Annotated in this window: 57 protein-coding genes and 1 pseudogene (1 of these 58 cut by a window edge); 18 read left to right on the forward strand and 40 right to left on the reverse strand. The window is 75.3% G+C overall.

Annotated features, from left to right (window positions below; genetic code table 11):
- Nucleotides 1-35: 35 nt before the first annotated feature.
- From ACI8AA_RS19155 to ACI8AA_RS19180, 6 genes are all read right to left on the reverse strand, one after another.
- Complete coding sequence (locus ACI8AA_RS19155; protein WP_457045969.1) at nt 36-1,307, reverse strand: thymidine phosphorylase; 1,272 nt, start codon at nt 1,305-1,307, stop codon at nt 36-38.
- The gene (locus ACI8AA_RS19160) at nt 1,307-1,723 is read right to left on the reverse strand and encodes a cytidine deaminase (protein WP_457045970.1); all 417 of its coding nucleotides are present in this window, start codon (nt 1,721-1,723) and stop codon (nt 1,307-1,309) included. The genes ACI8AA_RS19155 and ACI8AA_RS19160 overlap by 1 nt, the downstream gene beginning before the upstream one ends.
- Nucleotides 1,724-3,001, reverse strand: a complete 1,278-nt coding sequence (locus tag ACI8AA_RS19165) for an ABC transporter permease (protein ID WP_457045971.1) — start codon at nt 2,999-3,001, stop codon at nt 1,724-1,726.
- Nucleotides 2,998-4,206 (reverse strand): ABC transporter permease, encoded by a 1,209-nt coding sequence (locus ACI8AA_RS19170; protein WP_457045972.1) that lies wholly within the window; start codon nt 4,204-4,206, stop codon nt 2,998-3,000. The genes ACI8AA_RS19165 and ACI8AA_RS19170 overlap by 4 nt, the downstream gene beginning before the upstream one ends.
- Nucleotides 4,203-5,768 (reverse strand): ABC transporter ATP-binding protein, encoded by a 1,566-nt coding sequence (locus tag ACI8AA_RS19175; RefSeq protein WP_457045973.1) that lies wholly within the window; start codon nt 5,766-5,768, stop codon nt 4,203-4,205. The genes ACI8AA_RS19170 and ACI8AA_RS19175 overlap by 4 nt, the downstream gene beginning before the upstream one ends.
- A gap of 234 nt (nt 5,769-6,002) precedes the next feature.
- The gene (locus tag ACI8AA_RS19180) at nt 6,003-7,067 is read right to left on the reverse strand and encodes a BMP family lipoprotein (RefSeq protein ID WP_457045974.1); all 1,065 of its coding nucleotides are present in this window, start codon (nt 7,065-7,067) and stop codon (nt 6,003-6,005) included.
- Nucleotides 7,068-7,311: 244 nt separating this feature from the next.
- Here ACI8AA_RS19180 and ACI8AA_RS19185 point away from each other — a divergent pair, with 244 nt between their 5' ends.
- Entirely contained in the window at nt 7,312-8,643 is a 1,332-nt protein-coding gene (locus ACI8AA_RS19185; RefSeq protein ID WP_457045975.1) for a D-alanyl-D-alanine carboxypeptidase family protein, read from the forward strand.
- A 31-nt stretch (nt 8,644-8,674) separates the two neighbouring features.
- Here ACI8AA_RS19185 and ACI8AA_RS19190 read toward each other — a convergent pair.
- The 4 genes and pseudogenes from ACI8AA_RS19190 to hisC all read right to left on the reverse strand — a co-directional run.
- A pseudogene (locus ACI8AA_RS19190) lies at nt 8,675-9,364 on the reverse strand (YihY/virulence factor BrkB family protein); the annotation flags it as partial.
- Between the two features lie 222 nt (nt 9,365-9,586).
- A complete protein-coding gene (locus tag ACI8AA_RS19195; RefSeq protein WP_457045976.1) occupies nt 9,587-10,156 on the reverse strand; it encodes a 2'-5' RNA ligase family protein in 570 nt (189 codons plus the stop codon).
- Complete coding sequence (gene trpS, locus ACI8AA_RS19200; RefSeq protein ID WP_457045977.1) at nt 10,153-11,172, reverse strand: tryptophan--tRNA ligase; 1,020 nt, start codon at nt 11,170-11,172, stop codon at nt 10,153-10,155. The genes ACI8AA_RS19195 and trpS overlap by 4 nt, the downstream gene beginning before the upstream one ends.
- A 15-nt stretch (nt 11,173-11,187) precedes the next feature.
- Nucleotides 11,188-12,327 carry a histidinol-phosphate transaminase gene (gene hisC / locus ACI8AA_RS19205; RefSeq protein ID WP_457045978.1) on the reverse strand — a complete coding sequence of 380 codons (1,140 nt, stop codon included), beginning with the start codon at nt 12,325-12,327 and terminating at the stop codon, nt 11,188-11,190.
- A 56-nt stretch (nt 12,328-12,383) separates the two neighbouring features.
- On the opposite strand from hisC, the gene galE reads away from it, so the two are divergent.
- Nucleotides 12,384-13,340 carry a UDP-glucose 4-epimerase GalE gene (galE, locus tag ACI8AA_RS19210; RefSeq protein ID WP_457045979.1) on the forward strand — a complete coding sequence of 319 codons (957 nt, stop codon included), beginning with the start codon at nt 12,384-12,386 and terminating at the stop codon, nt 13,338-13,340.
- Between the two features lie 6 nt (nt 13,341-13,346).
- Here the strand turns inward: galE and ACI8AA_RS19215 are convergent, their stop codons facing one another.
- Together ACI8AA_RS19215 and ACI8AA_RS19220 are read right to left on the reverse strand one after the other, a co-directional pair.
- Nucleotides 13,347-14,666, reverse strand: a complete 1,320-nt coding sequence (locus ACI8AA_RS19215) for a hemolysin family protein (protein ID WP_457045980.1) — start codon at nt 14,664-14,666, stop codon at nt 13,347-13,349.
- Between the two features lie 208 nt (nt 14,667-14,874).
- Nucleotides 14,875-15,579 (reverse strand): hypothetical protein, encoded by a 705-nt coding sequence (locus ACI8AA_RS19220; protein WP_457045981.1) that lies wholly within the window; start codon nt 15,577-15,579, stop codon nt 14,875-14,877.
- Here ACI8AA_RS19220 and ACI8AA_RS19225 point away from each other — a divergent pair.
- Nucleotides 15,569-15,973 carry a CAP domain-containing protein gene (locus ACI8AA_RS19225; protein WP_457045982.1) on the forward strand — a complete coding sequence of 135 codons (405 nt, stop codon included), beginning with the start codon at nt 15,569-15,571 and terminating at the stop codon, nt 15,971-15,973. The two genes, ACI8AA_RS19220 and ACI8AA_RS19225, sit on opposite strands and share 11 nt — an antisense overlap.
- A 3-nt stretch (nt 15,974-15,976) precedes the next feature.
- Here ACI8AA_RS19225 and ACI8AA_RS19230 read toward each other — a convergent pair whose 3' ends face one another.
- The 5 genes from ACI8AA_RS19230 to ACI8AA_RS19250 all read right to left on the reverse strand — a co-directional run bounded on the left by ACI8AA_RS19230 (nt 15,977) and on the right by ACI8AA_RS19250 (nt 20,447).
- Entirely contained in the window at nt 15,977-16,855 is an 879-nt protein-coding gene (locus ACI8AA_RS19230) for a DUF559 domain-containing protein (RefSeq protein WP_457045983.1), read from the reverse strand.
- 132 nt (nt 16,856-16,987) lie between these two features.
- Nucleotides 16,988-18,202 (reverse strand): NADP-dependent isocitrate dehydrogenase, encoded by a 1,215-nt coding sequence (locus ACI8AA_RS19235; protein ID WP_457045984.1) that lies wholly within the window; start codon nt 18,200-18,202, stop codon nt 16,988-16,990.
- Between the two features lie 69 nt (nt 18,203-18,271).
- On the reverse strand, nt 18,272-19,225 hold the full coding sequence (mdh, locus tag ACI8AA_RS19240; RefSeq protein WP_387987598.1) for a malate dehydrogenase: 954 nt from the start codon (nt 19,223-19,225) through the stop codon (nt 18,272-18,274).
- A gap of 53 nt (nt 19,226-19,278) precedes the next feature.
- Nucleotides 19,279-19,578 carry a DUF3017 domain-containing protein gene (locus ACI8AA_RS19245; protein ID WP_457045985.1) on the reverse strand — a complete coding sequence of 100 codons (300 nt, stop codon included), beginning with the start codon at nt 19,576-19,578 and terminating at the stop codon, nt 19,279-19,281.
- Nucleotides 19,578-20,447, reverse strand: a complete 870-nt coding sequence (locus ACI8AA_RS19250; protein WP_457045986.1) for a bifunctional methylenetetrahydrofolate dehydrogenase/methenyltetrahydrofolate cyclohydrolase — start codon at nt 20,445-20,447, stop codon at nt 19,578-19,580. Before ACI8AA_RS19250 ends, ACI8AA_RS19245 begins: the two co-directional genes overlap by 1 nt.
- A 93-nt stretch (nt 20,448-20,540) precedes the next feature.
- Here ACI8AA_RS19250 and ACI8AA_RS19255 point away from each other — a divergent pair, with 93 nt between their 5' ends.
- On the forward strand, nt 20,541-21,146 hold the full coding sequence (locus tag ACI8AA_RS19255; protein WP_457045987.1) for a hypothetical protein: 606 nt from the start codon (nt 20,541-20,543) through the stop codon (nt 21,144-21,146).
- Between the two features lies 1 nt (nt 21,147).
- Here ACI8AA_RS19255 and ACI8AA_RS19260 read toward each other — a convergent pair whose 3' ends face one another.
- The 9 genes from ACI8AA_RS19260 to ACI8AA_RS19300 form a co-directional block, all read right to left on the reverse strand.
- On the reverse strand, nt 21,148-21,792 hold the full coding sequence (locus tag ACI8AA_RS19260) for a pentapeptide repeat-containing protein (RefSeq protein ID WP_457045988.1): 645 nt from the start codon (nt 21,790-21,792) through the stop codon (nt 21,148-21,150).
- Nucleotides 21,789-23,342, reverse strand: a complete 1,554-nt coding sequence (gene purH / locus ACI8AA_RS19265; RefSeq protein ID WP_457045989.1) for a bifunctional phosphoribosylaminoimidazolecarboxamide formyltransferase/IMP cyclohydrolase — start codon at nt 23,340-23,342, stop codon at nt 21,789-21,791. Before purH ends, ACI8AA_RS19260 begins: the two co-directional genes overlap by 4 nt.
- Nucleotides 23,339-23,947, reverse strand: a complete 609-nt coding sequence (purN, locus tag ACI8AA_RS19270; protein ID WP_457045990.1) for a phosphoribosylglycinamide formyltransferase — start codon at nt 23,945-23,947, stop codon at nt 23,339-23,341. Before purN ends, purH begins: the two co-directional genes overlap by 4 nt.
- 31 nt (nt 23,948-23,978) lie before the next feature.
- On the reverse strand, nt 23,979-25,175 hold the full coding sequence (locus ACI8AA_RS19275; protein WP_457045991.1) for a cell division protein PerM: 1,197 nt from the start codon (nt 25,173-25,175) through the stop codon (nt 23,979-23,981).
- A 138-nt stretch (nt 25,176-25,313) separates the two neighbouring features.
- Nucleotides 25,314-26,306: a hypothetical protein gene (locus ACI8AA_RS19280; protein ID WP_457045992.1), complete on the reverse strand. Its 993-nt coding sequence runs from the start codon at nt 26,304-26,306 to the stop codon at nt 25,314-25,316.
- Between the two features lie 190 nt (nt 26,307-26,496).
- Nucleotides 26,497-27,375 (reverse strand): succinate--CoA ligase subunit alpha, encoded by an 879-nt coding sequence (sucD, locus tag ACI8AA_RS19285; RefSeq protein ID WP_457045993.1) that lies wholly within the window; start codon nt 27,373-27,375, stop codon nt 26,497-26,499.
- A gap of 28 nt (nt 27,376-27,403) precedes the next feature.
- The gene (gene sucC / locus ACI8AA_RS19290) at nt 27,404-28,567 is read right to left on the reverse strand and encodes an ADP-forming succinate--CoA ligase subunit beta (protein ID WP_457045994.1); all 1,164 of its coding nucleotides are present in this window, start codon (nt 28,565-28,567) and stop codon (nt 27,404-27,406) included.
- A gap of 64 nt (nt 28,568-28,631) precedes the next feature.
- Nucleotides 28,632-29,018 (reverse strand): cobalamin B12-binding domain-containing protein, encoded by a 387-nt coding sequence (locus ACI8AA_RS19295; protein ID WP_457045995.1) that lies wholly within the window; start codon nt 29,016-29,018, stop codon nt 28,632-28,634.
- The gene (locus ACI8AA_RS19300; RefSeq protein ID WP_457045996.1) at nt 29,015-30,115 is read right to left on the reverse strand and encodes a hypothetical protein; all 1,101 of its coding nucleotides are present in this window, start codon (nt 30,113-30,115) and stop codon (nt 29,015-29,017) included. The genes ACI8AA_RS19295 and ACI8AA_RS19300 overlap by 4 nt, the downstream gene beginning before the upstream one ends.
- 187 nt (nt 30,116-30,302) lie before the next feature.
- On the opposite strand from ACI8AA_RS19300, the gene ACI8AA_RS19305 reads away from it, so the two are divergent.
- Complete coding sequence (locus ACI8AA_RS19305) at nt 30,303-31,193, forward strand: lipase family alpha/beta hydrolase (protein ID WP_457045997.1); 891 nt, start codon at nt 30,303-30,305, stop codon at nt 31,191-31,193.
- Nucleotides 31,194-31,384: 191 nt separating this feature from the next.
- On the forward strand, nt 31,385-32,338 hold the full coding sequence (locus tag ACI8AA_RS19310) for a M23 family metallopeptidase (RefSeq protein WP_457045998.1): 954 nt from the start codon (nt 31,385-31,387) through the stop codon (nt 32,336-32,338).
- Between the two features lie 212 nt (nt 32,339-32,550).
- Here ACI8AA_RS19310 and pcrA read toward each other — a convergent pair whose 3' ends face one another.
- Entirely contained in the window at nt 32,551-34,845 is a 2,295-nt protein-coding gene (gene pcrA / locus ACI8AA_RS19315) for a DNA helicase PcrA (protein WP_457045999.1), read from the reverse strand.
- Nucleotides 34,846-35,096: 251 nt separating this feature from the next.
- Here pcrA and ACI8AA_RS19320 point away from each other — a divergent pair, with 251 nt between their 5' ends.
- From ACI8AA_RS19320 to ACI8AA_RS19335, 4 genes are all read left to right on the forward strand, one after another.
- The gene (locus ACI8AA_RS19320) at nt 35,097-35,366 is read left to right on the forward strand and encodes a chorismate mutase (RefSeq protein WP_457046000.1); all 270 of its coding nucleotides are present in this window, start codon (nt 35,097-35,099) and stop codon (nt 35,364-35,366) included.
- 127 nt (nt 35,367-35,493) lie between these two features.
- Nucleotides 35,494-36,066: a carboxymuconolactone decarboxylase family protein gene (locus tag ACI8AA_RS19325; protein ID WP_457046001.1), complete on the forward strand. Its 573-nt coding sequence runs from the start codon at nt 35,494-35,496 to the stop codon at nt 36,064-36,066.
- Nucleotides 36,063-36,950 (forward strand): RNA polymerase sigma-70 factor, encoded by an 888-nt coding sequence (locus ACI8AA_RS19330; protein ID WP_457046002.1) that lies wholly within the window; start codon nt 36,063-36,065, stop codon nt 36,948-36,950. Before ACI8AA_RS19325 ends, ACI8AA_RS19330 begins: the two co-directional genes overlap by 4 nt.
- Nucleotides 36,951-36,959: 9 nt before the next feature.
- Entirely contained in the window at nt 36,960-37,694 is a 735-nt protein-coding gene (locus ACI8AA_RS19335; RefSeq protein ID WP_457046003.1) for a PIG-L deacetylase family protein, read from the forward strand.
- Between the two features lie 9 nt (nt 37,695-37,703).
- Here ACI8AA_RS19335 and ACI8AA_RS19340 read toward each other — a convergent pair whose 3' ends face one another.
- Together ACI8AA_RS19340 and ACI8AA_RS19345 are read right to left on the reverse strand one after the other, a co-directional pair.
- Nucleotides 37,704-38,363, reverse strand: a complete 660-nt coding sequence (locus ACI8AA_RS19340; protein ID WP_387987634.1) for a response regulator — start codon at nt 38,361-38,363, stop codon at nt 37,704-37,706.
- Nucleotides 38,360-39,667, reverse strand: a complete 1,308-nt coding sequence (locus ACI8AA_RS19345) for an ATP-binding protein (RefSeq protein ID WP_457046004.1) — start codon at nt 39,665-39,667, stop codon at nt 38,360-38,362. Before ACI8AA_RS19345 ends, ACI8AA_RS19340 begins: the two co-directional genes overlap by 4 nt.
- Before the next feature lie 125 nt (nt 39,668-39,792).
- Here ACI8AA_RS19345 and ACI8AA_RS19350 point away from each other — a divergent pair, with 125 nt between their 5' ends.
- Both ACI8AA_RS19350 and ACI8AA_RS19355 read left to right on the forward strand, forming a co-directional pair.
- Nucleotides 39,793-40,686 carry a PspC domain-containing protein gene (locus tag ACI8AA_RS19350; RefSeq protein ID WP_457046005.1) on the forward strand — a complete coding sequence of 298 codons (894 nt, stop codon included), beginning with the start codon at nt 39,793-39,795 and terminating at the stop codon, nt 40,684-40,686.
- Complete coding sequence (locus ACI8AA_RS19355; protein WP_457046006.1) at nt 40,679-40,978, forward strand: hypothetical protein; 300 nt, start codon at nt 40,679-40,681, stop codon at nt 40,976-40,978. Before ACI8AA_RS19350 ends, ACI8AA_RS19355 begins: the two co-directional genes overlap by 8 nt.
- A gap of 61 nt (nt 40,979-41,039) precedes the next feature.
- Here the strand turns inward: ACI8AA_RS19355 and ACI8AA_RS19360 are convergent, their stop codons facing one another.
- Nucleotides 41,040-41,624: a dienelactone hydrolase family protein gene (locus ACI8AA_RS19360; protein ID WP_457046007.1), complete on the reverse strand. Its 585-nt coding sequence runs from the start codon at nt 41,622-41,624 to the stop codon at nt 41,040-41,042.
- Between the two features lie 64 nt (nt 41,625-41,688).
- Between ACI8AA_RS19360 and ACI8AA_RS19365 the strand changes: the two genes are divergently transcribed.
- Nucleotides 41,689-42,375 carry a helix-turn-helix transcriptional regulator gene (locus ACI8AA_RS19365; protein WP_457046008.1) on the forward strand — a complete coding sequence of 229 codons (687 nt, stop codon included), beginning with the start codon at nt 41,689-41,691 and terminating at the stop codon, nt 42,373-42,375.
- A 12-nt stretch (nt 42,376-42,387) separates the two neighbouring features.
- Here the strand turns inward: ACI8AA_RS19365 and guaA are convergent, their stop codons facing one another.
- The 3 genes from guaA to guaB are packed head-to-tail and all read right to left on the reverse strand — an operon-like array spanning nt 42,388 to nt 46,621.
- Nucleotides 42,388-43,950, reverse strand: coding sequence for a glutamine-hydrolyzing GMP synthase (gene guaA, locus ACI8AA_RS19370; RefSeq protein WP_457046009.1), 1,563 nt, complete (start codon nt 43,948-43,950; stop codon nt 42,388-42,390).
- Entirely contained in the window at nt 43,950-45,086 is a 1,137-nt protein-coding gene (locus tag ACI8AA_RS19375; protein ID WP_457046010.1) for a GuaB3 family IMP dehydrogenase-related protein, read from the reverse strand. The genes guaA and ACI8AA_RS19375 overlap by 1 nt, the downstream gene beginning before the upstream one ends.
- A 2-nt stretch (nt 45,087-45,088) precedes the next feature.
- The gene (gene guaB / locus ACI8AA_RS19380; RefSeq protein ID WP_457046011.1) at nt 45,089-46,621 is read right to left on the reverse strand and encodes an IMP dehydrogenase; all 1,533 of its coding nucleotides are present in this window, start codon (nt 46,619-46,621) and stop codon (nt 45,089-45,091) included.
- 209 nt (nt 46,622-46,830) lie between these two features.
- Between guaB and ACI8AA_RS19385 the strand changes: the two genes are divergently transcribed.
- A complete protein-coding gene (locus ACI8AA_RS19385; RefSeq protein ID WP_457046012.1) occupies nt 46,831-47,223 on the forward strand; it encodes a DUF5319 family protein in 393 nt (130 codons plus the stop codon).
- A 94-nt stretch (nt 47,224-47,317) separates the two neighbouring features.
- On the opposite strand, the gene ACI8AA_RS19390 is transcribed toward ACI8AA_RS19385, so the two are convergent.
- Nucleotides 47,318-47,488, reverse strand: a complete 171-nt coding sequence (locus ACI8AA_RS19390) for a DUF1059 domain-containing protein (RefSeq protein WP_457046013.1) — start codon at nt 47,486-47,488, stop codon at nt 47,318-47,320.
- Between the two features lie 143 nt (nt 47,489-47,631).
- A complete protein-coding gene (locus tag ACI8AA_RS19395; RefSeq protein ID WP_457046014.1) occupies nt 47,632-48,366 on the reverse strand; it encodes a response regulator transcription factor in 735 nt (244 codons plus the stop codon).
- 244 nt (nt 48,367-48,610) lie between these two features.
- Here ACI8AA_RS19395 and ACI8AA_RS19400 point away from each other — a divergent pair, with 244 nt between their 5' ends.
- A complete protein-coding gene (locus ACI8AA_RS19400; RefSeq protein ID WP_457046015.1) occupies nt 48,611-48,910 on the forward strand; it encodes a WhiB family transcriptional regulator in 300 nt (99 codons plus the stop codon).
- Nucleotides 48,911-49,076: 166 nt separating this feature from the next.
- Here ACI8AA_RS19400 and groL read toward each other — a convergent pair whose 3' ends face one another.
- Together groL and groES are read right to left on the reverse strand one after the other, a co-directional pair.
- Nucleotides 49,077-50,720 carry a chaperonin GroEL gene (gene groL / locus ACI8AA_RS19405; protein WP_457046016.1) on the reverse strand — a complete coding sequence of 548 codons (1,644 nt, stop codon included), beginning with the start codon at nt 50,718-50,720 and terminating at the stop codon, nt 49,077-49,079.
- 158 nt (nt 50,721-50,878) lie between these two features.
- On the reverse strand, nt 50,879-51,187 hold the full coding sequence (gene groES, locus ACI8AA_RS19410; protein ID WP_110005357.1) for a co-chaperone GroES: 309 nt from the start codon (nt 51,185-51,187) through the stop codon (nt 50,879-50,881).
- Nucleotides 51,188-51,370: 183 nt separating this feature from the next.
- On the opposite strand from groES, the gene ACI8AA_RS19415 reads away from it, so the two are divergent.
- The 3 genes from ACI8AA_RS19415 to ACI8AA_RS19425 are packed head-to-tail and all read left to right on the forward strand — an operon-like array spanning nt 51,371 to nt 53,348.
- Nucleotides 51,371-52,588: a class I SAM-dependent methyltransferase gene (locus tag ACI8AA_RS19415; RefSeq protein ID WP_457046017.1), complete on the forward strand. Its 1,218-nt coding sequence runs from the start codon at nt 51,371-51,373 to the stop codon at nt 52,586-52,588.
- Nucleotides 52,589-52,620: 32 nt separating this feature from the next.
- On the forward strand, nt 52,621-52,863 hold the full coding sequence (locus ACI8AA_RS19420) for an RNA polymerase subunit sigma-70 (protein WP_457046018.1): 243 nt from the start codon (nt 52,621-52,623) through the stop codon (nt 52,861-52,863).
- Nucleotides 52,863-53,348, forward strand: coding sequence for a Clp protease N-terminal domain-containing protein (locus ACI8AA_RS19425; RefSeq protein ID WP_457046019.1), 486 nt, complete (start codon nt 52,863-52,865; stop codon nt 53,346-53,348). The genes ACI8AA_RS19420 and ACI8AA_RS19425 overlap by 1 nt, the downstream gene beginning before the upstream one ends.
- Here the strand turns inward: ACI8AA_RS19425 and tsaD are convergent.
- The 3 genes in view from tsaD to tsaB are tightly spaced (each overlapping or abutting the next) and all read right to left on the reverse strand, a layout consistent with a single transcriptional unit that may run on beyond the window.
- Nucleotides 53,338-54,375 (reverse strand): tRNA (adenosine(37)-N6)-threonylcarbamoyltransferase complex transferase subunit TsaD, encoded by a 1,038-nt coding sequence (tsaD, locus tag ACI8AA_RS19430; RefSeq protein WP_457046020.1) that lies wholly within the window; start codon nt 54,373-54,375, stop codon nt 53,338-53,340. The two genes, ACI8AA_RS19425 and tsaD, sit on opposite strands and share 11 nt — an antisense overlap.
- Nucleotides 54,368-54,820 carry a ribosomal protein S18-alanine N-acetyltransferase gene (gene rimI, locus ACI8AA_RS19435; protein ID WP_457046021.1) on the reverse strand — a complete coding sequence of 151 codons (453 nt, stop codon included), beginning with the start codon at nt 54,818-54,820 and terminating at the stop codon, nt 54,368-54,370. Before rimI ends, tsaD begins: the two co-directional genes overlap by 8 nt.
- Nucleotides 54,817-55,288 carry the 3' portion of a tRNA (adenosine(37)-N6)-threonylcarbamoyltransferase complex dimerization subunit type 1 TsaB gene (tsaB, locus tag ACI8AA_RS19440; protein WP_457046022.1) on the reverse strand. 164 nt of this gene lie beyond the right edge of the window, so 472 of the gene's 636 nt are visible here — the last part of the coding sequence; the start codon falls outside the window, past its right edge — the gene reads right to left on this strand; its stop codon occupies nt 54,817-54,819. The genes rimI and tsaB overlap by 4 nt, the downstream gene beginning before the upstream one ends.

The raw sequence follows: 55,288 nt of genomic DNA on the forward strand, positions 1-55,288 counted from the left end.
CACGTCCGCGGACGTGGACACGGAGGGCCCGCTCGTCAGGCCGAGATCCGGTCGAGCAGCAGCGGCAGCGGCTCGTCGCCGGTGTCGACGCCGACCGCGCCCTCCAGCGCCTCCAGCGCCCGCTCGATGCGCGCCGGGTCGTCGGTGTGCAGCTCCAGCAGCGGCTGGCCCTCGGTGACCTGCTCCCCCACCGTCGCCGTCCAGGTGACGCCCGCCGCGGCCGAGACCGGGTCCTCCTTGCGCGCCCGCCCGGCCCCGAGCCGCCAGGCGGCGACGCCGAGGGCGTAGGCGTCCAGGCGGGTGAGCGTGCCGGTGGCCGGGGCGGTCACCACATGCCGCTCCGCCGGCTGCGGCAGCGGGGCGTCGGGGTCGCCGCCCTGCGCCGTGATCATCCGCCGCCACACGTCCATGGCCCGGCCGTCGCGCAGCGCGTCGGCGGGGTCGACGTCGGGGCGCCCCGCGCCGGTGAGCATCTCCCGCGCGAGCGCCAGGGTCAGCTCCACGACGTCGGCCGGGCCGCCGCCGGCGAGCACCTCCACCGACTCGGCCACCTCGACGGCGTTGCCCGCGGCGCGCCCCAGCGGCCGGTCCATCGCCGTCACCAGGGCCACGGTGTTCACCCCGGCGGCCTCGCCCAGCCCGACCATCGTGCGGGCCAGCTCGCGGGAGGCCTCCGGGTCCTTCATGAACGCCCCGGACCCGGTCTTGACGTCGAGGACCAGCGCGTCGGCGCCCTCGGCGATCTTCTTGCTCATGATCGAGCTGGCGATCAGCGGGATCGACTCGACCGTCGCCGTGACGTCGCGCAGCGCGTAGAGCTTCTTGTCCGCGGGCGCGAGGTCGTGCCCGGCCGCGCAGATCACCGCGCCCACCTCGGCGAGCTGCCGCAGATAGGCGTCCTCGTGCACGTCGGCCCGCCAGCCCGGGATCGACTCGAGCTTGTCCAGCGTGCCGCCGGTGTGCCCGAGCCCCCGGCCCGACAGCTGCGGCACGGCGACGCCGCACGCGGCGACCAGCGGCGCGAGCGGCAGCGTGATCTTGTCGCCCACCCCGCCGGTGGAGTGCTTGTCGGCGGTCGGGCGGCCGAGCGAGGACAGGTCCTTGCGCTCGCCGGAGTCGATCATCGCCTGGGTCCAGACCGACAGCTCGCCGGGCGACATGCCCTGGAAGAACACCGCCATGAGCAGCGCGCTCATCTGCTCGTCGGGCACCGTGCCGTCGGTGTAGGCGCCGATGACCCAGCGGATCTGCTCGGGCGTGAGCGCCGCGCCGTCGCGCTTGGCGCGCAGCACGTCGATGGCGTCCATCAGCCCTGCCCCCGCTCCTCCGCCGCGACCAGGTCCTCCGGACCGAAGGCGTCGGGCAGCACCTCACGCATGGGCACGATGCCCAGCGACACCGTCTCGATGAGCATCTCCGGGCCGCCGTGCTCCCACAGCAGCTGGCGGCAGCGCCCGCAGGGCATCAGCGGCTGCCCGTCGCCGCCGACGCACGCCACCGCGACCAGCCGGCCGCCGCCGGTGCGGGCGAGGTCGCTGACCATCCCGCACTCGGCGCACAGGCCCAGCCCGTAGCTGGCGTTCTCGACGTTGCAGCCGGTGACCACCCGGCCGTCGTCGACCAGCCCGGCCACGCCCACGGGGAACCGCGAGTACGGCGCGTAGGCGTGCGTCATGGCCTCCCGGGCCGCCGTGCGCAGGGCGTCCCAGTCGACGTCCCCCATCTAGTTCTCTCCTCTTCGGTAGACCACCCCGTCGGCCTTCGGCATGCGCAACCTCTGCGAGGCCAGCGACAGGACCAGCAGCGTGGTCAGGTGCGGGGTGAAGAAGACGATCCCCTCGGGCAGCCGGTCGATGGTGAGGAACCCGACCAGCGAGGCGGCGGCGAAGACCCCGGCGATCCCGGCGACGAGCCACCTCCCGCGCCGGGCCTGCACGACCGCCAGCACGGCGAGGAGGACGGCGATGAGCAGCAGCAGGGCCACCACCGCGGTCTGGCTGCGCAGCTGCAGGGCGTCGGCGAACCCGAACAGGCCCGCCCCGGCCGCCAGCCCGCCGGGTCGCCAGTTGCCGAAGATCAGCGCGGCCAGGCCGATGAAGCCACGACCCCCTGTCTGACCTTCGCGGTAGATGCCCGCCACGAACACCAGGAAGACGCCACCGAGGCCGGCCAGCGCGCCGGAGACGATCACGGCCAGGTACTTCAGCCGGTAGACCGGCACGCCCAGGGAGTCCGCGGCGGCCGGGTTCTCACCGCACGAGCGCAGCCGCAGGCCGAAGGCCGTCCGCCACAGCAGCAGGTAGGAGACCGGGACGAGCAGCACGGCGAGCAGGGTCAGCAGGCCCACGCCGCTGGTCAGCCCGCGCAGCAGCCCGGCTGCGTCACTGACCAGGAACCAGTGCTGCTGTTCCAGGTCGCCGAGCAGGTCCGGTCCCGAGGACAGCACCGGCAGCGAGAAGTCCGGCGGGTCGCTGCTCAGGGACGGCGACTGCGTCGGACCACCGCCGGTGCTCTCGTCGAACAGCAGCTCGGACAGGAAGCGGACCACGCCCTCGGCGAGGATGTTGATCGCGACGCCGGAGACCACGTGGTCGACGCCGAACGTCACCGTGGCGATCGCGTGGAGCAGACCGCCGGCCGCGCCGAAGACCACGCCACCGATGACCGCGCCGGCCCAGCCCCACTGGTAACCGGCCCAGCCCGCGCCCCAGGTCCCGAGGATCATCATCCCCTCGAGGCCGATGTTCACCACGCCCGCGCGCTCGGACCACAGCCCGCCCAGCGCCGCCAGTCCGATGGGGACGGCGAGCAGCAGTGCGGCCCGGAGCGTCGAGGACGAGGTGAGCTCCTGCTCGCCCGAGATGACGCGGACCAGCGAGAAGAGCAGCCACAGGCCGACGAGCACCCACAGCACCCGCCGGGCCCGGCCGCCGCCGGTCAGCAGGTCGGTGAGCGGGCCGCGGCTGGGCTGACCGGTGCGGGTCGTCGCCGTCGTGCTCATGCTCGTGCTCCCTGCTGGTCCCCGGGCGCACCGGCGCGGACCTGCCCGCCGTCCGGGGCGGGAGGCGGTGGCGCCGCGCCGTCCCCGCCGCCGTCCGGTGCCGGACCGGCCGACGCACCGGCCCGCTCGGCCGAGCGCAGCGCCAGCCGCCGGGCGATCTCGTTGGCGATGACGACGGCGAGCACGATCGTGCCCTGGATGATCGTGACGACCGAGGACGGGATGTCGGCGAACTGCAGGGGCAGTGCCGCCCGGTCGAGGAAGGCGAACAGCAGCGCGGCCAGCGCGATGCCCACCGGGGTGCTGCGGCCCAGCAGGGCGACGGCGATGCCGAGGAAGCCGAGGCCGGCGGTGAACTCGGTGCCGTAGTCGAACTGCGACCCGAGCAGGTCGGGCAGGCCGATCAGACCGGCGATCGCGCCGGAGATCAGCATGGTCTTCACGACCATGCGCCGCGCGTCGACACCGCTGGCGGTGGCCGCGGAGGGCGACAGGCCGGTGGCGCGCAGGTCGAACCCGAAGCGGGTGCGCTTGATCAGCACCGCGACGACGACCCCGACCACGACCGCGACCAGCAGGAAGCCGTAGAGACCGCTGCGCGGTGCGGCCAGGCCCAGCCCGGTGAGCAGCCCGTTGAGGCTCGGGAAGCGGCCGGACTCGGGGATCTCCGAGGTCGTGATGATCGAGGCACCCGGCGGGCTCCCCCGCAGCGGGCCGGTCAGCAGGAACGACGCCAGGCCCAGCGCGACGAAGTTCAGCATGATCGAGCTGATGACCTCGCTGACGCCGCGGGTCACCTTGAGCACGCCGACGATGCCGGCCCAGAGCGCCCCCACCACCATCGCCACGACCACGATGAGCAGCACGTGCAGCGGGGCGGGCAGCACCACGGCTGCGCCGACCCCGGCGGCCAGGATGGTGGCCAGCCGGTACTGGCCCTCGACGCCGATGTTGAACAGGCCCATCCGGAACGCGACCGCGACGGCGAGCCCCGCGAGGAAGAGCGGCACCGCCCGGTTGAGGATCACGACGATCGACTGCACCTGCTGCGACGGGGTGGTGCCGAGGTCGACCATCACCCCGAACGCCTCGAGCGGGTCCTGCCCGATGAGGACGATGACCACCGCGGAGATGACCAGGGCGACCAGGACGGCGAGCACGGGGCCGAGCAGGGACAGCCCCACCCGGCGGAGGAGGCCGTTCACGCCGCACCCGCCGTCCGCGCGCCGGTCATGTGCCCGCCGAGTTCCTCGGGGGTCACCCGCCGCGGGTCGAGGGTGGCCACCAGGCGGCCGCGGAGCATGACGTGCAGCGTGTCCGACAGGCCGATCAGCTCGTCGAGGTCGGCGGAGATGAGCACGATCCCGAGTCCCTCCGCGCGGGCGTCCTTGAGCAGCTCCCAGATCACCGACTGGGCGCCGACGTCGACGCCGCGGGTCGGGTGGGCGGCGACGAGCAGCCGCGGCGCGGCGCTCATCTCGCGCCCGACGATCAGCTTCTGCTGGTTGCCGCCGGAGAGGGCGACGGCCAGCGTGTCCGGGCCGGGGGCGCGGACGTCGTACTCCCGCATGATCCGCGCGGTGTCGGCGCGGGCGCCGCGGCGGTCGATGAAGGGACCCTTCACCGCGGGCGGGCGGGTCTGGTGGCCGAGGATGCGGTTCTCCCAGAGCGGCGCGTCCAGCAGCATGCCCTGGCGGTGCCGGTCCTCGGGGATGAAGCCGACACCGGCCTCCCGGCGGGCGCGGGTGCTCCAGCCGGTGACGTCGTCCGTCCCGAGGACGACCGACCCGGCGGCCAGCGGGCGCAGCCCCATGATCGCGTCGACGAGCTCGGCCTGGCCGTTGCCCTCGACACCGGCGATGCCGACGACCTCGCCCTCACGCACGGTGAGCGTGACGTCGTCCACCACGGGACGGTGCCCCACGTCGGTGACCGTGACGCCGGTCAGCTGCAGCACGGGGGTCTCGCGGACGGTGGACTCGCGGGTCTCCGGGGTGGGGAGCTCGGCACCGACCATCAACTCGGCCAGCTGCTTGGCCGTCGTCGTCCTCGGGTCGGCCGTGCCGACCGTGGTGCCGCGCCGGATGACCGTGATCGAGTCGGCGACACGGCGCACCTCGTCGAGCTTGTGCGAGATGAAGATGACCGTCAGGCCCTCGCGCTTGAGCTCGGCGAGGTTGGCGAACAGCTCGTCGACCTCCTGCGGCACGAGCACGGCGGTCGGCTCGTCGAGGATCAGGGTCCGCGCGTTCCGGTAGAGGACCTTGGCGATCTCGACCCGCTGCCGGTCGCCGACGCCGAGGTCCTCGACCAGCGCGTCGGGGCGCAGGCCGAGGGAGTAGCGGTCGGAGATCTCGGTGATCCGGCGGCGCGCCTCGGCCAGGTCCAGCCGGCCGCGCCGGGTGGGCTCGCTGCCGAGGACGACGTTCTCCAGGACGGTGAAGTTGTCGGCCAGCATGAAGTGCTGGTGGACCATGCCGATGCCCGCCGCGATGGCGTCGCCCGGGCTGCGGAGGGCCACCTCACGGCCGTCGACGAGGACCTGGCCCTCGTCGGGGCGGTGCTCGCCGTAGAGGGTCTTCATCAGCGTCGACTTGCCGGCGCCGTTCTCGCCCACGATGGCGTGCACCTCACCGCGACGGACCCGCAGTTCGATGTCCCGGTTCGCCACCACGCCGGGGAAGCGCTTGGTGATCCCGCGCAGCTCGACGGCGAGGGGGGCGTCGCCCGCTGCCGGACTGTCTGCTGGCGAGTCTGCTGGTGCCATGCCGGCAACTCCTCGCTGTGGCCCGCCGGTGGGCGGGAGGTCACTTCGGACGGCGCCGGCGCGCGGGATCAGCCGCTGCGCCGGGCTTCGGGCCCAGGGGCCGTGCGTATGGTGCCCTACTCGCCGGGCTCCGTCCGCGCCTGGGGCGGCCCCGGCACGACGCGGGCCCGGGCGTTTCCCGCCCGGGCCCGCGTCGCAGGGTGGATCAGTCGTGCAGAGTGACTCCCGAGCGGGTCACTCGATCGTCGTCGGGACCGTGATGGTGCCGTCGATGATCTGCTGGGCGTAGCCGTCGATGTCCTGCTGGATGTCGTCGATGTAGCCGCCCGACGTGGACAGGCCGACGCCCTCGCTCTCCAGGTCGTAGCGGACGTCGGCAGCGCCCTCCACGGTGCCCTCGGAGAACTCGTTGATGAAGGCCTCCACCGCGTTGTCGACCCGCTTGAGCATCGAGGTCATGATCACGGCCTGGAGCGCCGGGTCGTCGACCGTCTGGTACTGGTCGGAGTCGACGCCGATGGCGCGCTTGCCGGCGGTGGCGGCGGCCTGAAAGACGCCGACGCCCGAGCCACCGGCCGCGTGGTAGACGATGTCGGCCCCGGCGTCGTACATGCCCTGGGCGACGATCTGGCCGCGGGCCGGGTCGTTGAAGCCGCTGAAGTCACCGGCCGGCGAGATGTACTGCCGGTCGATGACGATCTGCGGGTTGACCGCCTGGGCCCCGGCCACGAAGCCGGCCTCGAACTTCTCGATCAGCGGGCTCTCCACGCCGCCGACGAACCCGATGTGGGCGCTCTCGCTCTTCAGCGCGGCGGCGACGCCGGCCAGGAACGACCCCTGCTCCTCGGCGAAGACGAGCCCGGTGACGTTGTCGCCCTTGGCGCCGTCCTCGTTGGACCCGTCGACCTGCGCGAACGTGGTGTCGGGGAACTGCGGCGCGACCTCGGCGATGACGTCGTCGTAGTTGAAGCCGACGGCGATGACCGGGTTGAAGCCCTGCTCGGCCAGCTGGGTGAGCAGCTCGGCCCGGTTGGAGGCGTCGTCGTTGGGGCTGAGCTCCTGCATCTCGCCGTCGAGGGCCTCGACGGCCGCCGACACACCGGCGTAGGCGGAGTCGTTGAACGACCGGTCACCGCGGCCACCGGTGTCGTAGGCGAGGCCGACGCGCAACTCCTCCGCGCTGCCGCCGCCCTCGCCGCCCCCGCCGCCCGCGGCGGGCTCGTCGCTGGCGCAGGCCGCCAGGGCCATGCTGCCGGCCAGCAGCAGCGCTGCGGCCTTCATCTTCCGCGCTCGGCGCAAGACGATCTCCTCTCTGGAGGGAGCTGCCCGCGAAGGACGCGGAGGGCGCTCCCGTGGGTCCTGGTCGCGGCCGCGAGCGGCCGCCCGGACGTGGACGACCCCGGCACGCTAACCGCGCTCTCCGGGCAGGTCGCCATGCCTGCGGCGGACCGAGACGGGATCGTTGTGAAGCGGCCCGGGTCCCGTGGCCCCCGCCACTGCGCCCGGTCCCCGCAGGGGGCGCCGCCGGGGCTAGCGTCCCCCCGTGCGGCGACGACGGGGTGCGCTCGCGGCCGTCCTGGCCGCCCTGGCCGTCCTCCTCGGGGGCGGCCCGGCGGTGGCCGCCCCCGACCCCGCGCGGCCCACCGCCGACCTCGCCGCCCCGACCCCGACCGCGCCGCTGCCCGGCGGCCCGCCGCAGGGCGAGGGCCCCGGCGGGGTCACCGTCGGCGGGGAGGGGCTGGACACCCGCGGCACGGTCGTCGTCGACGGCGCGCCGCCGCTGCCGGCCGACGTCGTCGCGGCCGGGTGGCTGGTGGCCGACGCCGGCACCGGCGACGTCCTGGCCGCCCGCGACCCGCACGGCCGCTACTACCCGGCGAGCACGCTCAAGACGCTGACGCTGCTCACCCTGGCGCACCGGCTGGACCCGGCGACGGTGGTCGACGGCACCGTCGAGGACGAGGCGATGGAGGGCAGCAAGGTCGGGATCGTGGTCGGCGGCCACTATCCGGTCGGCCTGCTCTTCCAGGCGCTGGTCATGCAGTCGGGCAACGACGCGGCCAACGCGCTGGCCCGGGCGTTCGGCGGGACGGCGGCCACCGTGGACGCGATGAACGCCACCGCCCTGGAGATGGGCGCCTTCGACACGGTCGCGGGCTCGCCGTCGGGCCTCGACGTCGCCGGGCAGACCTCCTCGCCCTACGACCTGGCGTTGTTCTTCCGCGCGCTGGTCGCCGACCCGGTCACCGCCGGGATCCTGATGACGCCGACGGCGCAGATGCCCGGCGTCGAGGGCCGCTCGCCCGGCTTCCAGATCCAGAACCAGAACCCGCTGGCCGGCTACCCGGGGATCCTGGGCGGCAAGACCGGCTTCACCGACGCCGCCCGGCACACCTTCGTCACCGCCGCCGAGCGCGACGGGCGGCGGCTGGTGGTCAGCGTCATGGGCACCGAGAACGTGCCGCGCCGCGCCGCCGACCAGGCCGCGCTGCTGCTCGACTGGGGGTTCACCGTGCCGCCGTCGCTGGGCAGGGTCGGCACGCTGGTCGACTCCGCCGCCGACGTCGTCCCTCCCGAGCCGACGACGACCGCCGCCCCCTCCCCCGCGGGGCCGGCCGAGGTCGCCGCCGGCCCGGCCCGGCCCGCTCCCCCCGCGGACGACGGCCCGCCCGCCCTGGGCGCGGTGGCGCTCGGCGCGGCGGCGGTCGCGGTGGTGGCCGCGACGCTCATCGGCCGGCGGCGGGCGGTGCGCCGGGCTCCGCGGGGACCGGCGGGTCCTCCGGGCCGGCGGGGCTCCCGGGACCGGCAGGGTCCTCCGGGGCGGTCGGGACCGTCCGCTCCAGGGCCGGGAGGGTCGCCGTCCACGCCGCGGTGAAGAACGCGAACCGGGCCACGAGGTTGATCCACACGAGGATGCCGACGGCGCCGCCGAACGCCGACGAGGTGACGCTGCCGGAGATCAGCGACAGGTAGAGGCTGCCGGCCAGCTTCATCAGCTCGAACCCGGCCGCGCCGAAGACCGCGCCGGGCAGGAGCAGCCGCAGCGGGTGCGACGTCGAGGGCACCACCCGCAGCAGCCACAGGAAGACCAGGACGTCGCCGGCGAAGGCGAGCACGATGCCGACCACGCTGCTGACGGCGCCCCAGCCGGGCGCGTCCTCGACGCCGAAGACGGACAGGACGCCGTTGGCGGCCTGGGTGGCGAAGCCGGTCAGGCCGATGGAGGCCAGGCCGGCCCCGCCGAGGGCGACCAGCGCGACGAGGTCGGCGAGGTTGTCCCGCCAGAACTCGGGCTCGTCGACGTGGCCCTTCCAGATCCGCTCCATGCCGATCCGCAGCTTGTCCATCGCGCGCAGGCCGGCGTAGAGGAAGCCCGCGACGCCGATCAGGCCGGTGATGCCGGCCGCGCTGACCGCCGAGCGCAGCTCCCGGACGATCTGCTCGCCGGTCGAGCCGGGGAACGCCTCGCGGATGGCGTCGTAGAGCTCCTGCTGCAGCAGCGCGTCGCCGGAGAGGACCAGCGCGATGACCGACGCGACCAGCAGCAGGACCGGGAACAGCCCGAGGAACACGAAGTAGGTGACGCCGGCGGCCATGAGGTCGCCCTGGGTGCGGGTGTAGCGCCCCCCGGCCCGCGCCAGGTGGTCGAACCACGGCCGGCGGCGGCGCTGGGCGTCGACGACGGCGGTGATCCGGGAGCCGACCCCGGCGATGCGGGACCAGGGCGCGCGGACGACGTCGGCGGCGCGCGGCCGTCCGTCCCGGGGTGCACCCACTGGTCCGAGTCTGGTCCCTGGACGGGGGTGCCGCGCGGGGGCCTAGTGCGGCGGGCCGGTGAGGGGGTACTCGCGGGCGACCGCCCAGGTGCCCTCCGGCGTCTGCTCGAACTCGGTGAACGAGGTGACGCGGAACTCCGCGGAGAGGTCGCCGAGGCCGGTGTAGGCCAGCTCCAGCATGTCGCGCGGGACGTCGTGCGCCACGGTCACGTGCGGGTGGTACGGGTAGGTCAGTGAGCGGGCCAGCGGGCCGGACCGGACGTCGGTGGCCAGCAGCTCGCAGTTGCCGATGCCCCGCGCGACGGCGACGAACACGACCTCCGAGACCGGCGTGAACGTGCCGGTGCCCGACAGGTGCATGTCGAAGGGCGGGTGGGCCGCGGCGACCCGCACCAGGTGCTCGGTGATGGTCGCCCGGTCGGCGCAGGGCACCTCGGTGGGCGGCAGGAGCGTGACGTGCGGCGGCACGAAGCCCGCCTGCGGGTCGCCCACCTTGGCGCGCCAGTCGGTCAGCAGCTGTGCCCACGGCTCGGGGATCGGCACCAGGACCCCGACGACGGCGGTCTCCGGCGGCGCCGTCCGGCTGCGCGGGACGAACGTGTCGTCGTTCACGACCCCGCCACCGGCGCGAGGAAGCCGACCCGCTCGTAGACCGCGCGGACGGTCCCCGCGGCCACCTCGCGCGCCCGGGCGGCGCCGGCGGCCAGCAGCCGCTCGAGCTCGGCGCGGTCGTCGAGCAGCTCGTGGGTGCGCTCGCGGACCGGCGTCACGAACTCGGCGACGACCTCGGCGAGCTCCTTCTTGAGGTCGCCGTATCCGCGGCCGGCGAAGCGCTCCTCCAGCTCCGCCACCGGGGTGCCCGACAGCGCGCTGTGGATGGTCAGCAGGTTGGTGACGCCGGGCTTGCTCACCGGGTCGGCCACGACCTCGCGGCCGGTGTCGGTGACCGCCGAGCGGATCTTCTTCGCCGTCACCTTCGGGTCGTCGAGCAGGAACACGCAGCCGGCCGGCGGCAGGCTCTTGCTCATCTTCTTGTCCGGCGACTGCAGGTCCATGATCCGCGCGCCGCCGGCCGGGATGAGGGTCTCCGGCAGCGTGAAGGTCTCGCCGAAGCGGCCGTTGAAGCGGGTGGCGAGGTCCCGGGTCAGCTCCAGGTGCTGGCGCTGGTCCTCACCCACCGGCACCTGGTCGGCCTGGTAGACGAGGATGTCGGCGGCCTGCAGCACCGGGTAGGTGAACAGCCCGACCGAGGCCGAGGCGGTGCCCTCCCGCTGGCTCTTGTCCTTGAACTGCGTCATCCGGCCGGCCTCGCCGAAGCCGGTGAGGCACTCGAGCACCCACGACAGCTGCAGGTGCTCGGGCACGTGGCTCTGCACGAACAGCGTGCTGCGCTGCGGGTCGACGCCGAGGGCCAGCAGCTGGGCGGCCGAGACCAGGGTGTTCCGGCGCAGCTCCTCGGGGTCCTGCGGCAGCGTGATCGCGTGCAGGTCGACGACGCAGTAGAAGGCCTCGGTCGTCTCCTGCAGCGCGACCCACTGGCGGAGCGCACCGAGGTGGTTGCCGAGGTGGAAGGAGCCCGCCGTCGGCTGGATGCCGGACAGGACACGGGGAAGAGGCACGACGGCCATCAAACCAGCCGGGCGCTAGGCGACCGGCGCGCCGGGGCGCACCGTGTCGGGGGTCGTGGCGGCGAGCACGTCGTCGAGCGCGGCGAGGAACAGGTCGTCCTCCTCGGGCGTGCCGACGGTCACCCGGATCCCCTCGCCGGCGAACGGCCGGGTGATGACGCCGCGGGCCTCCAGCGCCGCGGCGGTCGCGGCGGACGGCTCCCCCAGCGGCAGCCACACGAAGTTGGCCTGGCTGTCGGGCACCTCCAGGCCGCGCCCGCGCAGGGCGGCGGTGAGCCGTTCGCGCTCGGCGACGACGGCGGCGACGCGGCGGCGGACCTCGTCCTGGCTGCCGAGCGCGGCGACGGCGGCGGCCTGGGCGAGCATCGAGACGCTGAACGGCACGTGCGTGCGGCGGACGGCGTCGGCGACGGCGCGGTCCTCCGCGACCAGGTAGCCGACCCGCAGGCCGGCCAGGCCCCAGGCCTTGGAGAACGTGCGCAGCACCGCGACGTTCGGGCGCCCGCGCATCAGCTCCAGGCCGTCGGGGACGTCGGGGTCGGTGACGAACTCGCGGTAGGCCTCGTCGAGCACGACCAGCACCGTCGCGGGCACCCGGTCGAGGAAGCGCTCGAGCTCCGCCCGCCGGACCGCGGTGCCGGTCGGGTTGTTGGGGTTGCACACGAACAGCAGCCGGGTGTCGTCGTCGACCGCGGCGGCCAGCGCGTCGAGGTCGTGGGTGTCGGGGGCGCCGCCGGGGGCCGAGGGCACCAGCGGCACCTGCAGGCTCCGTGCCCCGGCGACCTGCGCCAGCAGCGGGTACATCTCGAACGACCGCCAGGCGAAGGCGATCGCCGTCCCGGGGTCGTTGAAGGCCTGGGCCAGCTGCTGGCAGAGCATGACCGCGCCGCAGCCGGGGACGACCTGCGCCGGGTCGACGCCGTAGTGCTCCGCCAGCGCGGCGGTGAGGACGGCGGCCCCGTTGTCGGGGTAGCGGTAGGTCTCCCCCGCCGTCTCGGTCAGCGCCCGCAGGACGGCCGGCAGCGGCGGGAAGGGCACCTCGTTGCTGGCCAGCTTCACGGCGCGGTCGACGCCGAGCTCGCGCGCCAGGTCGGCCGGGTTGCGGCCGGGCTTGTAGGCCGGCAGCGCCTGGACGGCCGGACGGGCAGTGACCACGGGGCTCGACCTCCGCGCGCCCGGTGCTCCCGGGCGCCGACTCCTAGGGTGGCCCCATGCGCGTTCTCGTCGCCGGTGGGGCCGGCTACATCGGCAGCGTAGTCACCGCCGCTCTCCTCGAGGGCGGCCACGAGGTCACCGTGCTCGACGACCTGTCGACCGGGCACGCCGACGCCGTGCCCGAGGGCGCCCGGTTCGTGCAGGCCACGCTGCAGGACTCGGCGCCGGTGCTGGCCGAGGTGCGGCCGGAGGCGGTCCTGCACTTCGCGGCGAAGAGCCTGGTCGGCGAGTCGCAGGTCAAGCCGGAGATCTACTGGGAGCACAACGTCGGCGGGTCGCTGGCGCTGCTCGAGGCGATGCGCGCGGTCGACTGCCGGCGGATCGTGTTCTCCTCCACCGCCGCCACCTACGGCGAGCCCGAGCAGGTGCCGATCCGCGAGGACGCGCCGACCCGGCCGACCAACACCTACGGCGCCACCAAGCTCGCCGTCGACGCGATGCTGACCTCGTACGCGACCGCGTACGGCTTCGCCGCGGTGAGCCTGCGGTACTTCAACGTGGCCGGCGCCGCGTACGGCCTGGGCGAGCGGCACACCACCGAGACCCACCTCATCCCGATCGCGCTGCAGGTGGCGGCCGGGGAGCGCGAGGCGATGACGGTCTACGGCGAGGACTACCCGACGCCGGACGGCACCTGCATCCGCGACTACATCCACGTCTCCGACCTCGCCGACGCGCACCTGCTCGCACTCACCGCCCCGGAGCCGGGCGAGCACCGGGTCTACAACCTGGGCAACGGCACCGGGTTCTCCGTGCAGGAGGTCGTGGACGCCGTCCGCGAGGTGACCGGGCACCCGGTGCCGGTGCAGGTGGGCGACCGGCGGGCCGGCGACCCGGCGCAGCTGGTGGCCTCCAGCGACCGCATCCGCGCCGACCTGGGCTGGACGCCGCGGCACACCGACCTGGCGGGCATCGTGCGCGACGCGTGGGAGGTCGCGCAGAAGCGCGGCTGAGCGGCCTCAGCCGGCCGGGCTGTCCTCCCCGGCCGGCTCGACGTCGGGCGCCCGGGTGACCGAGAGCCGGGCGATGCGCCGTCCGTCGAGCTCGAGGACGGTGAGCGTGCGGCCCTCGACCTCGACGGCGTCGCCGACGTCCGGCAGCCGGCCGAGCTCGGCGAGCACGTAGCCGGCGACCGTCTCGTACGGGCCCTCGGGCAGCCGCAGGCCGGTGACCTGCGCGAAGTCGTCGAGGTTGAGCAGCCCGTCGACGTCGTGCGGCCCGCCGGGCTCGTCGCCGTCCCCGGGGGCGACCTCCTCGTCGTACTCGTCGTAGATCTCCCCGATGACCTCCTCGATGAGGTCCTCGAGCGTGACGATCCCGTCGGTGCCGCCGTACTCGTCGACGACGACCGCCAGGTGCTGGTTCTCCCGGCGCATCTCCGACAGCGCCGTCAGCACGCCCGCGGTGCCGGGCAGCCGCTTCACCTCGCGGGCCATGTCGCCGACGGTCGCCGCGCGCCCGGCCGGGTGGGTGGGCAGCAGCAGGTCCCGGACGTGCACGAACCCGACGACGTCGTCCTGGTCGCGGCCGGTGACCGGATAGCGCGACCAGCCGGACTCGGCGACCTGGCGGGCGGCGCGGCTGACCGTCGTCGTCGCGTCGAGGAACTCGACCTCGGTGCGCGGGGTCATGACCTCGCGCACCTCGCGGTCGCCGGCGCGGAAGACCTCGTCGATGAGCCGCCGCTCGTCGCTGGACAGCGACTCGTGCGCGGCGACGAGGTCGCGCAGCTCCTCCTGGCTGATCGCCTCACCGCTGGCCCTGGGGTCGCCGCCGAGCAGCCGGACCAGCACGTTCGTCGACGCCGACAGCAGCCAGATCACCGGGCGGGACAGCCGGGCGATGGCGTTCAGCGGCCGGGCGACGAGCAGCGAGAAGCCCTCGGCGCGCTGCAGCGCGAGCCGCTTGGGGGTCAGCTCCCCCACGACCAGGGACACGTAGCTGATCGCGACGGTGACCAGCACGAGCGCCAGCGGGTCGGCGACGCCCTCGCGGAGCCCGCGGCGCACCAGCCAGTCGCTGAACGGCTCGGCGAGGGTGCTGGCACCGAAGGCGGCGGACAGGAAGCCGGCGAGGGTGACGCCGACCTGGACGGCGGCGAGGAAGCGGTTGGGGTCGCCGAGCAGCCGGGCCAGCGCGCGGCCGCGGCGGCCCCGCTCCGACAGCACCCGGACCTGGGCCTCGCGCAGGGACACGAGCGCGATCTCCGCGCCGGCGAACACGCCGCCGATCAGCACGAAGACGACGACCATGACGATGTCGAGCCAGACGTCGCTCACCGGCGGCGTGCTCCTCGCGTCTCGGGGTGGTGGTCCGTCCATGCTGCCCGGAGGGGCACTCGAAACCCACCGCGCGCCCGGGAGACGTCTCCCACGGCCCTCGGACGGACTTGCTGTGACCTCCGTCACGTCACCCTCCCGGGTGACGTCCGGCTACGGCTACTCTCCACGAAGTCACAGAAAGCGACTTGTCGACTTCGTGAGGTAATCACCCCGTGCGCCACCGGTCTTCCCCGCCGTCCGCCCGCCACGCCGCTCCGGTGGCCCCCCAGCGCCCGCCGCGGCGCCGGGGCCGCGCCCGCCGGCTGCTGCCGGTCCTGCTGGTCGTCCTCGTCGTGGGCGGCATCGCGCTGCTCGTGCCGCTGATGGCCGCCGGCCGGGGCGCGCTGTCGACGGCGGAGTCCGCGGCGACCTCCGCGGCGGACGCGGTGCAGGACGGCGCGGAGGACGGCGCGGAGCGCACCGGCGTGGTCACGATGGGCGTCGACGGCTCCCCGACCACCGCCCCGGGGACGACACCCGGCGCGCCGGGCTCGCCGACCGCGGACTCCCCCGCGCCCGGCTCGCCGGCGCCGGGCTCGTCCGCGGCGGACACCTCCGCGCCGGGGACCTCGTCGTCGGCGGGTCGCTCCACCGCCGCCGGCGGGGCGTCGTCGGCGCCCTCCTCGTCCTCGCCCTCCTCGTCCTCGCCCTCCTCGTCCTCGCCCTCCTCGTCCTCGTCGTCCGCCTCGGCGTCCTCGTCCTCGGCGGGCGCGTCGTCGGCGCTGCCCGGGTCCTCGGCCCCGGCGCCGGGCGGCTCGTCGTCCGCCGCGTCCCCGTCGTCGGCCGGGTCCTCGTCCGCGTCGGCGGCGGGACCGGAGGCGCAGACGCCGACCCCGTCGTCGGAGCCCGCGCCGGCACCGGTGGCCCGCACCGCCGCCGCCCCGGCCGCGCCCTCGGCGGAGGCCGCGGTGCTGGCCCTGGTCAACCAGGAGCGCGCCGCCGCCGGGTGCGCGCCGGTGGTCGCGGACGCGGCGCTGGCCGCCGTCGCGCGGGCGCACAGCGCGGACATGCGCGACCGCGGCTACTTCTCGCACGACACCCCCGAGGGGCTGGACCCGTTCGACCGGGCCCGGGCCGCGGGCGTCAGCACAGCGCGGGCGGAGAACATCGCCCAGGGCCAGCCCGACCCGGCCGCGGTGATGGCGGCGTGGATGGACAGCCCCGGCCACCGGGCGAACATCCTGAACTGCTCGCTGACGACGCTCGGCGTGGGCGTGGCCGAGGGCTCCGGCGGCCCGTGGTGGACCCAGCTCTTCGGCGCCTGACCCTCACCGCGCGAGCGCCTCGGCGACGCGGGCGACCAGAGCCTCGGGGTCGCGCAGGTCGGCGGCGCTCACGAAGACCACCCGCCAGCCGGCCGCGGTGAGCCCGTCGAGCCTGCGCCGGTCCCGCGCCAGCTGACCGGACTCGCCGTGCCAGGCGCCGTCGTACTCCACGGCCAGCCGGTGCTCGGGAAAGGCCAGGTCCACCCGCGCGACGAAGCCGCCCCCGTCGTCGCGGACGGTGTACTGCGGCACGGCGACCAGGCCGGCCAGGGCGAGGAGCACGCGCACCCGGGACTCGGGCAGGGACTCGGCCCGCGGGTCGGCCACCTCCACCGCCTGGCGTGCCCGCCGCGCGCCCCGCGGGGACGGCAGCGTCTCGAGGGACCGGCGGAGTCCGGCGCGGTCGACCACGCCGCGCGCGAGCAGGACGTCGAGGGCCGCCACCGCCTCCCCGAGCGGCTCCGTCCGGGCGATGTCGAGCGCCGTCCGGGTCCTGCTGGTGCACCGTCGGCGACGCACCTGGACGACGTCGGCGGGCGCCAGCGCCGTCCGCCGGACCCGGAGACCGGTGACCGGCCCGAACCGCACGCCGGTGGGGACGGACACCTCCACCGGCGTCGCCACGCCCATGAGCACATCGGCGCCGTGCAGGTGGGCCGCCGTCCGGCCGCTGAACACGGCCGTGGGAGGGACGAGCGTGCACGCGCCGCTGATGTGGAGGTCGGGGCCGTCCGGCAACTCGGCGTCGGCGTAGACACCGCGGTGGAGCCGGCGCCAGGCGCTGCTGCGGAGGGCGGACGGGGTCAGCAGCCCGGCGGTGATGGCGTCCCGCGCGCGGAACACCCGGCCGCGGAGTACGGCGGGACGCTGGGGCCGGGGCACCGGGCGAGCCTGCCGTGACCCGCCGTCGACGCGCTCGCGCCGTCCACAGGCGCCGCGACTGCGGGGACAACAGGCCCCGAGACGCGAGCGGCCCCCTCACCCGGGGGTGTGGGGGCCGCCGCGGCGACTACGTCAGGCCATGGCCTTCTGCAGGTTGGTGTCGATGGCGCCCAGGAAGTCCTGGGTGGTCAGCCACGGCTGCTCCTTGCTGATCAGGAGCGCGAGGTCCTTGGTCATCTGACCGCCCTCGACGGTGTCGATGCAGACCTTCTCGAGGGTCTCGGCGAACCGGGTGACCTCGGGGGTGCCGTCCAGCTTGCCGCGGTGGGCCAGGCCCCGCGTCCAGGCGAAGATCGACGCGATCGGGTTGGTCGAGGTCTCCTTGCCCTGCTGGTGCTGGCGGTAGTGCCGGGTCACCGTGCCGTGCGCGGCCTCGGCCTCGACGGTGCGGCCGTCGGGGGTCATGAGCACCGAGGTCATCAGGCCCAGCGAGCCGAAGCCCTGCGCGACGGTGTCGGACTGGACGTCGCCGTCGTAGTTCTTGCACGCCCAGACGTAGCCGCCCTCCCACTTGAGGGACGCGGCGACCATGTCGTCGATGAGCCGGTGCTCGTAGGTGATGCCGGCCTGCTCGAACTGGTCCTTGAACTCGGTCTCGAAGACCTCGGCGAAGATGTCCTTGAAGCGGCCGTCGTAGGCCTTGAGGATCGTGTTCTTCGTCGACAGGTACACCGGGTAGCCGCGCTGCAGGCCGTAGTTCATCGAGGCCCGGGCGAAGTCGCGGATGGACTCGTCGAGGTTGTACATCGCCAGCGCGACGCCGGCGCCGGGCGCCTGGAAGACCTCGTGCTCGATCGGCGCGGAGCCGTCCTTCGGCGTGAAGGTCACCGTCAGGGTGCCCTCGCCCGGGAAGCGGAAGTCGGTGGCGCGGTACTGGTCACCGAACGCGTGACGGCCGACGATGATCGGCTTGGTCCAGCCCGGCACCAGCCGCGGCACGTTCTGCATGATGATCGGCTCGCGGAAGATGACGCCGCCGAGGATGTTGCGGATCGTCCCGTTCGGGGAGCGCCACATCTTCTTGAGGCCGAACTCCTCGACCCGCGCCTCGTCCGGGGTGATGGTGGCGCACTTGACGCCCACGCCGTGCTTCTTGATCGCGTTGGCGGAGTCGACGGTGACCTGGTCGTCGGTGGCGTCGCGGTGCTCGATGCCCAGGTCGTAGTACTCCAGGTTCACGTCGAGGTACGGCAGGATCAGCTGGTCCTTGATGAACTGCCAGATGATCCTGGTCATCTCGTCGCCGTCGAGTTCGACGACGGTGCCCTCGACCTTGATCTTGCTCACGTCAGACATTCCCTCTCTGCAGCCCCGGCCCGTCGGGCCGGGAGTCGGTCAGGTCGCGGTGCAGTCGCTCTACAGCTCCGCGACGTCGGCCTGCTTGGCGCGCACGGCCTCGGCCGCCTCGCGCAGCCCGGCCAGCTCGCTCTCGGTGAGGTCCCCCTCGACCACCCGGCGCACACCCGCGCGCCCGATCTCGGCCTCGACGCCGAGGTAGACGCCGGAGATGCCGTACTCGCCGTCGACCCAGGCGCACACGGGCATCACGGCGCCGGAGTCCTCCATGACGGCGCGGGCCATGCGGGCCGCCGCCGCCGACGGCGCGTAGTACGCCGACCCGGTCTTGAGCAGTGCGACCACCTCGGCGCCGCCGTTGCGGGTGCGCTGCACGAGGTGCTCGACGCGGTCGGGGGCCAGGACGTCGGCCAGCGGCTTGCCGTCGACGGTGCACCGCGAGGGCACCGGCACCATCGTGTCGCCGTGCGAGCCGAGGGTCAGGGTGCGCACCGAGGACACCGGGACGCCGAGCTCCTCGGCGACGTTGTTGGTGAACCTCGCGGTGTCGAGCATCCCGGCCTGGCCCATCACCCGCTCCTTCGGGAAGCCGGTGGCCAGCTGCGCCAGGGCGGTCATCTCGTCCAGCGGGTTGGACACCACGATGACGACGGCGTCGGGCGAGGTCCGCGCGACGTTCTCGGACACGTCCCGGACGATCTTCGCGTTGGTCTCGATGAGGTCCATGCGGCTCATGCCGGGCTTGCGGGGTAGCCCGGCGGTGACCACGACGACGTCGGACCCCTCGGTGCCCTCGTACGAGCCGCCGCCGACGCCGACGACCCTCGTCTCGAAGCCCTCGATCGGGCGGGACTGGTTGATGTCGAGGGCCAGGCCCTCGGGCTTGCCCTCGACGATGTCGGTGAGGACGACGGTCTCGAAGACGTCGTACTCCGCGAGCCGGAGGGCGGTGGTGGAGCCGTAGAAGCCGGCACCGACGACGGTGACCTTGCCGTTCCTGGGCTGCTCTGCCATGGGCGTCAACCTAGACCCGGGACCCCGGTCACCGCGCCCGCGGGCCGACGCGCTCAACTGCCCGGGACGACGAGGGCCAGCGCCGACAGCGCGACCCCCGCCCCGGCCATCAGGACGACGTCGACCGGCCTGCTGCGGACGGCGAGGAAGCCGACCCGGCGGACGGGGAGCACCAGCCGCAGCACCGCCGCGCCGACGAGCGCCAGCCCGACCACCAGCAGGCCGCGCCGCCAGTGCTCCAGCGCCACCATCCCGAGCCCCACCGCGACCACGACCAGCACCGCGAACAGCGGCAGCTGACGCAGCAGCCCGGCCAGGAACGGCCGGCGCAGGTAGAGCGGCGGGCGCGTCATCAGGCCGTGAGCACCTCGTCCGCGGCGGCCCGCTCGGCGGCCAGCACCACGTTCTGCAGGAGCATCGCCCGGGTCATCGGCCCGACCCCGCCGGGGTTGGGCGCCACGTGCCCGGCCACCTCGACGACGTCCTTCGCGACGTCGCCGGCGATCTTCCCGTCGACCCGGCTGACGCCGACGTCGAGCACCGCGGCGCCCGGCTTGACGACGTCGGCGGTGATCAGTCCCGGCACGCCCGCGGCGGCGACGACGACGTCGGCGGTGCGCAGGTGGGCGGCCAGGTCCCGGGTGCCGGTGTGGCAGAGGGTCACCGTGGCGTTCTCGGTCCGCCGGGTGAGCAGCAGCCCGAGCGGCCGGCCGACGGTGATCCCGCGCCCGACGACGACCACCTCCGCGCCGGCCACCGGGACATCGTACCGGCGCAGCAGCTCGACGATGCCGACCGGCGTGCACGGCAGCGGCCCGTCGACGCCGAGCACCAGCCGGCCGAGGTTGACCGGGTGCAGGCCGTCGGCGTCCTTCGCCGGGTCCATCGCCTCGAGGACGGCGTACTCGTCGACCTGGCGCGGCAACGGCAGCTGGACGATGTAGCCGGTGCACGCCGGGTCGGCGTTGAGCTCCTCGACGACGGCGAGGACGTCGGCGAGCGTGGCGGTGGCGGGCAGCTCGCGCTGGATGCTGGCGATGCCGACCTGCGCGCAGTCGGAGTGCTTGGCGTTGACGTACCAGCGGCTGCCCGGGTCGTCGCCGACCAGCAGCGTGCCGAGGCCCGGCCGGTGCCCCGCCGCCGTCAGCGCCGCGACCCGCGCGGTGAGCTCCTGCCGGATGGTGGCTGCGGTCGCCTTGCCGTCGAGGATCGTCGCGGGCACCCCGACAGTGTGCCGGAGGCGCCTCCCGGCCGACCCTCGCGGCCCTACGCTTCGGGGCGAGCACCGCACGGCCGGATCCCTCGAGGAGAGCTGATGACCGAGCGCGACCCGTCCACCCGGCAGCTCGGCGCCGACTGGCGGGAGCAGACGACGCCCGGTCCGGCGCCCGTGGCCGGCGCGTCCGCGGGAGGCGCCGGCGCGTACGGCCAGGCGGCCCCGAACCCGTACACGACGCCCAGCTACTCCGACCGTCCGGTGCCGGTGCGCGGGCCGGACTCGCTCGGCGGGCTGCTGCTCATCCTGGCCGGCATCGCCGCCGCGGTGAGCCTGCCGCTGCGCTGGCTGGCGGGGGGCGACACCGGCTGGAGCCTGGTCCGCCGCGGCTTCGACGAGGCGGGCGCCGGCTTTGGCTCCCTGGTGGACTCCGGCTTCTGGCAGCCGCTCGCCGTCGTCCTGGGCGGAGGCGTGCTGTTCCTGCTCGGGATCCTGCTGTGGCTGCCCGCGCGGACGCACCGCCTCCTCGGCGTCCTCGCGCTGTTCGTCAGCGCGCTGGCGGTCGCCGCGGTGCTCGTGCCGTTCGCCGCGGAGGACTGGGACCCGGCGGCGTTCGGCCTGGGCTTCTGGTTCGCCTGCGCCGTCGGCGTCCTCGGCCTGCTCGGCGCGCTCAAGGCGATGCTCACCGGCCCCCGCTACCGGTAGGTCAGCCCTCGACGAGGGCGCCGTGGGCGCGGGCGACCTGCACCGCCTGCACGAGGTCGAGCCGGACGCCGGTGAGCTCCAGGCCCCGCCAGGGCCAGGCCTCGGTGGCCGCGCCGCGGAGGTCGGTGCCGCGCAGCTTCGCGCCCTGCAGGCGGGCGCGGTCGAGGTCGGCGCCGGTGAGGTCGCACTCGCGCAGGTCGGCGTCGGTGAGGTCGGCCTCGCGGAACCGCTGACCGGACAGGTCGCTGCCGGACAGGTCGACGCCGCGCAGGGACGTCCAGCTCCAGTCCGAGTCGGTGCTGGTCAGCGGCCGGACGACCGCGCCGGGGAACTGCGAGCCGGTGAGCTTGCAGCCCTCCCAGACGGCGTCGATCAGCCGGGCCCGGTCGAACCGGCAGGACAGGAACGCGCTGCCGCGGTGCCGCGAGCCGCTCATCCGCACGCCGGTGAGGACGCAGGAGTCGAACACGCAGCGCCGGGTGACCAGCTCGGTGAGGTCGGCGTCGTCGAACCGGCAGCGGGTGAAGGTGACGCCGTCGAGCTCGGCGCCCCACCAGTCGACGCGGGCGAGGTCGGCGTCCTCGACCTCCTCCCCGGGCTCCGGCGGACCGACGTGGGGCCGGCCCCGCGATGCGCCCGGGCTCAATGCGCGAAGTGGCGGGTGCCGGTCAGGTAGAGCGGGACGCCAGCCGCCCGCGCCGCCGCGACGACCTCCTCGTCGCGCACCGACCCGCCCGGCTGCACCACCGCGCGCACCCCGGCGTCGAGCAGCACCTGCAGGCCGTCGGCGAAGGGGAAGAACGCGTCGGAGGCGGCCACCGACCCCGCGGCCCGCTCCCCCGCCCGCGTGACCGCCAGCCGCGCGGAGTCCACCCGGTTCACCTGGCCCATGCCGACGCCGACGGTCGCCTTGTCGTGGGCGAGCAGGATCGCGTTGCTCTTGACCGCGCGGACCGAGCGCCACGCGAACACGAGGTCGTCGAGGCCGGCGGCGTCCAGCGGCTCGCCGCACGCCAGCGTCCAGGTGGTCGGGTCGTCGCCGGCGGCGTCGATGCGGTCCGCGCTCTGCAGCAGCAGCCCGCCGCCGACCGGCCGCAGCTCGACCGGGGGCCGGCCGGCCTCGGGCAGCCGCAGCAGCCGGATGTTCTTCTTCGCCGTCAGCACCTCGACGGCGTCGGCGGTGAACGACGGCGCGACGACGACCTCGGTGAACACCCCGGCGACCTGCTCGGCCATCGCCAGGTCGACCTCGCGGTTGGCCGCGATGACGCCGCCGAAGGCCGAGACCGGGTCGCAGGCGTGCGCCTTGCGGTGGGCGGCGGCGACGTCCGGGCCGACGGCGATCCCGCACGGGTTGGCGTGCTTGATGATCGCCACGCACGGGTCGTCGTGGTCGTGCGCGGCCCGCCACGCGGCGTCGGTGTCGACGTAGTTGTTGTAGGACATCTGCTTGCCGTGCAGCTGCTCGGCGTGCGCCAGACCCGGCTCCCCGCCGCGGTACAGCGCGGCCCGCTGGTGCGGGTTCTCGCCGTAGCGCAGCACGTCGGCGCGCTCCCAGGACGCGCCGACCCAGGACGGGAAGCCGGACTCGTCGTCGGGGGCGAGGACGTTGCCCATCCACGAGGCGACGGCGATGTCGTAGGTGGCGGTGTGCCGGAAGGCGGCCCCGGCCAGCCGCTGCCGCTCGGGGAGGGTGAAGCCGCCGGCGGCCACGGCGGCGAGCACGTCGCCGTACCGGGCGGGGTCGACGACGACGGCGACCGACGGGTGGTTCTTCGCGGCCGCGCGCACCATCGCCGGGCCGCCGATGTCGATCTGCTCGACGCAGTCGTCCGGCGTCGCGCCCGAGGCCACGGTCTCGGGAAACGGGTAGAGGTTCACGACGACGAGGTCGAAGGCGGCGATGCCGAGCTCCTCGAGCTGTGCGACGTGGTCGGGCTTCCGCCGGTCGGCGAGGATGCCGGCGTGCACGGCGGGGTGCAGCGTCTTGACCCGGCCGTCGAGGCACTCGGGGAAGCCGGTGACCTGCTCGACCGGGGTGACCGCGATCCCGGCGTCGGCGATGCGCCGCGCGGTGGCCCCGGTGCTCACCAGCTCCACGCCGGCGTCGGCCAGGCCGCGGGCGAGCTCCTCGATCCCGGTCTTGTCGTAGACGCCCAGCAGGGCACGGCGCACCGGCGTCCGGGTGTCGCTCATCGGGGGCTCTCCTCCGTCGTCCCGGTGACGAGTCGCGCCACCGTCTCCACCAGGAGCGTCCGCTCCACGGCCTTGATCCGTTCGTGCAGGCGGTCCTCGTCGTCGCCCGGCAGCACCGGCACCTCGCGCCGGGCGAGCACCGGGCCGGTGTCGACGCCGGCGTCGACCAGGTGCACCGTGCTGCCGGTGACGTCCACGCCGGCGGCCAGCGCGTCGCGGACGGCGTGCGCGCCCGGGAAGGCCGGCAGCAGCGCGGGGTGGGTGTTGACCAGCCGGCCCTCGTAGCGGGCCAGGACGGCGGGGCCGACGATCTTCATGAACCCGGCCGACACCACCAGGTCGGGCTCGTGCGCGGCGATGGCCTCGGCGAGCGCGCGGTCCCAGGCGGCCCGGTCGGGGAACTCGCGCAGCGCGACGGTGAAGGTCGGCAGGCCGCGGCGGCGGGCGTGCTCCAGCCCGGCGGCGTCGCGGTCGGCGCCGACGGCGACCACCCGCGCCGGGTAGCCGGGGTCGTCGGCGGCCTCGAGCAGCGCCGCGCACAGCGAGCCGGTGCCCGAGATCAGCACGACGACCCGCGCCCGCGGGGAGTTCTCGGGGCGGGGCACGTGCGCGACCCTATCGACGGCGCCGGGGCCCTCAGCCGAGGGACCGCCAGCGCGCGGTGGCCGCCCCGACCGCCGCGGCGACGCCGGCCTGCAGCGCGACGGAGAGCGCGGTGGCCACCGGCGGCGCGCCGACGTCGGCGAGCGCGCCGTCGCCCAGCGACCCACCGGCCACCGCGGCGAGGACGCCCACGGCCAGCCCCAGGACGGCGCCGGCCAGCACGCCCCACAGGCCGGCGACCACCGAGCCGCCGTGGTCGTCGGTCATGCGGCGGCCCAGCGCCACCCCGGTGACCAGGCCGGCCAGCGCCGGGACCGCCTGCGAGACGAACGCCAGCAGCGGCACCGCCTGGGTGTCGGGCAGCGCGGCCAGCAGCGGGAACGCCGGCACCGGCCCGAGGCTGATCCCGTGCACCGAGACGACGGTCCCGGCGCCGACGGTGAAGCCGGGCCCGGCCGCCACCCCGAGCGCGGCCACGGCGGCGTTGGGCAGCAGCAGCGCCCCGAGCGCCAGCGTGCCGACCGCACCGGCCCCCGAGCCGCCCAGGGTGCCTGCGACCGCGGCGTACCCGGCGGCGTCCGCGGCCAGCGCGACGGCGACGACGGCGAGGCCCAGCGCCCCCGCGGCGAGCAGCCCGGCGAGGACGGCGGGCAGCAGCGGCCGCGCCGGCCCGGGCAGCCGGTCGAGCACGCCGTCGAGCAGGTCGCCCTCGCGCAGCACGCCCCAGCCGGCGGCGACCGCGGCGAGGACGGCGGCGCCGGCGGCGCAGCGCAGCAGGTCGGTGCGGGCGCCGGGCCCGTCGACGGCGAGCCCGAGCAGGACGGCGAGCAGCGTGTGCACCGCGACCGCGGTCGCCACGACGCCGGCCGCGGCGCGGGCACCGGCGGGCTCGGCGACGCGCACCACGCCCCGCCCGGCGCGGTCGAGCCCCCAGGCGACGGCGAGGGTGAGCAGCAGCGGCGCGAGGACCAGCGGCCCCGACGGCAGGTCGAGCCCGCCGCCGCCCGCCAGCAGCCACAGCCGGCCGCCGACGCGGGCCGCACTCGGGACCGACAGCCCGCCGGCCGGGTCGAGCGTCTCGACGACGAGGACCGCGAGGCCCAGCCCGAGCAGCCCGAGCAGCGTCACCGCGGCGGTGGCGGCGGCGCTCAGCGCGGCCGGGTACCAGGGCCGCCCGGCACCGGGGCCGCGCTGTCCCGGCAGGGGCAGGCGCGCCAGCAGGGAGACCACGCCTCCACTCTCGCAAGCGTCCCGCCGTCTGTCCGCCGCACGCGCCGGGGAGGCGCCGGAACGCCGACGAGGGCCGGCGGCAGGTGCCGCCGGCCCTCGTCGGGACGGGTGCGCCCCCCCCACGGGAGCGCGGTCGGGTCAGGGCCGGCCGTGCCCGGAGGCGGACGAGCCGCCGTGCTGCCCGGAGGACTGCTGACCGGGGTCGGTGGCCGGCGACGGGGTGTACGGCTGACCGTGCCCCGGCTGCCCCGGCTGGCCCCACGGCTGCGCCGGCTGGCCGCCGTAGGGGGCGGGCTGCCCGTACGGGCCCGGGGCGCCGTACGGGCCGGGCGCCGCGGGCGGGGCCGGGGCGCCGCCCTGGCCGGCGCCGAGGTCCGGCGCCTGCTGGTTGGCCCACTGCGCGGCGCCGGCGAAGGCGCCGGGCAGCGCCGGCTTGTTCCGCATCTCCGGCAGCAGCCGCAGGAACGCGAACACCGCGACCGCGACGGTGACCAGGAAGCCGAGCAGCGCGAAGACCGAGAAGCCGGCCTCGAAGGTCTGGATCCAGGCGATCAGGGTGAGCAGCGCGGCCAGCCCGGCCAGGCCCACGGTGATCCAGCTGCGCGGGAAGCCCAGGTCCAGCTGCACGACCGCCGGCAGCAGCGCCCACACGGCGGCCAGGAGCAGCAGCACGAAGCTGAAGGTCACCAGGCCGCTGACCTCGAAGCCGGAGAAGCTGTAGCTGATCTCCGGGACGTCGAAGCCGGGGACGTCGAAGCCGAAGTCGTCACTGCTGGAGAAGGTCGCCCACGGCAGCAGCGCGAGGACCAGGTAGACCAGTGCGCCGGCGGCGACGACGTAGTCGGCCATCTTCAGGCGCTCGAGGTCGAGGCTCGGACCGGCCGGGCGCGGGGGCTGGCCGTACGGCGAGGGGGCGCCGGGCGGCGGCTGCTGGCCGTACGGCTGCCCGTAGGGCTGCGCCGCGCCGTAGGGCTGCTGGCCGTAGGGCTGCTGGCCGTACGGGGCCTGCTGGCCGTAGGGCGGCTGGCCGTACCCCGGCTGGCCGTACCCCGGCTGGCCGTACCCCGGGTGGCCGCCCGGTCCCGGCTGCCCGGGCATCCCGGGCTGCTGAGGCGGCTGACTGGACGTCATCGATCGACTCTCCCTCGTCACATCGGTACGGCGTCGCGGATGCTCTCCCCCGCCGTCGACGGGTGGCAACCGCGTCGCGCTCGCCCCTCACCACGAGGGGCGAGATCGTGACCGCCTCGCAACCCGCCCCCGCGTAGCGGAACTGCCCCGGCTCCTGGGGAGGGGCCGGGGCAGTTCACGCAGGTGGCGCTCAGGCGCCGACGATCTCCCGCATGAGGCGGGCGGTCTCCGACGGCGTCTTGCCGACCTTGACCCCGGCGGCCTCGAGGGCCTCCTTCTTGGCCTGCGCGGTGCCGGCCGAGCCGGACACGATGGCGCCGGCGTGGCCCATGGTCTTGCCCTCGGGCGCGGTGAACCCGGCGACGTAGCCGACGACCGGCTTGGTCACGTTGGCCTTGATGAAGTCGGCCGCGCGCTCCTCGGCGTCGCCACCGATCTCACCGATCATGACGACGGCCTCGGTCTCCGGGTCGTCCTGGAAGGCCTGCAGGCAGTCGATGTGCGTGGTGCCGATGACCGGGTCCCCGCCGATGCCGACGCAGGTGGAGAAGCCGATGTCCCGGAGCTCGTACATCATCTGGTAGGTCAGCGTGCCGGACTTGCTGACCAGGCCGATCCTGCCCTGCTTGGTGATGTTGGCCGGGATGATGCCGGCGTTGGAGCGCCCGGGGCTGATCAGGCCGGGGCAGTTCGGGCCGATGATCCGGGTGGCGCTGCCCTGGGCGTGCGCCCAGAAGTAGGTGGAGTCGTGCACCGGGATGCCCTCGGTGATGACGACGGCGAGCCCGATCTGTGCGTCGACGGCCTCGATGACCGCGCCCTTGGCGCCGGCCGGCGGCACGAAGATGACGCTGACGTCGGCGCCGGTCTCCTTCATGGCCTCGGACACGCTGCCGAACACCGGCACGCTGGCGCCCTCGAAGTCGACGCGCTCGCCGGCCTTCTTCGGGTTCACGCCGCCGACGATCGCGGTGCCGGAGGCGAGCATGCGCTGGGTGTGCTTGCGCCCCTCCGACCCGGTCATGCCCTGGACGATGACCTTGCTGTTCTCGTTGAGGAAGATCGACATCTCTTCAGGTCCTGTCGGGAGTGGGCGGTCAGGCGGCGGCGAGCTCGGCGGCCCGGCGCGCGGCGCCGTCCATCGTGTCCACCAGGGTCACCAGCGGGTGGTTGGCCTCGGCGAGGATCCGCCGGCCCTCCTCGACGTTGTTGCCGTCGAGCCGGACGACGAGCGGCTTCGTGGCCTCGTCGCCGAGGATGCCCAGCGCGTGCACGATGCCGTTGGCGACCGCGTCGCAGGCGGTGATGCCGCCGAAGACGTTGACGAAGACGCTCTTCACGGCCGGGTCGGACAGGATGATGTGCAGCCCGTTGGCCATCACCTCGGCCGAGGCGCCGCCGCCGATGTCGAGGAAGTTGGCCGGCTTGACCCCGCCGAACTCCTCGCCCGCGTAGGCGACGACGTCGAGGGTGCTCATGACGAGCCCGGCGCCGTTGCCGATGATCCCGACCTCGCCGTCGAGCTTGACGTAGTTGAGGTCCTTCTCCTTGGCCGCGGCCTCCAGCGGATCGGCCGAGGCGGTGTCCTCGAGCTCGGCGTGCTGGGGGTGCCGGAAGGAGGCGTTCTCGTCGAGGGTGACCTTCGCGTCGAGCGCGAGGACGGTGCCGTCGGGCGCCTTGGCCAGCGGGTTGACCTCGACCAGGGTGGCGTCCTCCTGGGCGAAGGTCTCCCACAGCTGGACGGCGATGGCGATCACCTGGTCGCGCACCTCGGGGGCGAACCCGGCGGCGTCGACGATCTCGGCGGCCTTCTGCGCGTCGACGCCGGTCGTGGCGTCGACGGGGACGCGGGCGAGGGCCTCGGGCCGCTCGACGGCGAGCTGCTCGATCTCCATGCCGCCCTCGACGCTGGCCATGGCCAGGAAGGTGCGGTTGGCGCGGTCGAGCAGGTAGGAGAAGTAGTACTCCTCGGCGATGTCGCTGGCCTGGGCGACCATCACGCGGTGGGTGATGTGGCCCTTGATGTCCAGCCCGAGGATGTCCTGGGCGCGGGCCCTGGCCTCGTCGGCGTCGTTGGCCAGCTTGACGCCGCCGGCCTTGCCGCGGCCGCCGGTCTTGACCTGCGCCTTGACGACGACGGTCTGCCCGATCTCGCGGGCGATCGCCTCGGCCTGGTCGGGTGTCTCGGCCACGCCGCCGGGCAGCACGGGCACGCCGTGCGAGGCCAGCAGGTCACGCGCCTGGTACTCGAAGAGATCCACGAACAGGCACCGTAAACCTCGCCCGTCCCGGCCGCCGCACCGGCACCGGGCCCCGTGCGCGGGGTCACAGACCCCCGGAGAGCCGCCGCAACGCGGCCACGACGTCGTCCGGCGGGGTGCCGCCGGGGAAGCGGCGCACGGCGGGGGGCAGGTCGCCCCCGCGGTCGTCGTCGCCGTCCCCGAGCACGAAGGCGGTGACGTCGTCGACGCCGGCGGCGGACAGCCGGTCGAGGAGCTCGCCGAGCAGCCGCGGCGGCGCCCCGGCCACGCCGACGGCGTCGGCGTCCTCCTGCACGACGGTGGCGGCCAGCCGTCCGGCCGAGGTCACCTCGCCGGTCAGCACGACCTCGGCGCCGGTGTCGCGCAGCGCGCGGGCGAGGGCGACCGCACGCGGGTCGTCCTGCCCCTGGGGTCCGGCGACGACGACGCGCAGCCGCTCGCCCGCCGTCACCGGGCGGTCGTGCGGCGCAGCCGCCAGGCCAGCGCGGTGAGCAGCGCGTAGCCCAGCCCGGCGGCGAGCAGCCCGGCGCCGGGGACGGTCCACTCCAGCTCGTCGGAGGCGAGCGCGTCGCGCAGGCCGCCGAGCGCGGCGGCGAGCACGGTCACCGCGACGGCGAGGAAGCCGCCGACGGCGGCCAGCCGCGGCCGCAGCGAGGGCGCCAGCACCGAGGCGAGCAGGACGGCGCCGGCCAGCAGCAGCCCGCCGAGCAGCGCCAGCCCGGGCCGCTCGAGCAGCGCCTGCGGGCCCTGCTGCTCGACCACGACCTCCAGGCCGGTGGACGGGTCGTCGACGAGCCGGTCGGGGACGTCGGCGGCCGGCAGCGCCAGGCACAGCACGGTGAGGACCCCGAGCAGCACCGCCGCGCCGGCCAGCGCGCCGCGGGCGGGGTCGAGCGCCCCGCGGTCCTCCATGACGGTGCGGCTCCACGCAACCGCGGCGCACCCGCCGGCCAGGACGGTCAGCGCGAGCCCGGCGACCTCCAGCCACCAGCCGGCCCCGGTCTGCACGGAACTGGTGAGCACCCGCTCCCCGGCCAGCACCTCGACGGCGGGACGGACGGTGGAGGCGCTGCCGCGGTAGACCTCGATGAGCAGGGAGCCCAGCGCCAGCGCGCCACCGACGCCGGCGTAGGCCAGCCCGAAGCGCGGCACCCGGCCGGCGGCCAGCACCGCCCCCACCGCGACGGCGGCCAGCGGGACCACCAGGCCGACCAGCGCGGCGCCGAGCCCGCCGGCCAGCGACAGCTCCCGGCCGCCGACGACGAGGTAGGTCGGGAACAGCGCGGCGACCCCGGCCAGGCCGGCGAGCACCAGCAGCACCCCGGCGGCGCGGGCGCTGCCGGGCCGGTGGCCGACGACCAGCCCGTCGTCCGGGACGGGAGGGGCGGCCGGCGTGCGGGCCGGGCGCCGGGCCGCGGCCGGGCGGGCGCCGGTGCGCCGCGCCCCGGCGGCCGCGGACCCGGTGCGGCGGGCGGCACCCGCGGCCCCGGGCCGCCGGGCGCCGTCCCGGGTCCGGTCGTCGCGGGCAGCACTCTCACGGCCGGCCACGGGTCCCCCTTCGTCGAGATGTGTCGCGTTCCGGTCTCGATCTCGTCGAGATCTCCGCGTCGCCTGTGTGACGGTCACCACACCAGGGCATTACCGTCGCGTGAACCGAGCACCACTGCGGTGCTCCGCCGCTGACGGGCCCGGGTCCCTGGACACCGCCGGCGGCAGTCGAACGGGAAGGACGTCCATGCGCGCGACCGGCGACCCCGGGTGCCGTCCAGAGTGGCACACCGGAGAGCCCTTCCCGGGTACGCCACGGGACGCTCTGCGGGCGCTGGTCTCCCCCACCACCGTCGCCGGCGGGCTCACCGAACTGGCCTGGGTCGGGGCGCACGCCCTGCTCTACCCGCTGGGCGCGCGGACCGAGGCCCTGCTGCTGGACCCGCGCCGCCGCCCGGGCGTCCAGCCGGCCGCCGTCCGCGCGCTGTTCGCCGCCGACCCGCTCGCCGCGCGCGTCCCGGTGCTACTGGTGCACGGGCTCATCGACAACCGGTCGATCTTCACCGTCATGCGCCGCCGGCTGCGGCGGCGTGGGTTCACGCAGGTCTGCACCTGGAACTACAGCCCGCTGCTGAGCGACGTCGCCGAGGGCGCGCGCGACCTCGGCGAGCACGTCGAGCGGATCTGCGCCCGCACCGGCCACGACCGGGTGCACCTGGTGGGACACAGCCTCGGCGGCCTGATCGCCCGGCACTACGTGCAGCGCCAGGGCGGGGGCCGGCGGGTGGAGTCGCTGGTGACCCTCGGCACGCCGCACGGCGGCTCGGTGCTGGCCCACCTGCTGCCGACGCCGATGGTGCGCCAGCTGCGGCCAGGGTCGCCGGTGCTCCAGGAGCTCGCCGAGCCGGCGCCGGACTGGTCGACGCCGATGACCGCCGTCTACAGCAACCTCGACCAGATCGTCGTCCCCACCGTCGCCGGCCGGTGCGACCACCCGGACCTGCGGGCGCGCAACGTCCTCGTCCGCGGCGTGGGGCACATGTCGCTGCCGTTCCACCGCGGCGTCGTCGACGAGGTGGCCGCGACGCTGGCCGGGCTGCGCCCCGCCGCCCCGGCGCCGCTCGCCGCCGCCGCCTGAGCGGCACCCCACCCCGGGGAGACATGGCGACACGCAGCGTCGCGTCCCACGGTCGGCCCTGACGGAACGTTACGGTCCGATCACGGCGCCGGTACCCACCGGCGGGCGTCTCGCAGGCGCCTCCACCGCCGTCGCTCCCCCGACGGACTGCCCCGCGCAGGAGTCCCGGGAGCGTGGACGAAGGGTGCCCCGTGACCTCGCTCCTCGAGCCCGCGGCGACCGGCCGCCGGGCGACCGGGCCCGACGCGACCGGCCGCATCTCGTCCGGCCCGCTGGGGACCCCGGCCGTGCCGCCGGTCCCGCGGCCCGCGGTGCCGAGCACCGTCCTCCCCGCCCGGGTGGTCGCCCCCGCCGCCCCGGCCGGGGACGTCGAGGTCGCTGCCGAGGTCGAGGACGCCGAGGTCGAGGACGCCGAGGTCGAGGACGCCGCCGAGGCGGCCTCCGAGGCGGCCGGCACCGAGCCCGCCGACACCGGACCCGCCGCGCGGCGCACCGTCCGCCGCCCGCCCGGCCGCCGCGGCCCGCTGTGGCTGGGCGCGCTCGTCGCCGGTGCGCTCGTCGCCGCCGTCCCCGCCCTCACCGGCGGCGCCCCGGCCCCGTCCGCCTCGGTGAGCGCCGCCGACTACGGCCTCGGCGCCGCCGACATCGGCCTGACCGGGGACATGGAGGACGCCGGCGTCCGGCAGGGCATCACCCAGGCCGAGGCCGCCGTCCGGCTGTCCGAGCTGGCCGCCTCCCGCGCCGCCCGCGAGCCGCGGACCGTCGCGCCGACGACCGGCCGGATGACCACCTGCTTCTGCCAGCGCTGGGGCTCCATGCACTGGGGCATCGACCTGGCCAACTCCCTCGGCACGCCGATCTACTCGGTCACCGACGGGGTCGTGCTCCGCGCCGGCCGCGCCTCCGGGTACGGCAACGCCGTCTACGTCCAGGACGCCGACGGCAACGTGCACATCTACGGGCACATGCGCTACTACGACGTCTCGGCCGGCGACATCGTGCACGCCGGCGACGAGATCGCGAAGATCGGCAACGAGGGCCAGTCCACCGGCCCGCACCTGCACTACGAGATCCACCGCGGCGGCATGACCGGGCGGCCGATCGACCCCGAGGAGTGGCTCGCCGACCACGGCGTCACCCTCTGATCTGTCGGCCTCCGGCCGACGACCGCGGCCAGGTGCCGTCCCCCTGTTGCGCTGAGCCCTGCCCGCCGGTCGTCGGGGACCCTCCGGGCCCCGCTCCTCACGGCGCCTCGCAGGGCGGATCCCGTCGGGATCCGCGACGACCACCGCGCACCGGTCGGTGCCGCGGCCGCAGGCCCTCGTCGGGGAACGCTCCGCGCCCCCGCTCCTCGGGCCTAGAGCTTGACCAGCGGGGCGTAGCGCAGGACGAGGCGCTTGGTGCCGCCGGAGCCGAAGTCGACCGTGGCCTGCGCCTTGTCGCCGGCGCCGCTGACCTCGACCACCGTGCCCAGGCCGAACGCGTCGTGGCTGACCCGGTCGCCGACCTCGACGGAGATCACCGGCCGGTTGCCGCGGCCGCCGCGCAGGCCGCCCGTCGACAGCCCGGTCGCCGCCACCCGCTGCTGCGCCGACGAGCCGGTGCTCGGCGCCGGCGTCGGGTCGGTGCGCGCCCAGTGCACGGTGTCCGAGGGCAGCTCGTCGAGGAACCGCGACGGCGGGTTGTAGGCCGGCTGCCCCCAGCTGGTGCGCACCGTGGCGCGGGAGAGGAACAGCCGCTGCCGGGCGCGGGTGATGCCGACGTAGGCCAGCCGCCGCTCCTCCTCCAGCTCCCGCGGGTCGCCGAGCGCCCGCAGGTGCGGGAACACGCCGTCCTCGAGGCCGGTCAGGAACACGACCGGGAACTCCAGGCCCTTGGCGGTGTGCAGCGTCATCAGCGTGACGACGCCGGCCTCGTCGCCGGAGACGGGGATCTGGTCGGCGTCGGCCACCAGCGAGACCTGCTCGAGGAAGTCGGTGACGGTACCGCCGGGGTTGGCCGCCTCGAACTCGGCGGCCACCGAGATGAGCTCGTTGAGGTTGTCGACGCGGCCCTCGTCCTGCGGGTCGGTGCTGGCCTCGAGCTCGGCGAGGTAGCCGGTGCGGTCGAGGATGCTCTCCAGCAGCGCGGCCGGGCCCGAGCCGGTCTCGACCAGCTGCTCGAACTCCTCCAGCAGCGCGACGAACTCCTGGATCGCCTTGAGCGACCGCGGCGCCAGCGTGGTGATCTCCGGACAGCGGCGCAGCGCCGACGGGAAGGCGATCCGCTCGCGGTCGGCGAACTGCTCGATGCAGGACTCGGCCTTGTCCCCGATGCCGCGCTTGGGCGTGTTGATCACCCGGCGGAGGCTGACGACGTCGGCCGGGTTGGCGACCACCCGCAGGTAGGCCAGCGCGTCGCGGACCTCCTTGCGCTCGTAGAAGCGCACCCCGCCGACGACCTTGTAGGGCATGCCGACGCGGATGAACACCTCCTCGAACACACGGGAGGCGTTGTTGGTCCGGTAGAAGACGGCGATGTCCGCGGGCCGGACCGTGCCCGCGTCGACCAGCGCGTCGATCTGCTCGGCGACCCAGGCCGCCTCGTCGTGCTCGTTCTCGGCGACGTAGCCCTCGATCAGCTCGCCGTCGCCGGCGTCGGTCCACAGGTTCTTGGGACGCCGGCCGGTGTTCTTGGCGATGACCGTGTTGGCCGCCTTGAGGATCCGCTGCGTGGAGCGGTAGTTCTGCTCGAGCAGGATCGTCGTCGCGTCCGGGTAGTCGCGCTCGAACTCGTCGATGTTGCGGATCGTCGCGCCGCGGAAGGCGTAGATCGACTGGTCGGCGTCGCCGACGACGCACAGCTCGGCCGGCGGGACCGGCCCCTCGCCCGTGCCGACCAGCTCGCGTACCAGCACGTACTGCGCGTGGTTGGTGTCCTGGTACTCGTCGACCAGCACGTGCCGGAACCGGCGCCGGTAGTGCTCGGCGACGTCGGGGAAGGCCTGCAGCAGGTTGACCGTCGTCATGATCAGGTCGTCGAAGTCCATGGCGTGCGCCTCGCGCAGCCGCCGCTGGTAGAGCGTGTAGGCCTCCTTGAGCACCTTCTCCGGTGCCGTCTGGGGGCTGAACGCCTCCTCGTCGACCAGCTCGTTCTTCAGGTTCGACACCTGGGCGGCGAGGCTGCGGCCGGGGTAGCGCTTGGCGTCGAGGTCGAGGTCGCGGGCGACCATCGTCATCAGGCGGACCGAGTCGCCCTGGTCGTAGATCGTGAACGACGACTTCAGGCCGAGCTTGGCCGACTCGGCGCGCAGGATCCGCACGCACATCGAGTGGAACGTGGACACCCACATCGCCCGGGCGCGCGGCCCGACCAGCTGCGCGACGCGCTCCTTCATCTCGCCGGCGGCCTTGTTGGTGAAGGTGATCGCCAGGACCTCGCCCGGCTGCACCCCGCGGGCGCCGAGCAGGTAGGCGACGCGGTGGGTGAGCACCCGGGTCTTGCCCGACCCGGCACCGGCCACGATGAGCAGCGGGCCGCCCTCGTGGACGACGGCCTGGCGCTGGGGACCGTTGAGTCCGGCCAGCATGCGGTCCAGTTCCCGGCCGGCCGAGCCGGGAGCGGAACGCTGGAGCGCGGCGGTTCCGGGGAGGGCCTGCTGCACGCTGCTCATAGCCACACCACTGTAGTTCGGACCGACGACGGACCCGCCCGCGCCGGACCGCCCCTCGCGGCCGCCGGGCGTGCTGTGGCACACTCGGCGACGTGCTGCTCGCCACCGTCAGCTTTTACTACGGGCACCGGGTTCCGGTGTCCGTCGCCGCCGGCTGAGCAGCCGCCGCAACGAACGCCCCGGGCCCGAGGAGCCCGGGGCGTTTCTCGTTCCCCGGGGTCCGACGGCCCTTCCCGCCCCGGAGGAACCCGATGACCGCCACCCTGCCGCCCACCGACGCCGACACCCGCATCGCCGAGCTGCGCGGTGAGATCGACGCCTGCGACGCCGAGCTGATCGCGCTGGTGCAGCGGCGGCTCGCCGTCTCCCAGGAGATCGGCGAGCTGCGCCGCTCCACCGGCGGCACCCGGCTCTCGCTGTCCCGGGAGCAGCAGGTGATCGACCGCTTCCGCACCGCGCTGGGTCCGGACGGGGCCGCGCTCGGGATGCTGCTGCTGCGCCAGGGCCGCGGCCGCCTGTGAGACGAAGGACCCCCTCGCCCCCCACCGCTCGCACGCTCGCGGCGGGCCCCTGCGAGGGGGCCACCGCGTCACGTTCCGGAGGGCTGCGTCGTCTCCATGGGGACACCCCCTGAGAGAGGACGCCGCCGTGACCGGGACCCGCACCGCCCGCATCCCGCTCGACCCACCCCGCACGCTGCTCACCCGCCTCGTCGACCGGTACTCGCGCCGCACCTACGGCTCGACGCTCGACCCCGCCGCCGCGATGGCCCACCACCCGCGGTTGCTGCTCACCGAGCTCCGCCACGAGCAGTCCCTCGCGAGGTGGGACCGGCTCGACCCGACGCTCAAGTCGCTCGCGGTCATGTCGGCGGCGGTGACCGTCGGCTGCTCGTGGTGCGTCGACTTCGGCTACTGGATCGGGACCGCGCACGAGGGGGTGGACCCGGCCAAGCTGCGCGCCGTCCCCACCTGGCGGGACAGCGACGCGCTCACCGGCCTCGAGCGGCGCGTCGTCGAGTACGCCGAGGCGATGAGCACCACGCCCCCGGGCGTCACGGACGAGATGGTCGCCGCCCTGCGGCGCGACCTGGACGACGCCGCCCTGGTCGAGCTCACGATGATGGTCGCCGTGGAGAACAGCCGGTCGCGGGCCAACAGCGCGCTGGGCCTGACCAGCCAGGGCTTCCGGGACCGCTGCGAACTCCCGGCCCCCGCGTGACCGGCCCGCTGCCGGCGTTCGACGCGCACCGGCGGCTGCTGTTCACCGTCGCCTACCAGATGCTGGGCAGCGTCGCCGACGCCGAGGACGTCGTCCAGGACGCCTGGCTGCGCTGGTCGGCCGCCGACCGCGACGACGTCGCCGACCCGCGCGCCTACCTGGTCCGGGTCACCACCCGGCTGGCGCTGGACCGGCTGGACTCCGCCCGCGCGCGCCGGGAGGCCTACGTCGGCCCGTGGCTGCCCGAGCCGCTGCTCACCGACGGGGCCGCGGACCCGGCCGACGAGGCGGTGCTCGGGGAGGAGGTGTCGCTGGCGCTGCTCGTCGTCCTGGAGAGCCTGTCCCCCGCCGAGCGGGCGGTGTTCGTCCTGCGCGAGGTGTTCGGGCTGCCGGCCGCGGAGGTGGCCGCCGTCCTCGGCCGGTCGGAGGCCGCGGTCCGGCAGATCGGGCACCGGGCGCGGGAGCACGTGGCCGCCCGCCGTCCGCGGTTCGACGCCGACCGGGCGACCCACCGCGAGGTCACCGAGCGGTTCCTCGCCGCGTGCGCGGGTGGCGACGTCGACGCGCTGCTGGCCGCGCTGGCCCCGGACGCGGTGCTGATGACCGACGCCGGCGGCCGGGCCAGGGCGGCGCTGCGGCCGATCACCGGCGCGGACAAGGTGGCCCGCTTCCTCGCCGCCGTCATCCCCGGCGGGATGTCGCAGCCGGGGCTGCGGATGGTGCTGACCGACGTCAACGGCCGGCCCGGGGTGGCGGCGTGGACCGACGGGGAGCCCCTCGTCGCGGTCTCGCTGGTCGTCACCGACGGGCTGGTCCAGCAGGTCCTCGTGGTGCTCAACCCCGACAAGCTGGCGGGCCTGCGGGTGGGCGCACCCCCTGCATAGGCTCGCGCGGTGACCGCCGTCCCGCCCCGGAAGCCCGCCGAGCACGTCGAGCGCGTCCTGTGCGTGCTCGCCCACCCCGACGACGTCGACTTCGGCAGCGCGGGCACCGTGGCGACCTGGACCGCGGCCGGCACCGAGGTCGTCTACTGCATCGTCACCGACGGGGACGCGGGCGGGTTCGACGAGACCCCGCGCGACCGGATGGGCCCGCTGCGGCGGGAGGAGCAGCGGGCCGCGGCCGCCGCGGTCGGCGTCACCGACGTGCGCTTCCTCGGCTACCCCGACGGCCGGCTGGAGCTGACCCTCGACCTGCGCCGGGACATCAGCCGGGTCATCCGGCAGGTCCGCCCGCAGCGGGTGCTCACCAGCTCCCCGGAGCGCTGGTACGAGCGGGTCGGCGCCAGCCACCCCGACCACATGACCGTGGGCGAGTCGACGCTGCGCGCGGTCTACCCCGACGCCCGCAACCCGTTCGCCTTCCCGGAGCTGCTGGCCGACGAGGGCCTGGAGGCGTGGACGGTGGAGGAGGTGTGGCTGGGCGCCAGCCCGCGGGCCGACCACGCCGTCGACGTGACCGACGTCGTCGAGCTCAAGTTCGCCGCGCTGAAGAGCCACGTGACGCAGGTCAGCCACCTCGACGACCTGGAGTCCTTCGTCACGGGCTGGATGGCGCAGACCGCCCGCCGCTTCGGCCTCCCCGACGGCCGCCTGGCCGAGGCCTTCCACGTCGTCCACACGGCGTGAGCGGCCGGCTCAGAGCAGGCGGTTGGTCGCCGCCCAGCGGGTGAGCTCGTTGCGGTTGGACAGCTGCAGCTTGCGCAGCACGTTGGACGCGTGGGACTCGACGGTCTTCACCGAGATGAACAGCCGCGAGCCGATCTCCCGGTAGGTGTAGCCGCGGGCCAGCAGCTGCATGACCTCACGCTCGCGGGCGCTGAGCAGGTCCAGGCCGGGGTCGGTCGCCGGGTCCTCCGCCGGCGCGGCCGACGGCGCGCTCGCGGCGAAGGCGTCGAGCACGAAGCCGGCCAGCCGCGGGCTGAACACGACGTCGCCCTCGGCCACCCGCTGCACCGCCGACACCAGGTCCGGCCCGGAGATGGTCTTGGTGACGTAGCCGCGGGCGCCGGCGCGGATGACCGCGATGACGTCCTCGGCGGCGTCGGACACCGACAGCGCCAGCCAGCGCACGTCGGGCAGCTCGGCGCGCAGCGTCTCGAGCACGGTGCGGCCCCCGCCGCCGGGCATGTGCACGTCGAGCAGCACGACGTCGGGGACGGTGGCCCGGATGCCGGCGACGGCGGAGTCGACGTCGGAGGCCTCGCCGACCACGGTGACGGCGCCGCCGAGCTCGGCGCGCACGCCGGCGCGGACCATGGCGTGGTCGTCGACGACGAAGACGCGGGGGACGCTCACGCGGCGGCCTCGCGCGGCAGCACGAGCTCGACCTCGGTGCCCTCGCCCGGCGCCGAGCGCACCGTCGCCGTCCCGCCCAGGCGGGTGAGCCGGCCGGACACGGAGTCGCGCAGCCCGCGGCGGTCGGCCGGGACGGCGGACGGGTCGAACCCGGCACCGCGGTCGCGGACGAACACCGACACCGACTGCGCGCCCACCTCGGTGTAGAGGTCGGCGGAGGTCACGCCGGCGTGCTTGGCGGCGTTGAGCAGCGCCTCGCGGGTGGCCGCGCCCAGCGCCGCGAGCGCGTCGTCGACCGGGGCGTCGCCGACGACGACCGGGTCCACGGTGAGCGCGTGGTCGCCCTCCACCTCCGCGACCATCTCCGAGACCAGCGCGGCCCAGGTGCCGCCGCCGGGCGACGACGCCGGCTCGTACAGCCAGCTGCGCAGCTCGCGCTCCTGGCTGCGGGCCAGCCGGGCGACCGCCTGCTGGTCGGCGGAGTTCCGCTGGATGAGCGCGAGGGTCTGCAGCACCGAGTCGTGCAGGTGCGCGGCGACGGCGGCCCGCTCCTCGGAGCGGATGCGGGCGGTGCGCTCGGTCTCGCGGGAGTCCAGCAGCCGCCGCCAGAACGGCGCGGTGGCCAGCACGACGCCGACCATGATGACCAGGGTGGCGACGAAGCCGTTGCGCGCCGCGGCCAGCTGCCCCGTCGTCGCGAGCAGCAGGACCAGGCCGATCGCGGCGAGCGCCGCGCCGCCGGCGAGCACCCAGCGGACGCCGGGCCGGGTCAGCGTGCGGTCGGTGTCCAGCTGCCGCCAGATGACGGCGAGGCCGCCGCCGACCAGCAGCAGCGGCGCGATGAGGTCGTTGTTGCCCCAGGTCGCGAGGTTGGTGACCAGCACCATCGCGCCGAGGCCGAAGAAGGCCAGGCCGACGGTCTGCCGCCGGCTGGGCCGGGCGGCCGTGCCGGGGGCGACCTCGCCCAGCGGCACGAAGAACCACAGCAGCGCGTAGGCGATGACGCCGATGCCGGTCACCGCCAGCGCGACGAACGCCGCCCGGACGACCAGCGGGTCGGTGCGCAGGTGCGCCGCCGTCCCCGCCGCGACGCCGGCGAGCATCCGGCCCTGCCGCGGGCGCACGAGCGGTGGCCGGGTCTCGGCCGGGCGGGTCGCCACGGCGGTGGCGCCCGCGGGAGCCGGTGGGGTCTCGGGGGGCTGCGGGGTCCCGGTCGGCCGGGGGGTCTCGGTGGGCACGTCGACGGGGCCGGCCGGCGGGGCGCCGGCCGGCAGCCCGCCCGTGCTGGGCGCCGTCCTCGTCACGGCACCGATCGTCGCACCGCCCGCCCCTCCCCCGGTACCGGGAGACCCCCGGACGGGCAGGACCAGGGTCGGATGGGGGCCTTCCCCGATGTCGCGGCGGGCGCCCGCTCGGCACGCTCTGTGCCATGACCGCCGCCTCCCCTCCTCCCGCCCCACCCTTCGACCCGCCGCCCGCACCACGCCCCACGCTCCGGCGCAGCCGCACCGACAAGGTGCTCGGCGGCGTCGCGGGCGGCCTCGCCGAGTACAGCGGCGTCGACGCGCTGCTGTGGCGGGTCGGCTTCGTCGCCCTGACCCTCGCCGGCGGCACCGGCGTCCTCGTCTACGGGCTGCTCTGGCTGCTCATGCCGCGCGGGCCGCGCCGGGCCGTCGACGGCGCGCCCGCCGAGCCGCCGGCGCCCCGCTCCCCCGTCGCCGGGATGACGATCGCGGGGCTGCTCATCGTCGTCGGCCTGATGGTCCTGGTGACCCGCTACACCGACCTCGACCTCGGCCCCCGCGGGTTCCTCGCCGGCGCGCTGCTCGTCGTCGGCCTGGGGCTGGTCGTCTCGGCGCTGACCCGCGGCCGCACGCCGCGCGGCGGGCTGATCGCGCTGGGCTCGGTGCTCACCCTGGCGCTGCTGTTCACCTCGTCCGTCCCCACCTGGGACGCCGACGACCGCTTCGGGCCCGGTGGCGGCGTGGGCGACCGCGACTACCGCCCGGCGACCGTCGAGGACGTGCGTCCCGTCTACCGGCTGGGCGCCGGCGACATGGACGTCGACCTCTCCCGGATCGACGTCGACGACATCGACGAGCCGGTCGAGGTGCGCATCGAGCACGGCGTCGGCGACCTCGACGTGACCGTCCCCGACGACGCCGACGTGCGGGTCGACGTCGAGAACGGCATCGGCAACGCCGAGCTGTTCGACCAGGAGGGCGACGACGGCTACTTCCGCGCACCGGGCGGCGACAGCCGGCCCGAGTTCGTCCTGACCATCGACCACGGGGTCGGCGACCTGGAGGTGTCCCGTGCCTGACTACAGCGAGTTCCCCACCACCCCCACCGGCTGGCAGGAGCGCGCGCTGGCCGCCGACTGGCAGCACACCAGCGCCCTCCCGGTCGAGGCCCCCGCCCCGAGGCGGCGGGTGGACCTGGTCGCGCTGGTCCCGGGCGTCGCGTTCGTCGTCCTGGCGCTGGTCTTCCTCGCCGGGGTGACCGTGCCGCTCGGCTTCCTCGCCGACGGCGGGCTGCTGTGGCTGCTGCTGGTCGCTGTGGGCGTGGCGCTGATGGTGAGCGAGCTGCGGAGGGCGCGCCGCAGGCGCGGCTGACGACACGGGGCGGCCGTTGCGAGGGCCCGGGGAGCGAGGAGCTCCCCGGGCCCTCGCCGTGTCAGCCGGCGACCCGGTCGACGAAGGCCAGCGCCCGGGTCCAGAACAGCGCGGTGGCCCCGGGGTCGTACTCCGCCGGGAGGGACGGGTCGGTGAACAGGTGTCCGTGCCCCGGGTAGCGGAAGACCTCGAGGGTCGCGCCGGCGGCGGCGACGTCGACGGCGAACGCCTCGTCCCACTCCGCGGAGCGCTTCGGGTCGTCCGTGGTCCGGTGCAGCTGCGCGGGCAGCCCGGCCGGCCAGCCCGGCGCGCCGAGGACCGCCACCGGCAGCGCCCCGGAGACCAGCAGGACGCCGCTGCACCGGCGCTGCGTGGCCACGTGCTCGGCCATCCCCGCGCCGTTGGAGAAGCCGGCGGCGACGAACCCGTCGGGCAGGTCCCGGACGGCGTCGACCGCGCGGGCCATGAGCGCCGGGAACCCGACCGTCTCGACGTACGCGCCGGCCTCGGCGTAGTCGTCGAAGACCCGCCCGTCGTACTGGTCGACGACGCGGACCTCGTGGCCGGCCGCCCGCAGCCGGTCCGCGGCGTCGGTGACCCCGGGCCGGACGCCGAGGACGGAGTGGAAGAGCGCGATGGTCGTCATGGACCCACGGTGGCGGGTCCTCGGTGACACCGTCCTGTCACCGACTCCTGCGAGGATCCGCGCCGTGAACCGCACCGACCGGTTGCACGCGCTCACCGAGGAGCTGCGACGTGCCGGGCCGCGCGGGCGGACGGCGCAGCGGCTGGCCGCGTGGCTGGAGGTGTCCACCCGCACGGTCAAGCGGGACGTCGGCGCCCTGCAGCAGGCCGGCGTCCCGATCTGGGCGAGCTCCGGTCCCGGCGGCGGCTATGTGCTCGACGCCGCGGCCACGCTCCCGCCGGTGAACCTCACGCCGGCGCAGGCCGTGGCGGTCGCCGTCGCCCTGGCCGGCGCGGCGGACGCGCCGTTCGCCGCCGACGGCCGCGCGGCGCTGGAGAAGGTGCTCGACGTCCTCGGCCCGCAGGCCCGGGCGGAGGTGGAGCGGCTCGGCGGGCGGGTGTGGGTGCGGGCGCCCTCCGGCCGGCGCCCGGACCCGGCGCCGGTGGTGGAGGAGGCGCTGGCCCGGCGCCGCGTCGTCGCGATCACCTACCGGGACCGGACGGGGACGGCGTCCCGGCGGCGGGTGGAGCCGCACCTGCTGGCCCGCACCGGCGACCGCTGGTACCTCGTCGGCTGGTGCCGGGAGCGGGACGCGCCGCGCTGGTTCCGCTGGGACCGCATCGAGGCCGCCGCCCTGACCACCGAGCCGGCCCCCGAGCGCGACCCCGCCGTCTACGGCACTCCCCCGCCCGACGCCCACGCGGTCAGGTGACCGGCGCCACCCTCATTCCCACTCGATCGTGCCCGGCGGCTTGCTCGTCACGTCGAGGACGACCCGGTTGACCTCGGGCACCTCGTTGGTGATGCGCGTGGAGATCCGGGCCAGCACGTCGTAGGGCAGCCGCGTCCAGTCGGCGGTCATCGCGTCCTCGCTGGACACCGGCCGCAGCACCACCGGGTGGCCGTAGGTGCGCCCGTCGCCCTGGACGCCGACCGAGCGGACGTCGGCCAGCAGCACCACCGGGCACTGCCAGATCTCGGAGTCCAGCTTCGCGGCGCCGAGCTCCTCGCGGGCGATGGCGTCGGCGCGCCGCAGCACGTCGAGCCGCTCGCGGGTCACCTCGCCGACGATGCGGATGCCCAGCCCCGGGCCGGGGAACGGCTGGCGCTGCACGAGCCGGTCGGGCAGGCCGAGCTGCCGGCCCACCTCGCGCACCTCGTCCTTGAACAGCGTCCGCAGCGGCTCGACGAGGGTGAACTGCAGGTCCTCGGGCAGCCCGCCGACGTTGTGGTGGCTCTTGATGTTGGCCGTGCCGGTGCCGCCGCCGGACTCCACGACGTCGGGGTAGAGCGTGCCCTGCACGAGGAAGTCCACGGTCTCGCCGTGCGCCTGCGCGTCGGCGACGACGTCGGTGGCCGCCTGCTCGAACACCCGGATGAACTCGCGGCCGATGATCTTCCGCTTCTGCTCCGGGTCGCTGACGCCGGCGAGGGCGGAGAGGAACTGCCCGCTCGCGTCGACGACCCGCAGGTCGGCGCCGGTGACCTCGGCGAAGTCGCGCTCGATCTGCTCGGTCTCGCCCTGCCGCATGAGCCCGTGGTCGACGTACACGCAGGTGAGCCGGTCGCCGATGGCCCGCTGCACGAGCGCGGCGGCCACGGCGGAGTCGACGCCGCCGGACAGCGCGCACAGCGCCCGCCGGTCGCCGATCTGCTCCCGGATCCGCTCGACCTGCTCGCCGACGACGTTGCTCATCGTCCAGGTGGGCTCGAGCCCGGCGATGTCGAACAGGAAGTGCTCGAGCACCGTCTGGCCGTGCGCGGTGTGCCGCACCTCGGGGTGGAACTGCACCCCGGCCAGCCGCCGGTCGACGTCCTCGAACGCCGCCACCGGCGCGCCGGTGGAGGTGGCGGTGACGGTGAACCCGGGCGGCGGGACGCTGACGGCGTCGCCGTGGCTCATCCACACCGACTGCTCCACCGGCAGGTCGCCGAACAGCCGGCCCTGCGTGGTGACCGTCAGCGGGGTGCCGCCGTACTCGCGGTCGCCGGTGTGCGCGACCGTGCCGCCGAGCGTCTGCGCCATCGCCTGGAACCCGTAGCAGATGCCGAAGGCGGGCACGCCGCCCTCGAACAGCGCCGGGTCGACCTGCGGCGCGCCGTCGGCGTAGACGCTGGAGGGACCGCCGGAGAGCACGATCGCCGCCGGCTTCCGCGCCAGGACCTCCTCCGCGGGCACCGACGACGGGACGATCTCGGAGTAGACGCCGGCCTCACGGATGCGCCGGGCGATGAGCTGGGCGTACTGCGCGCCGAAGTCGACGACCAGGACGGTGGGGAAGTCCATCAGTCGGGTCGACCGCCGATCACCAGGTCCACGCGCTGGAACTCCTTGAGGTCGCGGTAGCCGGTCTTGGCCATCGTGCGGCGCAGCGCGCCGAACAGGTTGGTCCGGCCGTCGGAGGTCTCGGCGGGGCCGAGCAGCACCTGCTCGAGCGACCCGGCCGACGGGACCGGCGCCGAGGTGCCGCCGCGCGGCAGCCGCGGATGGGCGGCCACCGAGTCCCACCAGACGCCGCCGCCAGGGGCCTCCCTGGCCGCGCGCAGCGGCTCGCCGACCTGCACGGCGTCGGCGCCGCAGGCCAGCGCCCGCGCGATCGCGCCGCTGGTCTCGATCCGGCCGTTGGCGATGACGTGCACGTACCGGCCACCGGTCTCGTCGAGGTAGTCGCGACGGGCGGCCGCGGCGTCGGCGATCGCGCTGGCCAGCGGCACCCGGATGCCCATGACGGCGTCGCCGGTGGAGAAGCTGTCCGCGCCGACGCCGACGATCACCCCGGCCGCGCCGGTGCGCATGAGGTGCAGCGCCGTCTGGTAGTTCGCGGCGCCGCCGACGATCACCGGGACGTCGAGGTCGGCGATGAACGACTTGAGGTTGAGCGCCGCGCCCTGGGTGGTCACGTGCTCGGCGGAGACGATCGTGCCCTGGATGACCAGCAGGTCGACCCCGGCGGCGAGCACCGCGGGCGCGAGCTGCTCGGTGTGCTGCGGCGAGACGCGCACCGCCGTCGTCACGCCGGCGTCGCGCATCTCCTTGATCCGGGCGGTGATCAGGTCCGGCTTCACCGGCTCGCAGTAGACCTGTTGCAGCAGCGACACCGGCGGCGGCGCCTCGGTGGCGGCCTCGCGCAGCTGCCGGTAGACCGGCAGCGGGTCGTCGTAGCGGGTCCACAGCCCCTCGGCGTTGAGCACGCCGAGGCCGCCGGCCCGGCCGACGGCGATCGCCGTCGCCGGGCTGACGACGGCGTCGCTGGGGCTGGTGACCAGCGGGATGTCGAACCGGAAGGCGTCGATCTGCCAGGCCGTGGAGACGTCGTCGACGTCGCGGGTGCGGCGGGACGGGACGATCGAGACCTCGTCCAGGTCGTAGCCGCGGCGGGCGAAGCGGTTGAGGCCGATCTCGACGGTGTCGCGGGCGGGCATGGTCAGCGCCCCCGGTAGTTCGGCGCCTCGACGGTCATCTGGATGTCGTGGGGGTGGCTCTCCACGAGACCGGCCGAGGTGATGCGGGTGAGCTGGCCGCGGTCCTGCAGGTCGGCGACGGTGCCGGCACCGGCGTAGCCCATCGACGCGCGCAGGCCGCCGACGAGCTGGTGGGCCACGGTCGCCAGCAGGCCGCGGTAGGGCACCTGGCCCTCGATGCCCTCGGGGACGAGCTTGTCGTCGGAGAGGACGTCGTCGGCGAAGTAGCGGTCGCGGCTGTAGGACTGGTTGCCGCGCTTCTGCATGGCGCCGAGCGACCCCATGCCGCGGTAGGTCTTGAACTGCTTGCCGTTCATGAACACCAGCTCGCCCGGGGCCTCCTCGACCCCGGCGAACAGCCCGCCGATCATGACGGTGTCGGCGCCGGCGACCAGCGCCTTGGCGATGTCGCCGGAGTACTGCAGGCCGCCGTCGGCGATGACCGGGACACCGGCCGGCTTGCAGGCCAGGCTCGCCTCGTAGATGGCGCTGATCTGCGGGACGCCGACGCCGGCGACCACCCGGGTGGTGCAGATCGAGCCGGGGCCGACGCCGACCTTGACCGCGTCCGCGCCGGCGTCGACCAGCGCCTGCGCGCCGCCGCGGGTGGCGACGTTCCCGCCGACCACCTGCACGCCGCCGTCGCCGCCGAAGTCCTGCCGGACCCGGGCGACCATCTCGAGGACGGCGCGCTGGTGGCCGTGCGCGGTGTCGACGACGACCACGTCGACCCCGGCGTCGACCAGCAGGCCGGCCCGCTTGTAGGCGTCCTCGCCCACGCCCACCGCCGCGGCGACGACGAGCCGGCCGTCGGCGTCCTTGGTGGCGTTGGGGTACTGGTCGCGCTTGACGAAGTCCTTGACGGTGATCAGGCCGCGCAGCCGGCCGGACTCGTCGACGATCGGCAGCTTCTCGATCTTGTGCTGGGACAGCAGCCGCAGCGCGGTGTCGGGGTCGACGCCGACCGGGGCGGTGACCAGCGGCATCTTCGTCATGACGTCGCGCACGAGCCGGTTCTGGTCGGTCTCGAAGCGCATGTCGCGGTTGGTGACGATGCCGACCAGCACGCCCTCGTCGTCGACGACGGGCGCGCCGGAGATGCGGTAGCGGGCCGACAGGGCGTCGACCTCGGCCAGGGTGTTGTCCGGCGAGCAGGTGACCGGGTTGGTGACCATGCCGGCCTCGGAGCGCTTGACCAGGTCGACCTGGCCGGCCTGCTCCTCGGCGGCGAGGTTGCGGTGCAGCACGCCCACGCCGCCGACCCGCGCCATGGCGATCGCCATGCGGGCCTCGGTGACGGTGTCCATCGCGCTGGAGACCAGCGGCACGGCCAGCCGGATGCCCCGGGTGAGGCGGCTGCTGGTGTCGACCTCGGCGGGGACGACGTCGGACTCGCCGGGGATGAGCAGGACGTCGTCGTAGGTCAGGCCGAGCGGGGCGAACTTCGCCGGCAGCTCGGGGCGGTGCCCGTCAGGTGCGTGGTCGTCGGGCTGCATGGTGCCGCCACCCTCTCCGTCGGCTCATGCCCCCGGCCGGGCGCGCGGGAACCCCTCCGATCGTAGGCCGGGCGCTCCGGTGCCCGGGACGCCGCCGGGCGCTCGGCGTGGGGCCGGTGGGCGCGGGCGGCTACCGTGGTCCCCCGGACGGGCGAACCGCGCGTCCGGGCCGGGACGCCCGCGCCGCCAGCACGAGGGAGGAGGCACCCGTGAGTCCCTTCGACGACGCCTCGGGGCCCGACTTCGACTCGCCGTCCGACCCGCCACCGCTGTCGATGGAGGAACGGGCCGGCGTCCTCGACGACCTGGCCGAGCTCGAGGTGTTCCGCACCCTGCTCGAGCCGACGGGGATCAAGGGCATCGTCGTCGACTGCCCGGACTGCGACGAGGAGCACCACGTCGACTGGGCGCTGATGCAGGCCAACCTGCGCCAGCTGCTCGAGGAGGGGCAGACCGGCCGGCACGAGCCGCCGTTCGACCCGGACCCCGACGACTACGTCAGCTGGGACTACGCCAGCGGCTACGCCGACGGGGTGGCCGCGATGGCCGAGCGCGAGGAGCCCGGCTCCGGCCGCACCGGCCGCCACGCCCGGGACGACTGAGGGAGGACCTCCCTGCCCCCACCGTTCGCGGGCTCACGGCGGGCCCCTGCAGGGAGGCGGACGCGGCGAGGGCCGTCTTCGACGATCGGACGCCTCAGACGTCCCGGACCGCGCTCTCGATGCGGCGGGCCGCCTCCGGGGTGACCTCGGCCCCGTGCACCTCGCGCACGTGCGGACCGGCCTGGGTCATCACCTCGTCGACCGACTCGCCCCGGACGACGGCGTCGCAGTCGAAACCGGCGTCGCGACAGAGCAGTTCCTTCATGCTCGCCTCCCTCGGCTCCCCCGTGCGCGGTCAGCGTCCTCCGCGCGGACGGCGCTGACCAGGGCCGGCGTCCCGCCCGGCCGGGAACGCGCCGAGGGCCCCCTCCGACGATCGGAGAGGGCCCTCGGTGCGTGTGCGTCGGGTCAGGACATCATGCCGCGGCGGAAGCCGGTGGCCACGGCCTCGGCGCGGTCCTTCGCGCCGAGCTTGCGGAACAGCCGGCGGGCGTGGGTCTTGATGGTGTCCTCGGACAGGTAGAGCTCCCGGCCGATCTGGGCGTTGCTCTTGCCCTGGCTCATCCCGGTGAGCACCTGCATCTCGCGCATCGACAGCGTGACCGCGGGCGCGGCCTCGCGGACGGGGGTGCTCACCACGCGCGGGCCGGCGCCGTTGAGCGGCGTCGCCCAGGCGGGCACCGGGGCGCCGACCGAGTTCAGCGGCACCGGGGCGGGCGCCGGCTGCGGCGGGCGGCCGTCGGCGCGCAGGCCCACGCGGGACAGGCCGAGGCCCATCTCCAGGGCGCTGGCGTCCCAGCGGAGGTACCCGCGGGCCCCGACGGCGACCGCGGCGCGCACCGTCTCGGCGTCGTCGGGCGCGCCGAGCACGAGCACCGGGACGGTGGGGTGGGTGCGGATGACCTGGCTGGCGACGGTCAGGCCGGTGTCCACCGCGCGCTGCGTGCCGACCAGCAGCACGTCGGGCTGGCGGGTGGCCAGGCGCTGCACGAGGGCGGCGGCGTCCCCGACGACCTCGACCCGGCCCACGAACGGCAGGGCCACCAGGCGGGCGGCGACGTCGTCGCGGACACGGCGGCGCTCGTCGTACACCCACACGGTGGTGGCCCCGTGGCCCGGACCGCGCATCCTGTCGTCGATCACGTCGTTCTCCTCGTCTCCCCCGGCCGTGGAGGGTCCCCGGGTCCCCACGACCCGGAACGGCTACGGCCTGGAACGACCATGACCGTCGGTGACGAGGCGCAACACCCGTGATCACCCTGCGGGGGGAGACGCGGACCGGGAAAATGTCCGATCCCCCTGTGTTTGACCACGGGAGCCCTCGGGCACCGGCTCCCGTGCGACCGGACCGCCCCCTCCGGCTCGCACTGAGCCGAGGAGGACCGACATGGCCGACATCCGCCGTCTCCCGACGCCCGTTGCCGAGGTGTGGGACTGGCAGCTGCACGGTGCCTGCCGCGGTGAGAGCACCGCGCTGTTCTTCCACCCCGACGGCGAGCGTGGTCCCGCCCGGGCCCGTCGCCAGGCCGCGGCCAAGGCCGTGTGCGCGAAGTGCCCCGTCGTCGAGGCCTGCCTGAAGCACGCCCTGAGCGTCCGTGAGCCCTACGGCGTCTGGGGCGGCATGAGCGAGGAGGAGCGGGCCCGCCTGATCGCCGCGGAGCCCGCCGCCGTCGCCGGGGGGGTCTAGCTCACCCCCCCACCACACGACGAGAGGGCCGGTCCAGCTTCTGCTGGACCGGCCCTCTCGTCGTGTGGTGGCCGTCCTGGTTCACCGCCGCGCGTCCTGGCTCACCGTCGGCGGTGAGCCAGGACGCAGCACGACCAGCCCGGCTGATCGTGCGCGGCGGCGTCGTTCAGTGGCTGTGGCCGTGGCCGTGCGAGTGGCCGTGGGTGTGGTGCCCGGCCCCCGCGTGCTCGTCCTCCTCCTCCGGCGCCTCGACGACGGCGGAGTCGGTGGTGAGCACCATCGCGGCGATCGACGCGGCGTTGCCCAGCGCGGCCTTGGTGACCTTGACCGGGTCGATGACGCCCTGGGCGGCCAGGTCGCCGTACTCGCCGGTGGCGGCGTTGAAGCCCTGGCCCACGCCGAGGTCGCGGACCTTGCTGACGACGACGCGGCCCTCGAAGCCGGCGTTGTCGGCGATGCGGGCCAGCGGGGCCTCCAGGGCGCGCTTGACGGCGCGGGCGCCGGTCAGCTCGTCACCGGTGAGGTCCAGCGCGTCGATCGCGGCGGCGGCGTGCACGAGCGCCGAGCCACCACCGGGGACGACGCCCTCCTCGACCGCGGCCTTGGTGGCGGCGATGGCGTCCTCGATGCGGTGCTTGCGCTCCTTGAGCTCGACCTCGGTGGCCGCGCCGACCCGGATGACGCCGATGCCGCCGGCCAGCTTGGCCAGCCGCTCCTGCAGCTTCTCGCGGTCCCAGTCGGAGTCGGTGGCCTCGATCTCGCGGCGGATCTGGGCGACCCGGTCGGAGATCGCGCCGGCCGTGCCGCCGCCGTCGACGATCGTCGTCGTGTCCTTGGTGACGGTCACGCGGCGGGCGGTGCCGAGCACCTCGAGGCCGACCTGGTCGAGCTTGAGGCCGACGTCCTCGCTGACCACCTGGCCGCCGGTGACGACGGCGAGGTCGGTCATGAACGCCTTCCGGCGGTCGCCGAAGTAGGGCGACTTGACCGCGACGACCTTGATCGTCTTGCGGATCGAGTTGACGACGAGGGTGGACAGCGCCTCGCCCTCGACGTCCTCGGCGACGATCAGCAGCGGGCGGGCGCCGTTGCCGAGGACCTTCTCCAGCAGCGGCAGCAGGTCGGCCAGCGCGCCGACCTTGCCCTGGACCAGCAGCACGAGGACGTCGTCGAGGACGGCCTCCATCGCCTCCTGGTCGGTGACGAAGTAGGGCGACAGGTAGCCCTTGTCGAACTGCACGCCCTCGGTGACGTCGAGGTCGGTGGAGAGGGTGTTGCTCTCCTCGACGGTGATGACGCCGTCCTTGCCGACCTTCTCCATCGCCTCGCCGATCAGGCGGCCGACCTCGGCGTCCTGCGCCGAGATGGTCGCGACGCCGGCGATGGCGTCCTGCTCCTCGACCGGGGTGGCGACCTCGTCGAGGGCGGCCCACACGGCGTCGACGGCGGCGCGCATGCCGCGGCCCAGGCCCATCGGGTTGGCGCCGGCGGCGACGTTGCGCATGCCCTCCTTGACCAGGGCCTGCGCCAGCACGGTGGCGGTGGTGGTGCCGTCACCGGCGACGTCGTTGGTCTTGGTGGCGACGTTCTTGGCCAGCTGGGCGCCGAGGTTCTCGTACGGGTCCTCGAGCTCGACCTCGCGGGCGATGGTGACGCCGTCGTTGGTGATGGTCGGGGCGCCGAACTTCTTGTCGAGGACGACGTTGCGCCCACGCGGGCCGAGGGTCACCTTGACGGCGTCGGCGAGCTTGTCCACGCCGCGCTCGAGCGCGCGGCGGGCGTCCTCGTTGAACTTGATGATCTTGGCCATGGGGCCCTTCCGATCAGGGTTGCTACGGGGTGAGACGGCGACCGCCCCGGGACCCGGTCATTCGGGTCGCCGGGGCGGTCTGGTGCCGTACTGGAACGGCCCTGTCGCAGGGTCCCGCCGCGAGCGTGCGAGCGGCGGGGGGCGACGGGGTCCTTCTACTACTTCTCCACGACGGCGAGCAGGTCGCGGGCGGAGAGCACCAGGTACTCCTCGCCGGCGTACTTGACCTCGGTGCCGCCGTACTTCGAGTAGATGACGACGTCGCCGACGTTGACGTCGAGCGGCACGCGGTTGCCGTTGTCGTCGATGCGGCCGGGGCCCACGGCGATGACCGTGCCCTCCTGCGGCTTCTCCTTGGCGGTGTCCGGGATGACCAGGCCGGAGGCGGTGGTGGTCTCGGCCTCGTTGGCCTGGACGACGACGCGGTCCTCGAGCGGCTTGATGTTGACCTTGGTAGCGGTCGTCACGAGGTGACGCCCCCTTCGGGATCGGACGGCGGGTGGTCTCTCATGCTGTGGCACGGGGGCCGGGCCTGCCGTCGCGGGGGTCAGGCGCCTGCCCGTGTCGATTGGCACTCTACCCATGAGAGTGCCAGCCCCTCAACCGGGTCGCCGGGTCGGGCGACGCCGCCCTGCGGGAGGCTGGACGCCGTGCCCGACGACGCCGGCCCGGTCGCCCTCCTGCGCTCTCCGGAGGGGACCGCGGCGGCCGCGCGGGCGGCGGCACTGCTGGCCGAGGGGGCCGACGTGCTCGCCGGCGTGGCCCGGCTGCGCGCCGAGGTCGGCCCGGAACTGGCCGGCCCGGCCTGGGAGCTGGCCCGGCTGCGCGCGCGGGCCCGCCCGGTGTTCGGCGCCGACGCCGACCGGCTGTTCCTCACCGCCGACACCCTCGAGCAGGCCGGCCGTCCCGAGCTCGCCGCCCGCCGCGCCGCCCGGCTGCTCGCCGACGGCACCGACTCCGCCGCCGACCTCGGCTGCGCGGCCGGGACCGACACGGTGGCGCTGGCGCGGGCCGGCGCACGGGTGCTCGCCGTCGACCGCGACCCGGTGGCCCGGGAGCTGACCGCCGCCAACGCCGCCGCGCTCGGGGTGGACGACGACGTGTGGGTGGTCGCCGGCGACGTCGTCGAGCTGGTGGACGCCGCCCGCGGCGGGGAGGTGGCCGGGTGCGGGGCCGCCGTCCTGGACCCCGCCCGGCGGGCCGGCGGGCGGCGGCAGCTGGACCCCGACCGCTGGTCGCCGCCCTGGTCGACGGTGGCCGCGCTGCTCGACCGGGTGCCGCGCTCGGTGGTCAAGGTGGCGCCCGGCCTCGACCACGACCGGGTGCCCGACGGCGTCGAGGCCGAGTGGGTGTCGGTGCGCGGGTCGATCGTCGAGGCGCTGCTGTGGGGCCGCGGGGTGGCGGAGGTGTGGCGGCGGGCGGCCGTCGTCCGCGACGGCGCCGTCCACGAGCTGACCGCGGACGCCGACCCGGGTCCCGCCGACGCCGGTCCGGTCCGCGGCTGGCTGCACGAGCCCGACCCGGCCGTCATCCGGTCGGGGTTGGTGTCCCTCGCGGCCGCGGAGACCGGCGCCACGCTGGTCGACCCGACGATCGCCTACCTGACCTCCGACGCCCCGGCCGACTCTCCCTGGGTCGCCTCGTACCGGGTCGACGAGGTGCTGCCGTTCAACCTGAAGCGGCTGCGCGCGCTGCTGCGGGCGCGCGGCGTCGGCCGGGTGGTGGTGAAGAAGCGCGGGTCGGCGATCGAGCCGGAGACGCTCGCCCGTCAGCTGCGCGGGCCGGGGACCGGCAGCGCCACCGTCGTCGTCACCCGGGTGGCGGGCGGCCCCACGGCCCTGGTGTGCGACGTCATCAACCCGGGTTGACGAGATCCATGCCATCAACCTAGGTTGATGACGTGGCGGTCGAACCGGTCTCCGTACCCGGGCCCGAGGACCCCGAGGCGGCCCTGGCCGCCGTCGTCGCCCTGCGCCGGCTCGCGAGCCGGCTGGAGGTCGAGGCGGTGGTCGAGGCGGTCGGCCGGGGCTGGACGTGGGCCCAGGTCGGCGAGGCGCTCGGCATCAGCGCGCAGGCCGCCCACAAGAGGTTCGCCCCCGAGGTCCGCGCGCGGCGCGGGCCCCGACCAGGAGGAGAGAGCTGATGGGGATCGTCACCGCGGTGCGGGACCTGCGGACGGTGAAGGCGCTGCTCACCGGCGCCGAGGCCGAGGCACGCGGCGGCGGGGAGGCGACGCCGGGCCCCGAGCACCTCCTGCTCGCGGCGACCGCGCTCCCCGACGGCACGGCCGCCGCCGCGCTCGCGCGGGTCGGGACCGACGCCGGCCGCCTGCGCCCGGCCGTGGAGGCCGCGCACGCCGCCGCCCTCGCGTCGGTCGGGGTCGGCGCCGCGACCGGGGAGCCGGCGCTGCGCGGGCCCGCCACCGGCCCGATGCGCTCGACCCCGCAGGCGCAGCAGGTCTTCCGGGCGGCGGTCGCGGCGGCGAAGGCGGCGCGCTCCCCGCTGCGCGGCGCGCACGTCGTCGCCGCGGTGTGCGACCTCGAGCACGGCACGGTCGTCCGGGCGCTGGCCGGCCTCGGCGTCGACCGCGCCCGGCTGCGCGACGCCGCCCGCGCCGTCAGCGGCTGACGACGTCGATCGGCAGCGAGCTGTCGGCGCCCAGCTCCGGCGCCGACGGCTCGACGCCGGCGGCCACCAGCCGCGAGCCGAGCGCGGCGACCATCGCCCCGTTGTCGGTGCACAGCCGCGGGCTGGGCACCCGCAGCACGATCCCGGCCGCGGCGCAGCGCTCCTCGGCCAGCGCCCGCAGCCGCGAGTTGGCCGCCACTCCCCCGCCCAGCACCAGGTGGTCGACGCCGTGCTCGCGGCAGGCCCGCACCGCCTTGGCGGTCAGCACGTCGGCGACCGCCTCCTGGAACGACGCCGCGACGTCGGCCACCGGCACCGGTTCCCCCGCCGCCCGCCGGGCCTCGACCCACCGCGCGACGGCGGTCTTCAGCCCGGAGAAGCTGAAGTCGTAGGGCGCGTCGCGGGGTCCGGTGAGCCCGCGCGGGAAGTCGATCGCCGCCGGGTCGCCCTCGCGCGCGGCCCGGTCGATCGGCGGGCCGCCGGGGAAGGGCAGCCCCAGCACGCGGGCGACCTTGTCGAAGGCCTCGCCGGCGGCGTCGTCGATCGTGCGGCCCAGCGACTGCACCTCCTGGGCGAGGTCGGGCACCAGCAGCAGCGAGCTGTGCCCGCCGGAGACCAGCAGCGCCAGCGACGGCTCGGCGAGGCGGCCGTGCTGCAGCTCGTCGACGGCGACGTGCGCGGCCAGGTGGTTGACGCCGTACAGCGGCTTGTCCAGCGCGAGCGCGTACGCCTTGGCGGCGGCCAGCCCGACCAGCAGGGCGCCGGTGAGCCCGGGCCCGGCGGTCACGGCGACGGCGTCGACGTCGGACGCGGACACCCCGGCCTCGGCCAGCGCACGGTGCACCGTCGGGACCATCGCCTCCAGGTGTGCCCGCGAGGCGATCTCGGGCACCACCCCGCCGAAGCGCTCGTGCTCGGCCATCGAGGTGGCGAGCGCGTCGGCGAGCAGCGTCTGCCCGCGGACGACGCCGACGCCGGTCTCGTCGCAGGAGGTCTCGAACCCGATGACCAGCGGCTCGTCAGCCACGGAGCCTCTCCCTCTTCATCACGACCGCGTCGGTGTTGCTCGGCTGGTAGTAGCCGCGCCGCCGGCCGATCTCGGTGAACCCGCGCCGCCGGTAGAGGCCCTGCGCGAGCTCGTTGTCGGCCCGCACCTCCAGCAGCACCACCGGGCTGCGCCGGTCGGCCTCGGTGAGCAGCGCGTCGAGCAGCCGCGCCCCGATGCCCTCGCCCTGCCGGTCCCGTGCGACGCCGATGGTCGCCACGTGCGCCTCGTCGTCGTAGGCGATGAGTCCGGCGTAGCCGACCACGGCGCCGTCGTCCTCGGCCACCAGGTAGTGGCGGGTGTCGGTGCGGGCGAGCTCGTCGCGGTACATCGCGCGGGTCCAGGTGTCCGGCGCGAAGAGCTCCTCCTCCAGCGCGAGGACGGCGTCGAGGTCGGCCAGCCGCATCGGCCGCAGCCGCGCGCTCACGCGGTGGTCACCGGCTTGAACGACGTCGGCGGGACGGCGTCGGGCCGGCGGAGGTACAGCGGCACCAGCGGCCCGGCGGAGGACGGGTCGTCGAGCAGGGACGCCGCCGCGCGCAGCAGCCCGGCCGTGGTCACCTCGGCGGGCTCGACCGGCGCGCCCAGCCGGTCGGCGAACCGCGGGTCGCCGACCAGCGGGCCGGGGAACCCGGCCTCCTCGGGGCGGACGACGCCGGGACCGTCCACGCGCGCGCCGCCGTCGTCGTAGGCGGCCCAGTAGACCTCCTTGCGGCGGGCGTCGGTGACCACGGTGCGGCGCCCGGAGCCGACCGCGTCCAGCGAGCAGACCCCGACCGCGGGGACGCCGCGCGCGTCGGCGAGCGCCGCGGCGGTGACGACGCCGACCCGCAGGCCGGTGAAGGGCCCGGGGCCGAGGCCCGCGACGACGGCGTCGACGTCGGCGAGGGTCAGC

The sequence above is a fragment of the Geodermatophilus sp. SYSU D01180 genome, assembly GCF_054050415.1.

Bases quoted from the DNA above. Each gene is read 5' to 3' on its own strand.
- ACI8AA_RS19155 (WP_457045969.1), bottom strand. From the start codon at position 1,307: ATGGACGCCATCGACGTGCTGCGCGCCAAGCGCGACGGCGCGGCGCTC.
- ACI8AA_RS19160 (WP_457045970.1), bottom strand. From the start codon at position 1,723: ATGGGGGACGTCGACTGGGACGCCCTGCGCACGGCGGCCCGGGAGGCC.
- ACI8AA_RS19165 (WP_457045971.1), bottom strand. From the start codon at position 3,001: ATGAGCACGACGGCGACGACCCGCACCGGTCAGCCCAGCCGCGGCCCG.
- ACI8AA_RS19175 (WP_457045973.1), bottom strand. From the start codon at position 5,768: ATGGCACCAGCAGACTCGCCAGCAGACAGTCCGGCAGCGGGCGACGCC.
- trpS (WP_457045977.1), bottom strand. From the start codon at position 11,172: ATGGCCGTCGTGCCTCTTCCCCGTGTCCTGTCCGGCATCCAGCCGACG.
- galE (WP_457045979.1), top strand. From the start codon at position 12,384: ATGCGCGTTCTCGTCGCCGGTGGGGCCGGCTACATCGGCAGCGTAGTC.
- mdh (WP_387987598.1), bottom strand. From the start codon at position 19,225: ATGGCAGAGCAGCCCAGGAACGGCAAGGTCACCGTCGTCGGTGCCGGC.
- ACI8AA_RS19245 (WP_457045985.1), bottom strand. From the start codon at position 19,578: ATGACGCGCCCGCCGCTCTACCTGCGCCGGCCGTTCCTGGCCGGGCTG.
- ACI8AA_RS19255 (WP_457045987.1), top strand. From the start codon at position 20,541: ATGACCGAGCGCGACCCGTCCACCCGGCAGCTCGGCGCCGACTGGCGG.
- purH (WP_457045989.1), bottom strand. From the start codon at position 23,342: ATGAGCGACACCCGGACGCCGGTGCGCCGTGCCCTGCTGGGCGTCTAC.
- ACI8AA_RS19280 (WP_457045992.1), bottom strand. From the start codon at position 26,306: ATGACGTCCAGTCAGCCGCCTCAGCAGCCCGGGATGCCCGGGCAGCCG.
- sucD (WP_457045993.1), bottom strand. From the start codon at position 27,375: ATGTCGATCTTCCTCAACGAGAACAGCAAGGTCATCGTCCAGGGCATG.
- ACI8AA_RS19305 (WP_457045997.1), top strand. From the start codon at position 30,303: ATGCGCGCGACCGGCGACCCCGGGTGCCGTCCAGAGTGGCACACCGGA.
- pcrA (WP_457045999.1), bottom strand. From the start codon at position 34,845: ATGAGCAGCGTGCAGCAGGCCCTCCCCGGAACCGCCGCGCTCCAGCGT.
- ACI8AA_RS19320 (WP_457046000.1), top strand. From the start codon at position 35,097: ATGACCGCCACCCTGCCGCCCACCGACGCCGACACCCGCATCGCCGAG.
- ACI8AA_RS19350 (WP_457046005.1), top strand. From the start codon at position 39,793: ATGACCGCCGCCTCCCCTCCTCCCGCCCCACCCTTCGACCCGCCGCCC.
- ACI8AA_RS19360 (WP_457046007.1), bottom strand. From the start codon at position 41,624: ATGACGACCATCGCGCTCTTCCACTCCGTCCTCGGCGTCCGGCCCGGG.
- guaA (WP_457046009.1), bottom strand. From the start codon at position 43,950: ATGGACTTCCCCACCGTCCTGGTCGTCGACTTCGGCGCGCAGTACGCC.
- ACI8AA_RS19375 (WP_457046010.1), bottom strand. From the start codon at position 45,086: ATGCCCGCCCGCGACACCGTCGAGATCGGCCTCAACCGCTTCGCCCGC.
- guaB (WP_457046011.1), bottom strand. From the start codon at position 46,621: ATGCAGCCCGACGACCACGCACCTGACGGGCACCGCCCCGAGCTGCCG.
- ACI8AA_RS19390 (WP_457046013.1), bottom strand. From the start codon at position 47,488: ATGAAGGAACTGCTCTGTCGCGACGCCGGTTTCGACTGCGACGCCGTC.
- ACI8AA_RS19400 (WP_457046015.1), top strand. From the start codon at position 48,611: ATGGCCGACATCCGCCGTCTCCCGACGCCCGTTGCCGAGGTGTGGGAC.
- groL (WP_457046016.1), bottom strand. From the start codon at position 50,720: ATGGCCAAGATCATCAAGTTCAACGAGGACGCCCGCCGCGCGCTCGAG.
- ACI8AA_RS19425 (WP_457046019.1), top strand. From the start codon at position 52,863: ATGGGGATCGTCACCGCGGTGCGGGACCTGCGGACGGTGAAGGCGCTG.